The 56,190-nt window shown below is 69.6% G+C and carries 57 protein-coding genes (1 of these 57 only partly in view); 24 read left to right on the top strand and 33 right to left on the bottom strand.

Annotation, left to right across the window (positions count from 1 at the left end; all coding sequences use genetic code 11):
• On the bottom strand, positions 1-540 hold the 5' portion of the coding sequence (gene dph2, locus N5095_RS00330; RefSeq protein WP_267619834.1) for a diphthamide biosynthesis enzyme Dph2. Its footprint begins 534 nt before the window's first position; only the first 540 of its 1,074 coding nucleotides appear in the window; it begins with the start codon at positions 538-540; its stop codon lies beyond the left edge, outside the window.
• Positions 541-704: 164 nt separating this feature from the next.
• Here dph2 and N5095_RS00325 point away from each other — a divergent pair, with 164 nt between their 5' ends.
• A complete protein-coding gene (locus N5095_RS00325) occupies positions 705-893 on the top strand; it encodes a hypothetical protein (protein WP_267619831.1) in 189 nt (62 codons plus the stop codon).
• A 9-nt stretch (positions 894-902) separates the two neighbouring features.
• Here the strand turns inward: N5095_RS00325 and N5095_RS22320 are convergent, their stop codons facing one another.
• Positions 903-1,598 carry a helix-turn-helix domain-containing protein gene (locus N5095_RS22320; protein ID WP_267619829.1) on the bottom strand — a complete coding sequence of 232 codons (696 nt, stop codon included), beginning with the start codon at positions 1,596-1,598 and terminating at the stop codon, positions 903-905.
• Between the two features lie 104 nt (positions 1,599-1,702).
• Between N5095_RS22320 and N5095_RS00315 the strand changes: the two genes are divergently transcribed.
• From N5095_RS00315 to N5095_RS00305, 3 genes are all read left to right on the top strand, one after another.
• Positions 1,703-3,364: an NADH-quinone oxidoreductase subunit D gene (locus N5095_RS00315; protein WP_267619828.1), complete on the top strand. Its 1,662-nt coding sequence runs from the start codon at positions 1,703-1,705 to the stop codon at positions 3,362-3,364.
• A gap of 94 nt (positions 3,365-3,458) precedes the next feature.
• A complete protein-coding gene (locus N5095_RS00310) occupies positions 3,459-3,617 on the top strand; it encodes a hypothetical protein (RefSeq protein ID WP_267619827.1) in 159 nt (52 codons plus the stop codon).
• A gap of 223 nt (positions 3,618-3,840) precedes the next feature.
• Complete coding sequence (locus N5095_RS00305; RefSeq protein WP_267619826.1) at positions 3,841-4,497, top strand: alpha/beta hydrolase; 657 nt, start codon at positions 3,841-3,843, stop codon at positions 4,495-4,497.
• 81 nt (positions 4,498-4,578) lie between these two features.
• On the opposite strand, the gene N5095_RS00300 is transcribed toward N5095_RS00305, so the two are convergent.
• Both N5095_RS00300 and N5095_RS00295 read right to left on the bottom strand, forming a co-directional pair.
• Positions 4,579-6,162: a hypothetical protein gene (locus N5095_RS00300; protein ID WP_267619823.1), complete on the bottom strand. Its 1,584-nt coding sequence runs from the start codon at positions 6,160-6,162 to the stop codon at positions 4,579-4,581.
• 81 nt (positions 6,163-6,243) lie between these two features.
• Positions 6,244-7,680, bottom strand: coding sequence for a DUF7537 family lipoprotein (locus N5095_RS00295; protein WP_267619820.1), 1,437 nt, complete (start codon positions 7,678-7,680; stop codon positions 6,244-6,246).
• Positions 7,681-7,993: 313 nt separating this feature from the next.
• On the opposite strand from N5095_RS00295, the gene N5095_RS00290 reads away from it, so the two are divergent.
• Positions 7,994-8,395 (top strand): YlbF/YmcA family competence regulator, encoded by a 402-nt coding sequence (locus tag N5095_RS00290; RefSeq protein ID WP_267619819.1) that lies wholly within the window; start codon positions 7,994-7,996, stop codon positions 8,393-8,395.
• 404 nt (positions 8,396-8,799) lie between these two features.
• Positions 8,800-9,201, top strand: a complete 402-nt coding sequence (locus N5095_RS00285; protein WP_267619818.1) for a hypothetical protein — start codon at positions 8,800-8,802, stop codon at positions 9,199-9,201.
• Positions 9,202-9,316: 115 nt separating this feature from the next.
• Here N5095_RS00285 and N5095_RS00280 read toward each other — a convergent pair whose 3' ends face one another.
• On the bottom strand, positions 9,317-10,180 hold the full coding sequence (locus N5095_RS00280; protein ID WP_267619817.1) for an alpha/beta fold hydrolase: 864 nt from the start codon (positions 10,178-10,180) through the stop codon (positions 9,317-9,319).
• Between the two features lie 105 nt (positions 10,181-10,285).
• On the opposite strand from N5095_RS00280, the gene N5095_RS00275 reads away from it, so the two are divergent.
• From N5095_RS00275 to N5095_RS00265, 3 genes are all read left to right on the top strand, one after another.
• Positions 10,286-10,939, top strand: a complete 654-nt coding sequence (locus tag N5095_RS00275) for a MinD/ParA family ATP-binding protein (protein ID WP_267619816.1) — start codon at positions 10,286-10,288, stop codon at positions 10,937-10,939.
• Between the two features lie 6 nt (positions 10,940-10,945).
• Positions 10,946-11,572 carry an RAD55 family ATPase gene (locus tag N5095_RS00270; RefSeq protein WP_267619814.1) on the top strand — a complete coding sequence of 209 codons (627 nt, stop codon included), beginning with the start codon at positions 10,946-10,948 and terminating at the stop codon, positions 11,570-11,572.
• A gap of 481 nt (positions 11,573-12,053) precedes the next feature.
• Positions 12,054-13,190 (top strand): methyltransferase, encoded by a 1,137-nt coding sequence (locus N5095_RS00265; RefSeq protein WP_267619812.1) that lies wholly within the window; start codon positions 12,054-12,056, stop codon positions 13,188-13,190.
• A 21-nt stretch (positions 13,191-13,211) separates the two neighbouring features.
• On the opposite strand, the gene N5095_RS00260 is transcribed toward N5095_RS00265, so the two are convergent.
• Positions 13,212-13,865, bottom strand: a complete 654-nt coding sequence (locus N5095_RS00260; RefSeq protein WP_267619811.1) for a rubrerythrin family protein — start codon at positions 13,863-13,865, stop codon at positions 13,212-13,214.
• A 99-nt stretch (positions 13,866-13,964) separates the two neighbouring features.
• Here N5095_RS00260 and N5095_RS00255 point away from each other — a divergent pair, with 99 nt between their 5' ends.
• Together N5095_RS00255 and N5095_RS00250 are read left to right on the top strand one after the other, a co-directional pair.
• Positions 13,965-15,236, top strand: coding sequence for an MBL fold metallo-hydrolase (locus tag N5095_RS00255; protein ID WP_303651513.1), 1,272 nt, complete (start codon positions 13,965-13,967; stop codon positions 15,234-15,236).
• Between the two features lie 209 nt (positions 15,237-15,445).
• Positions 15,446-16,237, top strand: coding sequence for an AAC(3) family N-acetyltransferase (locus N5095_RS00250; protein WP_267620267.1), 792 nt, complete (start codon positions 15,446-15,448; stop codon positions 16,235-16,237).
• Between the two features lie 5 nt (positions 16,238-16,242).
• On the opposite strand, the gene N5095_RS00245 is transcribed toward N5095_RS00250, so the two are convergent.
• From N5095_RS00245 to N5095_RS00220, 6 genes are all read right to left on the bottom strand, one after another.
• Positions 16,243-16,575 (bottom strand): 2Fe-2S iron-sulfur cluster-binding protein, encoded by a 333-nt coding sequence (locus N5095_RS00245; protein ID WP_267619810.1) that lies wholly within the window; start codon positions 16,573-16,575, stop codon positions 16,243-16,245.
• A 107-nt stretch (positions 16,576-16,682) separates the two neighbouring features.
• Positions 16,683-17,117, bottom strand: coding sequence for a DUF5518 domain-containing protein (locus tag N5095_RS00240; RefSeq protein ID WP_267619808.1), 435 nt, complete (start codon positions 17,115-17,117; stop codon positions 16,683-16,685).
• Positions 17,118-17,240: 123 nt separating this feature from the next.
• Positions 17,241-18,056 carry an enoyl-CoA hydratase/isomerase family protein gene (locus tag N5095_RS00235; RefSeq protein WP_267620265.1) on the bottom strand — a complete coding sequence of 272 codons (816 nt, stop codon included), beginning with the start codon at positions 18,054-18,056 and terminating at the stop codon, positions 17,241-17,243.
• A gap of 83 nt (positions 18,057-18,139) precedes the next feature.
• Entirely contained in the window at positions 18,140-19,717 is a 1,578-nt protein-coding gene (locus N5095_RS00230; protein ID WP_267619806.1) for a long-chain-fatty-acid--CoA ligase, read from the bottom strand.
• A gap of 90 nt (positions 19,718-19,807) precedes the next feature.
• Positions 19,808-20,974 (bottom strand): mandelate racemase/muconate lactonizing enzyme family protein, encoded by a 1,167-nt coding sequence (locus tag N5095_RS00225; RefSeq protein WP_267619805.1) that lies wholly within the window; start codon positions 20,972-20,974, stop codon positions 19,808-19,810.
• Positions 20,975-21,055: 81 nt separating this feature from the next.
• A complete protein-coding gene (locus tag N5095_RS00220; protein WP_267619803.1) occupies positions 21,056-21,997 on the bottom strand; it encodes a 1,4-dihydroxy-2-naphthoate polyprenyltransferase in 942 nt (313 codons plus the stop codon).
• 110 nt (positions 21,998-22,107) lie between these two features.
• Here N5095_RS00220 and N5095_RS00215 point away from each other — a divergent pair, with 110 nt between their 5' ends.
• Positions 22,108-22,281: a hypothetical protein gene (locus N5095_RS00215; protein ID WP_267619802.1), complete on the top strand. Its 174-nt coding sequence runs from the start codon at positions 22,108-22,110 to the stop codon at positions 22,279-22,281.
• A gap of 67 nt (positions 22,282-22,348) precedes the next feature.
• The gene (locus N5095_RS00210) at positions 22,349-22,849 is read left to right on the top strand and encodes a Rieske (2Fe-2S) protein (RefSeq protein ID WP_267619801.1); all 501 of its coding nucleotides are present in this window, start codon (positions 22,349-22,351) and stop codon (positions 22,847-22,849) included.
• 73 nt (positions 22,850-22,922) lie between these two features.
• On the opposite strand, the gene N5095_RS00205 is transcribed toward N5095_RS00210, so the two are convergent.
• The 13 genes from N5095_RS00205 to N5095_RS00145 all read right to left on the bottom strand — a co-directional run bounded on the left by N5095_RS00205 (position 22,923) and on the right by N5095_RS00145 (position 36,737).
• Positions 22,923-23,609, bottom strand: a complete 687-nt coding sequence (locus N5095_RS00205) for a sulfite exporter TauE/SafE family protein (RefSeq protein WP_267619800.1) — start codon at positions 23,607-23,609, stop codon at positions 22,923-22,925.
• 1,432 nt (positions 23,610-25,041) lie between these two features.
• A complete protein-coding gene (locus N5095_RS00200; protein ID WP_267619799.1) occupies positions 25,042-25,950 on the bottom strand; it encodes a 1,4-dihydroxy-2-naphthoyl-CoA synthase in 909 nt (302 codons plus the stop codon).
• Positions 25,951-26,012: 62 nt separating this feature from the next.
• On the bottom strand, positions 26,013-26,507 hold the full coding sequence (locus tag N5095_RS00195; protein WP_267619798.1) for a DUF8215 family protein: 495 nt from the start codon (positions 26,505-26,507) through the stop codon (positions 26,013-26,015).
• Between the two features lie 68 nt (positions 26,508-26,575).
• Positions 26,576-26,917, bottom strand: coding sequence for a hypothetical protein (locus N5095_RS00190; protein ID WP_267619796.1), 342 nt, complete (start codon positions 26,915-26,917; stop codon positions 26,576-26,578).
• A 45-nt stretch (positions 26,918-26,962) separates the two neighbouring features.
• On the bottom strand, positions 26,963-28,732 hold the full coding sequence (gene menD / locus N5095_RS00185) for a 2-succinyl-5-enolpyruvyl-6-hydroxy-3-cyclohexene-1-carboxylic-acid synthase (protein ID WP_267619795.1): 1,770 nt from the start codon (positions 28,730-28,732) through the stop codon (positions 26,963-26,965).
• Between the two features lie 81 nt (positions 28,733-28,813).
• Entirely contained in the window at positions 28,814-29,074 is a 261-nt protein-coding gene (locus N5095_RS00180) for a hypothetical protein (RefSeq protein ID WP_267619793.1), read from the bottom strand.
• 210 nt (positions 29,075-29,284) lie between these two features.
• The gene (locus tag N5095_RS00175) at positions 29,285-30,691 is read right to left on the bottom strand and encodes an isochorismate synthase (RefSeq protein ID WP_267619792.1); all 1,407 of its coding nucleotides are present in this window, start codon (positions 30,689-30,691) and stop codon (positions 29,285-29,287) included.
• Positions 30,692-30,727: 36 nt separating this feature from the next.
• Positions 30,728-31,273: a GNAT family N-acetyltransferase gene (locus tag N5095_RS00170; protein ID WP_267619791.1), complete on the bottom strand. Its 546-nt coding sequence runs from the start codon at positions 31,271-31,273 to the stop codon at positions 30,728-30,730.
• A 111-nt stretch (positions 31,274-31,384) separates the two neighbouring features.
• Positions 31,385-34,561 carry an isoleucine--tRNA ligase gene (gene ileS / locus N5095_RS00165; protein ID WP_267619789.1) on the bottom strand — a complete coding sequence of 1,059 codons (3,177 nt, stop codon included), beginning with the start codon at positions 34,559-34,561 and terminating at the stop codon, positions 31,385-31,387.
• Positions 34,562-34,656: 95 nt separating this feature from the next.
• Positions 34,657-35,256 carry a hypothetical protein gene (locus tag N5095_RS00160; protein WP_267619788.1) on the bottom strand — a complete coding sequence of 200 codons (600 nt, stop codon included), beginning with the start codon at positions 35,254-35,256 and terminating at the stop codon, positions 34,657-34,659.
• Positions 35,256-35,864, bottom strand: coding sequence for a hypothetical protein (locus tag N5095_RS00155; protein ID WP_267619787.1), 609 nt, complete (start codon positions 35,862-35,864; stop codon positions 35,256-35,258). Before N5095_RS00155 ends, N5095_RS00160 begins: the two co-directional genes overlap by 1 nt.
• A complete protein-coding gene (locus N5095_RS00150; RefSeq protein ID WP_267619786.1) occupies positions 35,864-36,481 on the bottom strand; it encodes a hypothetical protein in 618 nt (205 codons plus the stop codon). The genes N5095_RS00155 and N5095_RS00150 overlap by 1 nt, the downstream gene beginning before the upstream one ends.
• A gap of 55 nt (positions 36,482-36,536) precedes the next feature.
• Entirely contained in the window at positions 36,537-36,737 is a 201-nt protein-coding gene (locus tag N5095_RS00145) for a DUF5800 family protein (protein WP_267619785.1), read from the bottom strand.
• A 243-nt stretch (positions 36,738-36,980) separates the two neighbouring features.
• On the opposite strand from N5095_RS00145, the gene N5095_RS00140 reads away from it, so the two are divergent.
• Both N5095_RS00140 and N5095_RS00135 read left to right on the top strand, forming a co-directional pair.
• A complete protein-coding gene (locus N5095_RS00140; protein WP_267619784.1) occupies positions 36,981-37,835 on the top strand; it encodes a polymer-forming cytoskeletal protein in 855 nt (284 codons plus the stop codon).
• Positions 37,836-37,902: 67 nt separating this feature from the next.
• Positions 37,903-38,733: a DUF4097 family beta strand repeat-containing protein gene (locus N5095_RS00135; RefSeq protein ID WP_267619783.1), complete on the top strand. Its 831-nt coding sequence runs from the start codon at positions 37,903-37,905 to the stop codon at positions 38,731-38,733.
• A 79-nt stretch (positions 38,734-38,812) separates the two neighbouring features.
• Here the strand turns inward: N5095_RS00135 and N5095_RS00130 are convergent, their stop codons facing one another.
• A complete protein-coding gene (locus N5095_RS00130; protein WP_267619782.1) occupies positions 38,813-39,460 on the bottom strand; it encodes a helix-turn-helix domain-containing protein in 648 nt (215 codons plus the stop codon).
• A 439-nt stretch (positions 39,461-39,899) separates the two neighbouring features.
• Here N5095_RS00130 and N5095_RS00125 point away from each other — a divergent pair, with 439 nt between their 5' ends.
• Both N5095_RS00125 and N5095_RS00120 read left to right on the top strand, forming a co-directional pair.
• Positions 39,900-41,084: a redox-regulated ATPase YchF gene (locus N5095_RS00125; RefSeq protein ID WP_267619781.1), complete on the top strand. Its 1,185-nt coding sequence runs from the start codon at positions 39,900-39,902 to the stop codon at positions 41,082-41,084.
• Positions 41,085-41,138: 54 nt separating this feature from the next.
• Positions 41,139-41,321, top strand: a complete 183-nt coding sequence (locus N5095_RS00120; RefSeq protein WP_267619780.1) for a hypothetical protein — start codon at positions 41,139-41,141, stop codon at positions 41,319-41,321.
• A 539-nt stretch (positions 41,322-41,860) separates the two neighbouring features.
• Here the strand turns inward: N5095_RS00120 and N5095_RS00115 are convergent.
• Positions 41,861-42,460: an NADPH-dependent FMN reductase gene (locus N5095_RS00115; protein WP_267619779.1), complete on the bottom strand. Its 600-nt coding sequence runs from the start codon at positions 42,458-42,460 to the stop codon at positions 41,861-41,863.
• Positions 42,461-42,548: 88 nt separating this feature from the next.
• On the bottom strand, positions 42,549-43,670 hold the full coding sequence (locus N5095_RS00110) for a pyridoxal phosphate-dependent aminotransferase (RefSeq protein ID WP_267619778.1): 1,122 nt from the start codon (positions 43,668-43,670) through the stop codon (positions 42,549-42,551).
• Positions 43,671-43,915: 245 nt separating this feature from the next.
• On the opposite strand from N5095_RS00110, the gene N5095_RS00105 reads away from it, so the two are divergent.
• From N5095_RS00105 to N5095_RS00090, 4 genes are all read left to right on the top strand, one after another.
• On the top strand, positions 43,916-44,980 hold the full coding sequence (locus N5095_RS00105; protein ID WP_267619777.1) for an ABC transporter substrate-binding protein: 1,065 nt from the start codon (positions 43,916-43,918) through the stop codon (positions 44,978-44,980).
• Positions 44,977-45,885, top strand: a complete 909-nt coding sequence (locus N5095_RS00100; RefSeq protein WP_267619775.1) for an ABC transporter permease — start codon at positions 44,977-44,979, stop codon at positions 45,883-45,885. Before N5095_RS00105 ends, N5095_RS00100 begins: the two co-directional genes overlap by 4 nt.
• Positions 45,873-46,691: an ABC transporter ATP-binding protein gene (locus N5095_RS00095; protein ID WP_267619774.1), complete on the top strand. Its 819-nt coding sequence runs from the start codon at positions 45,873-45,875 to the stop codon at positions 46,689-46,691. Before N5095_RS00100 ends, N5095_RS00095 begins: the two co-directional genes overlap by 13 nt.
• Before the next feature lie 219 nt (positions 46,692-46,910).
• A complete protein-coding gene (locus N5095_RS00090; RefSeq protein WP_267619773.1) occupies positions 46,911-47,540 on the top strand; it encodes a conditioned medium-induced protein 4 in 630 nt (209 codons plus the stop codon).
• A 26-nt stretch (positions 47,541-47,566) separates the two neighbouring features.
• Here the strand turns inward: N5095_RS00090 and N5095_RS00085 are convergent, their stop codons facing one another.
• Positions 47,567-47,734, bottom strand: coding sequence for a hypothetical protein (locus N5095_RS00085; protein WP_267619772.1), 168 nt, complete (start codon positions 47,732-47,734; stop codon positions 47,567-47,569).
• A 104-nt stretch (positions 47,735-47,838) separates the two neighbouring features.
• Here N5095_RS00085 and N5095_RS00080 point away from each other — a divergent pair, with 104 nt between their 5' ends.
• On the top strand, positions 47,839-49,191 hold the full coding sequence (locus N5095_RS00080; protein WP_267619771.1) for a DEAD/DEAH box helicase: 1,353 nt from the start codon (positions 47,839-47,841) through the stop codon (positions 49,189-49,191).
• A gap of 160 nt (positions 49,192-49,351) precedes the next feature.
• Entirely contained in the window at positions 49,352-50,866 is a 1,515-nt protein-coding gene (locus N5095_RS00075) for a right-handed parallel beta-helix repeat-containing protein (protein ID WP_267619770.1), read from the top strand.
• Positions 50,867-50,888: 22 nt separating this feature from the next.
• On the opposite strand, the gene N5095_RS00070 is transcribed toward N5095_RS00075, so the two are convergent.
• On the bottom strand, positions 50,889-51,284 hold the full coding sequence (locus tag N5095_RS00070) for a transcriptional initiation protein Tat (RefSeq protein ID WP_267619769.1): 396 nt from the start codon (positions 51,282-51,284) through the stop codon (positions 50,889-50,891).
• 177 nt (positions 51,285-51,461) lie between these two features.
• Here N5095_RS00070 and N5095_RS00065 point away from each other — a divergent pair, with 177 nt between their 5' ends.
• On the top strand, positions 51,462-53,093 hold the full coding sequence (locus tag N5095_RS00065) for a DUF790 family protein (RefSeq protein ID WP_267619768.1): 1,632 nt from the start codon (positions 51,462-51,464) through the stop codon (positions 53,091-53,093).
• Between the two features lie 102 nt (positions 53,094-53,195).
• Here the strand turns inward: N5095_RS00065 and N5095_RS00060 are convergent, their stop codons facing one another.
• The 3 genes from N5095_RS00060 to N5095_RS00050 form a co-directional block, all read right to left on the bottom strand.
• Positions 53,196-53,441, bottom strand: a complete 246-nt coding sequence (locus N5095_RS00060; RefSeq protein ID WP_267619767.1) for a hypothetical protein — start codon at positions 53,439-53,441, stop codon at positions 53,196-53,198.
• 720 nt (positions 53,442-54,161) lie between these two features.
• A complete protein-coding gene (locus N5095_RS00055; RefSeq protein ID WP_267619765.1) occupies positions 54,162-54,719 on the bottom strand; it encodes a DUF7122 family protein in 558 nt (185 codons plus the stop codon).
• Entirely contained in the window at positions 54,716-55,720 is a 1,005-nt protein-coding gene (locus N5095_RS00050) for an RsmB/NOP family class I SAM-dependent RNA methyltransferase (RefSeq protein WP_267619764.1), read from the bottom strand. Before N5095_RS00050 ends, N5095_RS00055 begins: the two co-directional genes overlap by 4 nt.
• Positions 55,721-56,190: the final 470 nt, after the last annotated feature.

Here is a 56,190-nt window from a genome sequence, read left to right as displayed (position 1 = left end):
GCGGCGGGTCCGCACGTCGAAGCCGCGCTCTTCCAGCCAGTCGACCATGTCGCCGAAGAGGTTCATGTGCTGAGCCGTCGTCACGAGGCCGACGGCGGGTTCCTCGTCCGCGTACTCCTCGGCCTCGGGGTCCGGTAGCTCCGCCATGGACTCCTCCATGATGGGGAAGGGGTCGACGTTCGAGAAGAGGGGGACGTAGATGATCTTGTCCGACTCCTTCATCGGGGAGTGGCCGAAGTGGACGAACACGTCGGTGCGGCGCATCAGGTAGGTGTCGAGGTCGCAGGCGCCGTAGCAGGGCTGTCCGGAGAGGAGGAAGGTGACGCCGTCGGTGAGTTCGCGGAGGTCGTCGGCGACGGCCGGACCGCGGCGCTTCAGCCCCTCGGGGAACTGGAGGCCGACCTTCTCGGCGCCCCGCTCCTCGATGGCCTCGACGATACGGTCGAGTTCGTAATCCCACTCCCGGTCGTGTTTCAGCGACATGCCCGTGTTCCGGAGGTCGCCCTCGCTTCGGACCTCCTCGCTCGCGTCCTGGCTCATTGCAACCCCGTTACCGGTGGGGACGTTTAACGTCGGCGTTTGGGGGCGGAGCGTCGGCGGTGCCCCGGGGACGGCCTCGAAGGCGTCCGGACGGACTCGGACCCCCGGACGGTCCGAGTCGTGCGCCGATTTATGCCCATTGCCGTCGTTGTAAGCGGGGAATCATGCCGTACGCTCGCGACCCGCTCGTCTCCTCGCCGTCCTCCAGAGGACTCCTCGCGCTCCTCGTCGGGGTCGCCGTCGGCGCGTTGGTCGCCAGAACCGACCCGGTCGCGGCGGTCGCGGTCGGGCTGTCGGTGGCGATGTCGCTCTACGTCCTCTTCGCGGTCGGCACGCGAGACGCGCCTCCCTGACCGCCGGCGTTAGTCGACGGCTTCACCGACCGCCCGCCTGACGAGCGTCGACTCGGCCTTTCGGAGGTGCTCTGCGACCGTGCTCGTCGCGCAGTCGAGTCGGTCGGCCACGTCGGCGACGGTCGCCGCCCGCGGCTCCTCGTAGTACCCCGCGTCGACCGCGCAGGCGACGACCTCCGCCTGCCGGTCGCTGAGGCCGCTCCCGGGTTCGAGTGCGCCACCCGGACCGCTCCGGACCCGCTCGACCGTCACGTCGATTCCGGCGGGCGTCGCCGCCACCGCACGTTGCAGCGCCTCGCTCGTCCCGACGAGCGTGAATCGCATCGACCCGTCGGTCGCGTAAACGACGGGGGGGACGACGACCACGTCCTCGCCGGCGTACGCCTCCACCAGCGCCTGTACGTCCCCTTCGAGCCGCTCCCGGACGTACAGGTAGAACCCGCCGACGCCCGAGGCGGGCGACGGTTCGACCACCTCGGCCGTCTCCACGCCGTCGAGCATCGGGAGGAACGGCTCCTGTGGTCCGTCGACGTGAAAGAGGAGGACGTTCCGCTCGCCGACGTCCGGGTTCCACTGGAGCAGGCTCGTCGGTCCGTACTCGGGGCGTTCCGCGACGAACGCGTGCATCGGGTGGGTCGTCGCCTCGTCGAGGTCGAGTCGGAGGGTGAGCGACTTCACGTCGTCGACGTTTTCGACCGGTGACACTTAAATGGCCCCAGATGTGCGGCAGAACGACCTCGGGGAGTCGGCGCCGACGATGAGACACGGTCGGTTCCCCACTCGACCGCTCGGCTCTCCACCCACGACACATGAGTTCACAGTCACCTGCGCCCTCCCTGTCCGCCGCGACCGACGACCACCGCGCCGACGAACTCGCCGACCTGCTCGGCCCGCTCGCCGTCGGCCGCGACGACCACCTGCACGCACCGGGGTTCGTCGTCAGACCCGACACCGTACAGGACGCGCTCTCTCGCCTCCGGGACGAGGCCGGCTTCGACCACTGCTCCTGTGTCACCGCCCAGGAGTACGAGGACCGCTACGAAACCGTCTACCACCTGAAGTCCTACGACGACCCGACCGACGAGGTGAGCGTCGTCGTCCCCGCTTCGAAGGCGAACCCGGTCTCCGAGAGCGCCGACGCCGTCTTCCGCACCGCCGACTGGCACGAGCGGGAGGCGTACGACCTCGTCGGTATCGAGTACGACGACCACCCGGACCTCCGTCGCATCCTCCTCCCGGAGACGTGGCAGGGCCACCCGCTCTCGATGGACTACGACCGGGACCGCCCGCAGATAGTTCGGTACGACGAGAACGCGAATCCCGTCGCTGCCGACGAGCGTGAGGCCGACACGATGCTCCTCAACATCGGGCCGCACCACCCGGCGACCCACGGCGTGCTCCACCTGGAAGCCGTCCTCGACGGGGAGCAGGTCGTCGACGTCGAACCGGACATCGGCTACATCCACCGCTGTGAGGAGCAGATGGCCCAGCAGGGCACCTACCGCTACCAGATCATGCCCTACCCGGACCGCTGGGACTGGGGCGGCGGCGGTATCCTGAACGAGTGGTCCTACGCCCGCGCTGCCGAGACCCTCGCCGACATCGACGTACCGGAGTACGCGCAGGTGATTCGTACGATGAGCGCCGAACTCTCGCGAATCCTCGCACACATGCTCGCCGTCGGCGCGTACGCGCTCGACGTCATCGGGGACTTCACCGCGACGTTCATGTACGCCATCAACGAGCGCGAGCGGGTCCAGAACCTGCTCGAGGACCTCACCGGTCAGCGCCTGATGTTCAACTACTTCCGGCTCGGCGGGGTGGTCTGGGACCTCCCCGAACCCCGCGAGGAGTGGTTCGAGAAGGTTCGTGACTATCTCGACGGGCTTCCCCACCGACTGGAGGAGTTCCACGACCTGCTCACCGGGAACGAGATCATCCAGATGCGCACCGTCGACACCGGCGAACTCGACCCCGACGTGGCGAAGTCGTACGGTTGCACCGGTCCGGTCGCCCGTGGGTCCGGCATCGACTACGATATCCGCCGGGACGACCCGTACGGCTACTACGACGAACTCGACTGGGACGTGGCCGTCGAGGAGGGCTGTGACAACTACGCCCGCCTGCTCGTCCGTCTGCGGGAGGTCGAGGAGTCCGCGAAAATCGTCGACCAGTGTGTCGACCGCCTCGAGGACTGGCCCGAGGACGACCGCACGATTCAGAGCAACGTGCCGCGAACCATCCGCCCCGACGACGGGACCGAGGTGTACACCGCCGTCGAGGCCGCGAAGGGCGAACTCGGCATCTACATCCGCGCCGACGGGACGGACACCCCGGCCCGGTTCAAGATTCGCGGCCCGTCGTTCTCGAACCTGCAGGCGCTCCCGGAGATGGCAGAGGGCGAGCATATCCCGGACCTCATCGCCTCGCTCGGCAGCCTCGACACCATCATGGGCGAAGTCGACAGGTGACCCGCTAGCACGCCGCTTTCGGGGGTTTGCACCGCCTGTGCACACCGAGCCGCGCCTTTTGTCGCCGGAGCCCCTCCGTTCAAACGAAGAACTCATGTCCGAGTCAATTACCACCAGCCGAAGGAATCGGACGAAGACGAACGACGAGACGACGGACGAGGAGGGGGAAGACGCCCCACGAATCGTCCTCGGTGCGGACCAGCGCGACGTGTGGCGCCGGCCGCACGGCGGGAAGGTGCTCGGCGTCAACTGAGCGCCGTCCGTCGATGCGCCGACTACGCAACGACGCGATTCCGAAGCCGACGCGTCCCGCCGAACAGCGTCGTTCGCCCATCGAACCAGCCCGCGGTCGCTGACGTTTCTTCTCACCGCTCGCTTCGCTCGCCGCGACCACGGTCGCTACCGCTCCCTGCACCCGGCTCGCTTCGCTCGCCGGGAGCGCCGGATACAACTCGCCGACCCACCTACAGGGAGCCATGAGCGACATCCCGCTCGAACACGTTCACGTCGAACCCGACGACCCGACGGACGGGCCCGCGCCGGCCGTCTTCGTCCTCCACGGTCGCGGCGCCGACGAGGAGGACTTGCTCCCGGTCGCCCAGCGCCTCCCCGACGACTTCCACGTCGTGAGCTTCCGGGCGCCCGACCGTCTGATGAGCGGGTACACGTGGTACGAGATACAGATGCCCGACGGTGACCTCCACCGGAGCCAACCCCACCCCGAGGAGTTCCGTCGGAGCCTCGACCTCGTCTCGGACTCGGTCGACGCCGCCGTCGACGCCTACGACCTCGACCCCGACCGTCTCGGCCTCCTCGGCTTCTCACAGGGCGCCATCACGAGCCTCTCGCTCCTGCTCGAAGCGCCCGAGCGCTTCGCGTGGGTCGTCGCGCTCCACGGCTACCTCGCCGAGTCACACGCCGACGCGGAGCCGGCGGGCATCGAGGGGAAGCCGGTGTTCGTCGGCGCCGGCTCGGCCGACCAAGTCATCCCGGCGAGTCGGGGCGAAGCCGCCGCCGACCGGCTCCGGGAACTCGGCGCCGACGTGACCTTCGAGACCTACGAGGTCGGCCACGGCGTCGGTCGCGACGAACTCGCGGCGCTCGTGGCGTTCGTCGAGTCGCAGTTCGCCTGAACTCCTGTTCTCGGTATCGGCGCGTTCTCACTCGCCGTCGGCTCCTCGCGGATCGGTCACCGCTCCGACCGGGGTCCGCGGTCAGTTCGTCGTCGTCGTCGCGTTCGCCGCCCCACTCGCCGTTCGCGTGACGTTCGCGGCCGTCGTTGCGTTCCCGGACGAGGCAGCGGTCGCCGACGAGGTCGACTCGCCGCTCGTCCCGCCGTTCTGTCGTCCCGCGGTCCGGCGGAGCGCCTCGTCGAGCCACGGTGGCTCGTCGACGGACGCCTCGCCCACGCGGTCGTACTCGAACCGGTACCGGACCCGCCCGGTCTCCTCCCCCTCGGAGAGGGTGTACGTGACCCGCAGCGCCACCACGAACCCCTCGCCGGTGACGTAGGCGGTCGCCTGGTACTCCGCGGCCCGCCGGAGCTCCTCGTCGCCCGGCGGTGGGTCCGCGACGGTCACCCGGTAGAAGCGGCCCTCGCGCGTCTCGAGCCGGCTCACGCTGGCGTTGCTCCCGCCGAGGTAGCGTTCGATGGCCCAAGTCGCCTGCGGGCGCCCGATGGGTTCGGCGGAGGTACGGTGGTACCGTACCGGCCCCGCTCCACCGTCGACCCGGCGGTAGCGGACCTCGCCGTCGGCGTAGCTGGCGTAGGAGCGCCGGACGACGTTCCCGTTCTCCTCGACCCGGACGCCGGTCGCGTTCGTCAGGTACCGGGTGTCGGTCTCGACGACCTCCGACCAGCGGATGTCGTCCCAGTCGTCGCGGTCTCCGAACGCCCCAGAGCGGTCGAGTTCGCCGACCCACCGGTAGGAGCGGCCGTCGAGGGCCTCGGCGTGCGCCGCCGAGAGCGCCTCTACGTCGACGTACCCTTGCTCCCGGTCGACCCCCGGCGGGTAGGTCGGCGACGCGTCGATGGCGCCGACCGGTCCGGAGTCGTTCGTCCCGTTCGATTCGTTCGGCTCGCCCGACGCGTTCGCTTCGCCCGCCCCGCCGACACCGGTCGCGCCGGAGCCACTGCCGCCCGTCCCACCGATGCCGGTCACGCCGCCCGCTCCGCCGCCGCTCGACCCGTCCAGCCCGAGAACACCTAGAAACGACCCCGGACCCAGCCCGAGCGCGACGGCCGCGAAGACGACGGTCCCGACGGCGACGACGGTCGCCGCGTCGCCCCCGTCGGGGCGCAGGCGTCCCAGCGCCGCGCGGACTCGGCTCCCCGGTCCGCCTCGGGAGGTCGCCTCCGCGGGCTCGCCACCCACCGGCGTCGTGTCGCCGTAGGCCGCGGCGGTCGCGTCGTCGACCTGGAGCGGGGCATCGAGGTGACGATGGAGCAGGTCCGCGGCGACCTCCCGGTCGACGCCGTACAGCAGCAGGTTGTAGAGGTCCGCGGGGCCGGCGTAGCGGGCGTCGAGGTCGGTCGCGACCGGCTCCGCGCCGCCGCCGCCGTCGACGACGAGGTCGACCGTCTCGTCCCCGGCCGGTCGCGTCGGCCCGCGCAGTCGGCGACCGACGCTCGGAAACAGCGCCAGCCGCTCCTCGCCCCGGGTCGCGACGACGCGGTCGCCGTCGGTCCGGGTATCGTACCCCCGTGCGGCCCACACGTCGGCGACGAGCGCGCGCAGGTCGGCCGCCGAGCGGTCCCGGAGCCGGTCGACGAACGCCCCGCGCGGGAGCACTGGCATCAGTAAGTGTTCACACCCAACGGAGTAGAAGGTTTCCGTGGTTCGGGGCCGCCTCCGGCGTTCCCTGCCGAGTCGGAGCGTTCACTCGGGGGCCGGCGTGGCCGTGGCGTTCTCGGTCCGGGCCGGTGTCGTTCCGTTCGACGCGTTCGCCAGCGCCTCGTCGACGAACGGTGGCTCGGAGACGCTGGTGTTCCCCACGTCGTCGTACTCGAGTACGAACCGGCCCTCGCCGACCGACCCGTTCCGCTCGAACGTCATCCGGACCGACAGCGAGGTGACGTACCCCGCGGGGTGGACCGTCGCCTCGGCCCGGTAGTCGGTGACGGTCACGCGGTCGTTCTCCCTCCAGTCGGTCGGGGGCGACGGGTCGACGACCCGGAACCGCCGGCCGTCGGCGGTCTCCTCCTCGGTTACGGTGGCGTTCTCCCCGGAGAGGTAGTGTTCGACCCGCCACGACGCCCCACGTGGGTCGTTCCTGTGTCCTCGGCGCACCCGGTACTCGACCGGCTCGTCGGACGCGTTCACCCGAGAGACGGAGAGCCCGTCCGCCGTGTACTGGTCGACGGTGAACCGGTCTCCGGTTCCGTTCTCGAACGTGCGCCAGCCGCGCGTCGACTCGAGGAACCGGCTCTCGCTCTCGACGCGCTGGACCGTCCGCCGATGGTGTTCCCAGTCCCGTCGCGTCGCCTCATGCGGTGCGTCGCTTCGCTCGACCAGCGTGTACGACCGGTTCGAGAGGTACTCGTGGTGGGCGTCGGACAGCGCCTCGCCGTCGACGCCGTCCCGCGACAATCCGGGCGGGTAGTCCGGCGTCGCGCCGATGGCGCCGACCGACCCGGACGCGTTCGTGTCGTTCACTCCGGTCTGTCCCCCCGTGACGTCGACCGGGTCGCCGGGCGTCGACCCCGTCCCGTCGCCGGGGACGAGTCCCGTGAGCGCCCCCGGTCCGAGGCCGACGACGAGTGCGGCGACGACGACTGCACCGACGACGAGCGCGGTGGTGAGGTCCCCGCCGTCGGGGGTCGCCCGGCGGAGCAGACCGAGTCCGGACCGGCCGTCGTCGTCACCGGCGGTCGGTTCCGGCCGGTCGGTCGACCCGGCCGGCGTCGTCGGCGACTCGTCGACGTGGAGCGGGGCGCCGAGGTGACGATGGAGCAGGCCAGCGGCGACCTCGCGGTCGACGCCGTACAGCAGGCGGTGATAGAGGTCCCCGGGACCGACGTAGCTCGCGTCGTGGTCGGCCGCGAGCGACCGACCGGCGTCGGTTCCGCTCCCGTCGACGACCACGTCCGGGTCGACGCCGCCGGGGACCGAACTGAGTCCGCGGAGTCGGCGGGTCGCGACGGGGACGACGGTTCGGTCCACGCCGTCCCGGGTGACGGTCAGTGAGTCGTCGCCGTCGCCGACGCGGGTGTCGAACCCGCGCGCGGCCCACACGTCGGCGGCGAAGTCGCGGAGGGCGGTCGGAGAGAGGGCGTCGAGGCGTCGGGCGAACGCCTCGCGGGGGAGGACTGGCATCCCGTGGACGTGTCCCCGGACCGAGTATAAACGTTACACCGGCCTCCGTCGGGGACGACGGAGTCGGCGGCGTCGACGGCCGGCTCACACACCGAGGACGAGCGCCGTCAGGTCCGCCGCCTCGGCGACCATCCGGCCGACGAAGGTGAGGTAGAGACCGGCGAGCGTGACGAGTACAGCACCGAAGACGTCGTGTTTCTCTCTCCAGAGACGGGACGAACCCGCACCGAACCGGGACGGCCGCTCGGTGGACCGCCTGACGCGACCACCCGCGAACGGCAGGCCTAAACGAGTCCGGTTCCAAACCGGCGACATGAGCATGGAGACGCAGTCCGCCGACGACGGCGCGTCGGAGACGCTCGAGGGGATGGGACGCGAACTCGGCGCCGCCATCGCGTCGTCGCCGGTCCACGAGCGGTTCGTCGAGGCCCAAGCCGCGGTCGAGGACGACGACGAGGCCCAGGCGCTCATCTCGGAGTTCGAGCAGGAACGACAGGCGTTCACGCTCGCCCGGCAGAACGGCAGCGCCACCCAGGAGGACCTCCGGGAGCTCCAGGCCACCCAGGAGGAGCTCCACTCCCTCCCCGTGATGGAGGAGTTCCTCGAGTCGAAGGCCGAACTGCAGGGTCGGCTGGAGGCCGTCAACGAGGCCATCTCCGAGCAGCTCGAAGTCGACTTCGGCGGCGAGGCCGGCGGCTGCTGTCAGGACGACTAAACAACGACCTTTTTCTTCGTCGGGTAGCCGCTTCGCGGCTACCTCTCCTCGAAAAAGCTCGACCAAAAAAGAGCCGATCGCTCGGCCTACGGCCTCGCTCGCGGTACTACGTCGGTCCGACACCGCCACCGCCCCGCTATCACCTCCGCACCGCTACCTCCCCGCTTCCGCACCGCTACTTCCCCGCTTCCGCACTGCCATCGCGCCGCTACCACCTCCGCACCGCCACTGCTCCGCCTCCGCACCGCTACTGCCCCGCCTCCGCACTGCCACCGCCCCACTTCCGCCCCTACCTCAGTACTGCCACCGCATCGCTACCGCCTCCGCACCACCGACAGCGACGGCCGCTCTCGAACTCCCGTCTCGAACGACGAACTTTTGTCACCGAGCGCGAACGTCTGAATGTGTCCGCCCTCCCCTCCCGCTTCGAACTTCGCGACCTGACGCCCCGAGGCGTCGAGCGCGCGCTCGGACTCGGCCTCGTCACGCTCCTCACCGTCGCCAGCCTCGGAAGGGTGGTCGCCGAGTCGATTCCGTCGTTCGGGCCGGTCGCGACCGTCTCGTTGGTCCTCGCACTCGTCGTCTGGGTGCTGTTCCTGACGGCCGTCCTCGCACACGCGGTCCTCGGCGTCGTCGGATACACCACGCCGCCCCGGGCAGTCGAAATCGTCGTGGCCGTCGTCGTCCTGCTCGCGCTTCTCGTCGGCGACGTGGTGCTCGGCCCCCCGGCGCTCGGCTTCCCGTTCTGGGTCGCGTTCGTCGGCACGATGGGGCTCACCGTGCTGGTGGCGACCGGAAGTCGGTGAAGTCGATGCGGGAACCGCCGCTCCTCGCTCGACTCTACCTCCACGTCCTGTTGCTCGCTACCCTCCTCGGCGGTACGCTCGCGCTGTTCTCGCTTCTGTAGTCGGGTGTCTTAGCTCACACCCTCGAATCGAAGAACTCGCGGTAGCGCGGGAACGTCTCCGGATACCACGCCGAGGAGTGCAGGAACACGTGGTCGCCGCCGTCGGCGAGGTGGAGGTCGGTGTCGACGCCGGCCACGGCGAGCGCCTCGTGGCACCGCTCGCTCTGACCCGCACCGACCACGTCGTCCGCCGTCCCGTGTGAGAACAACGTCGGCGGACAGTCACCGTCACCCCCGGCGTCGACGTGCGCGTGTACGGATGCCGCCGCGTACCGTTCCGGGACCTCCTCGTAGTGTCCGCCGAGGAACGCGACTGCCATCTCGGAGGACGACTCAGTCCCATCGGTGCTCGGCTCGCGCGTGAGGTCGTAGACGCCGCTGACGCCGACCACGGCGTCGAGTCGGGCAGTCTCCTCGTACGCCGCAGCGGGCTCGCTACCGAGCACGGACCGGTCGCCGGTCGCGCCAGCGAGGACGGCGAGGTGGGCACCCGCCGAGTGGCCGAACGCACCGACCCGACCGGGGTCGACGCCGAGTTCGGCGGCGTTCGACCGGACGTGCCGCACCGCGGCCTTTACGTCCTCGAGCGCCGCCGGAAACGTGGCCTCGTGACTCAATCGGTAGCTCGGCTCGACGGTGACGTACCCCGCGGCGGCGAGGTCGAGCGCGTACCGGGAGAGCTGTCCCTTGTTCCCCTCCCGCCAGCCGCCGCCGTGGAGCAGGACGACCGCGGGACGGCTCTCGCCGTCGGAGGCGCGATAGACGTCCATCGCGAGCGTCCGCTCGGGCGTCTCGCGGTAGATTCGGTCGCGGTCGACCCGCAGGGGTGAGTTCGCCTCCGGGTCCCGGGCCAGCCTCGATGTCGAGGAGTCGTTCACGGAACGAAGTCGTCGGCGGGAGGCTTAGTGTCTCCGCGAGCCGCCGACCCGCGACACCGCCTCTCGGGACGAACGTTCAAAGCCGAGGACGGGACCACCGACGGTATGCTCGCCATCGCCGGGGGGAAGGGCGGCTGCGGGAAGACCACGACGACGCTCGGTCTCGCGGCGGCGCTCGACTCCCCGACGCTCGTCGTCGACGCCGACGTCGACCTGCCCAACCTCCACCGTCTCGCCGGCGTCGACGCGACACCGACACTGGCTGACGCCCACGGCGGGTCGGTCGACGCCGTCGCACACGCACACCCGGACGAACCCGGCGTGTCCGTGCTTCCGGCGCCGGACGGCTCGCGCGCCGACGCACCCGGTCTCGACGCGCTCCTCTCGGGACTCACCCCCTCGGCGTCGACGCCGACGCTCGTCGACTGCCCGGCCGGCGCGGGTCCGGACGCCGCCGCGGCGCTCCGCGCCGCCGACGCCGCGTTGCTCGTCTCGGCGCTCTGCCGGCCGGCCCTCCGCGACACGGCGAAGACCGCGGCGATGGCTCGGACCCTCGGAACGGAGCCGGTCGGTGTCGTCCTGACGCGGACCCACCTCGCGCCCGACGCCGTCGCCGAACTGTTGGACTGTCCCGTCCTCGGCTCCGTCCCGCCGGTCGAGCCGCCGGTGCTCTCCCGGCCCGCCGTCCAGTCGGCGTACGCCCGACTCGCGGACGAGATCAGACAGGAGGAAGACCTATTGTCGTGCGTGAATAAGTAGCTCCGTATGACCGGCCGGCTCCCCACCGGAATCACGGTGCTCGACCGTCGCCTCGGCGGCGGCATCCCCAGCGGGAGCATCGTCCTCCTGTCGGCGACGCCGGCTTCCCAGTCGGAGCTGTTCCTCTACGAGCTGAGCGCGGCGCGCGGGACCCTGTATCTGACGAGCGTCCGCTCGGTCGAGGCGGTCCAGGACGCCATCGACCGCACGCCCGGACGCGCCGGGAAGCCCACCATCCGAGACGTCGGCAGCGACGCCCCGCTCGACCACGCGAACCGCCTCATTCGCGCCCTCCCGGAGGGAGCGAACCTCATCGTCGACATCGTCGACGTCCTGGAGCGTGCGGAGCCGGCGCGCTACCGGAACTTCCTCAACGAACTCCAGACGCACATGATAAACACCGGCGGGTTGACGGTGCTCCACGGGCTGAACGGTCGGTCGGTGCCCGAGAACCGGGACGTGACCGAACACATGGCCGACGTGGTGTTCGACCTCCAGACGGACGTGGCGGGCTCCGAAATCGAGAACCGGCTCGCCGTTCCGAAGTTCCGCGGCGGGGCGGCGATGGAGGAGACCATCAAGCTCCGGCTGGCCGAGGAGGTCGCCATCGACACCAGCCGCGACATCGCCTGACGGGACCCGACACCGACGCCGACGCCGGCTCGCACCAGCGACCCGACGTTTTTTCTCCGCCGCCGCCGAACCCCCGAGCGGATTGACCAAGGGCTTCGGGTCGGACTCGGTTCGGTTCGCGTAACGGGCGCGACCGACGGTTCGGCCGGCTCGCCGACTGTGGGCTCCGCGGAGCGGTCGGGGACGCGAGTGCTCGCGACTCCGCCGCGGGGTCACGCTGTTCGGCGCCCGGTTCGCGCGCTACGACCAGCCGTGCGTGAGCCGTTCTTTCGGTTCCTGCGACGGACGGCGTAGCGCGTGGGGTGTCTCGCCGTCCGACCGCCACGACGCACCGAACCCACTCGATGCAGCAGCCACCGAACCCGACCGCGACAGCCGAACAGCGACGCGAAACGCGCAACACCACACGCCGGCCCGCCGCACCTCCCGGGCGTCGTCCCCACGCCGGAGACGATCGACTCACGGGTCCGGGGGTGGTCGAGTGAACCGCACGCCCTACAGCCTCGCGCTCGAATCGCGCGTCTCGGCCGGGCCGGCGACCTACCGGTTCCACACCGCCGACGGGGTCGTCTCGAAGGAGTCGTTCCGGCGACCCGAACTCCTCCTGCTGGAACACCTCTGGGGGACGGACCTCGGCGACCTGCTCGTCGTGGAGGCGAACTACGGCGTCGTCGGCACCGTCCTCGCGACCGCCGCCGAGAGCGTTCACGCGACCGAGTCGAGCGCGCGAGCCGCGACGCTCTGTGACCGGAACGCGAACGAGAACGACGCCGACGCCTCGGTGTCGGTCGTCGCCGACCTCGAAACGCTCGACGGGCGATTCGACACCGTCGCGTACGCCCCGAAACCGTTCACGCCGGTCGCCGTCGGGAAGCAACGCGCCGTCGACGCCCTCTCGGCACTGCGGCCCGACGGCCGCCTCTACCTCGCCTCGGCCGAGGAGGAGGGGCTCGGTCGCTACGAGAGCGCCCTCCGGACGACCGGCGCGAGCGTCCGGGAGGTCGCCGAGGACGGGCGGTTCCGACTGTCGGAGGCGACCCACACCGAGTCCTCGTTGGGGACCGACACTCCGTCGTTCGTCACACAGCGCACCCTCACCCCGACGGTCGACGGCGTCGACCTCTCGTTCGTCGCGGCGCCGGGGACGTTCTCGGCGTCGGCGCTGGACGAGGGTACCCGCCTCCTCGCGTCGGCCGCTCGGGTCGACGACGGGGACCGCGTGCTCGACCTCTGCTGTGGGTACGGGGCGCTCGGTGCCTACGCCGGCCGCGTCGCCGACTGCGAACTCTGGCTCAGCGACGACAGTCGGGTGGCGACGCGGTGTGCCGAGCGCAGCCTCCGCGCCTCCGGCGTCGACGGCACCGTCGTCACCGCCGACTGCGTCGAAGGGGTCGCGGGCCGGACGTTCGACACGGTCCTCTGCAACCCGCCGACACACGCCGGCGCCGGGGTCCTCTCGGAACTGCTCGGCGACGTTCGGGGCCTACTCGCGCCGGAGGGGCGACTGTTCCTCGTGCACCACCGCGACCTGGACCTCGGAGTGCACCTCTCCCGGTTCCGGCGCGTCGAGAGGGTTCGCGAGGGCGAGGACCACGTCGTGCTCCGGGCGATTCCCTGAACTCGCACCGTTGGATACGCCTCAGCAGATGGGTCGCGGGTCGATGCCCAGCCCCGTCAGCGCGTCCTCGTAGTCGTCGTACGCGACCTGAATCGTGTACTCCGCGGCGCCGCGGGCGCGCTCCCAGTCGGCGTCGGTCTCACAGCGTGAGTCGAGCAGGTCGAGGCCGCGGTCGACTTCCTCGCCGGTCTCGGTCTTGAGGTCGCGAAAGAGGTCCGCGCGGCGCTCGTCCGGTTCGTTGACGAAGAAGCCGATTATCTGCGTGTGCGTCCTGATGCTCACCAGCCCCCGGCCGACGAGACCGCCGCCGACTCGACCGAGCGTGTCCTCCTGCCCGCGGAGGTACATGTGCATCGGGCCGCCGTCCGCCGGCTCGAACGCGTCGGCGTCGAACCCGTCGAGCGCCGAGAGCGAGTCCAGCACGCGCTCGTAGTGGTCGCGCTCCTGGTCGGCGACGGCGGCGAACGCCTCGCGGGCGTCGTCGTCGGCCTCGTCGTCGGCCCACGCCTCGAACGTGTTCGTCGCCGCGAACTCGCTGTTGGCGGCCGCCCGCAACACCGTCTCCGCGTCGAGTTCGGCGTCGGTGAGCGCGACGAGGAGTTTGTTCGAGCCGAGGCGGTCCAGTTGAGTCCGCTTCTCCGCCTCGACGGCCTCCCGGAACTCGGTGGCGTCCATACCCCCGACACGGCCGCGCGGCGTTTCAACGTTGCCGCCGGCGTGGAGGAGCCACTGCCCCGCCCAACGGCTATCGTACTGGACACCCTATCGATGCGCATGACAGCCGACCCCTCCGACGGCGACCGTGTCGACGGTGACGGTATCGACACCGACGCTGGCACTGACACCGATGCCGACACCGACCTCGACTCGGTCCCCTCCATCTCCCCCGCACAGTTGGACGAACGACTCCGGGGTCGCGACCCGCTCCGCGTGCTCGACGTGCGGGACCGCGACGAGTTCGAGGAGTGGCACGTCTCGGGACCCGCCGTCGAGGCGACACAGGTCCCGCACGTGAAGTTCGTCGCGGCGGGGGCAAAGGGAACCGTCGCCGACCTCGCGGGCGACGCCGGCCTCGACCCCGACGACGACCGACCGGTGCTCGCCGTCTGCGGTCGCGGGGAGGCGAGCGCCCACGTCGCCGGTCTTCTCCGGGAGGCGGGGTACGACGCCTACAATCTCGACGGCGGGATGGACGCGTGGGCCGAGCACTACGACGCGGTCGAACTCGACGTCGGCGCGGAGGCGACCGTCCTCCAGTACCGACGCCCCTCCAGTGGCTGTCTCGCCTACCTCGTCGTGAGTGAGGGGGCGGCGGCCGTCATCGACCCGCTTCGCGCGTTCGCCGACCGGTACGTCGCCGACGCGGCGGCGCGAGACGCCGACTTGGTCGTCGCGGTCGACACCCACGTCCACGCCGACCACCTGAGCGGGACGCGGGCGGTCGCAGCGCTCCGTGACGCCGAGGTCGTCGTCCCCGGAGGCGCGCTGGACCGGGGGCTGGACTACGCCGACGACGTTCCGGTTCGACCGGTCGCCGACGGCGACGAAGTCCGGGTCGGCGACGCGACGCTGACCGCGCTCGCGACACCCGGCCACACGACCGAGATGACCTCGTTCCGGCTCGCCGACCTGCTGTTCACCGGGGACACGCTGTTCGTCGAGAGCGTCGCGCGGCCGGATTTAGAGCGCGGCGACGACGGCGCCGCCGACCTCGCACACACGCTCTACCAGACGCTCCACGAGACCGTGCTCGCACAGTCGGACGACACCCGGGTCGCCCCGGGTCACTACGGCGAGACGACCCCTCCCGCCGACGACGGGAGTTACACCGCGCGACTCGGTGCCCTCCGCGAGCGCCTCCGCGCCCTCTCCCTCGACGAGGACGCCTTCGTCGAACACGTCGTCGACGACCTCCCACCCCGCCCCGCCAACTACGAGCGCATTGTCGAGACGAACCTCGGGTCGGCGACCGTCGACGACGCGGAGGCGTTCGAGCTGGAGCTCGGGCCGAACAACTGTGCGGTGTCGCCGGCGTCCTCGGACTGAGCGTCCATCACGGGTTCGGCGGGCCGCCCGTGACCGACCTTTCCCACCGACGGGACCGTGACCGACACTCACACCGGCGGGAGACTGAAACGGGGCGCTCGCGAGAGAAGTGTATGAGCGAGGATTCGACGGTCGACGCCGACGAGGGGTCGACGCCCGAGGCTGACGAGGGGTCGACGGACACCGGGCGGGACGGACAGCGACGCGCCATGGAGATGGTCGACGAACCGGTGACGACCGAGTCGATGACGGCAGACCTCCGCGACCTCGGCGTCGAACGCGGCGACCGCCTCCTCGTTCACTCCTCGCTGTCCTCGCTGGGCTGGGTCAGCGGCGGCGCGCCGGCCGTCGTGGACGCACTGCTCGCGGCGGTCGGCGACGCCGGAACGCTCGTGACGCCGACGCACTCCACCCAGTGTTCCGACCCGAGCGTCTGGGAGAACCCGCCGCTGCCGGACGGGTGGCTCGACACCGTGACGGAGACGATGTCGCCGTACCGCCCGGAAATCACACCGACGTACGGGATGGGAGCGATTCCCGAGTGTTTCCGCGACTATCCGGAGACGATGCGGTCCCGACATCCGGCCTTCTCGTTCGCGGCACGGGGACCGGACGCGTCGGCGGTCGTCGAGGACCACCCGCTGGAGGGCGGCCTCGCCGAGGACTCGCCGCTCGGTCGGCTGTACGACCGGGAGGCGACGGTGCTCATGCTCGGCACCGACCACGCGACGAACACGTCGCTCCACCTCGCCGAGTACCGTGCGGCGTTCGAGAAGGAGTTCCGGACGAAAGGCGCACCGATGCTCGTCGACGGTGAGCGCCAGTGGGTGGAGTGGGAGGACCTCCGAATCGACTCCGACGATTTCCCCGACATCGGCGAGGCGTTCGAGGCCGAGGTCGGCCTCGTCGAGGGAGCGGTCGGCGCGGCGACCGCGAAACTGGTCGACCAGCGCGCGCTCGTCGACTTCGGGGTCGAGTGGATGTCCGAGAACAGGGAGTAACGAACTCAGTCGTCGGCAGCCGCGGCGTCCGCGTCACCGACTGCTCCGTCGTTCTCGATGCTCGGCGGGTACTTCCCGCGGTCGAGTTTGAGGTCCGAGGCCGGGCGGGCCATGCAGGTGAGGGCGTAGTTCTCGCGCTCCTCCTCGGTGAACCCGCGGGCGGCCGGCTGGACGACCTCCCCCTCGACGATTTCGGCCGAGCACGCGAGACACATCCCGACGCGGCAGGAGAACTCCTGAGCGATTCCCTCCTCGATACAGCGCTTCAGGATGGTCTCCTTGTCGGAGACCGTGATGGACTCCTCGCGCCCGACGAACTCGACGGTGTACTCGGTCATGTCCCGTTCAACACGTGACCCCGGCAAAACTCTTTATCCCTGTCCCGTCCGGGGTCGGAGACGGAATTCGCGCGGGTGACAGTACCGCGCGACGACGCTACTCGATGTTACTCGACGAGCCGCTCGTCGGCCCACGGGTCGTCGCCGCCGCGAGCGCTGTCCCGCCGCCGCTCGGAGCGCTCCGCGAGCGCGACGCCGACGATGCCGCCGACGGCGCTCAGACCGACGACGTACGCCAAGACGACGCCGGCGACGAGCAGGGCGAGGAGGACGAAGCCGATCTGGGCTCCCAGGAGGTCGTCACCGGGGACGACCGCCAACCCGGCGAACAGCAGCAGACCCAGCACCGTGACGAACAGCGCGGGGACGGCGGCCATCGCGCCCGAGACCGCGCCGACGCGGGCGCCGTCGCGCTTCTGGAGGTAGCCGGCGACCGCGCCGCCGAGCACCGGCGAGAACGGGACGAACGAGAGGACCACCGTCACGACCGCGCCGATGAGGGCGTTCGTGAGTCGGCCGTCGCTGGAGGAGTGTGTACTCATGCCGGTAGATACGCCGGCCGGAACGATAAACACGAGCGATGAGCCGAGCGAGCACGCCGCTCGGCGGGGTGGAGCGGGACGGGGCGGTGCGTGCGGGCCCGGGTGCAGACGCCGACCTGGCGCCTACTGTCCGACGAACTCCGGGTCGCGCCGTTCGAAGAACGACTCCACGCCCTCGGCGTGGTCCTCGGTCTCGAAGACGGCCGCCTGCGCACCCGCCTCGTTCGCGATGGCGTCCGCGAGTGAGGTGTCGTGGCCCTGCTCCAGCAGACGCTTCGAGGCACGGAGCGCGACGGTCGGCCCCGCGGCGATACGGTCGACGAGGTCGTCGAGGCGCGTCTCGAACTCGTCGGCGGGGTACGCGTGATTGAGCACGCCGAGGTCGACCGCGCGCTCGGCGTCGAGCAGTTCGCCCGTGAACACGAGTTCCTTCGCGACGTTGTCGCCGACGAGTCGCGGCAGGAGGTAGGAGGTACCGGAGTCGACCGCGAGGCCGACGCGGCGGAAGCCGAAGCCGACCCGCGCCTCCTCGCTCGCGACCTGCAGGTCGCAGGCGATGGCCAGGGCGGCGCCGGCGCCGACGGCCGACCCCTCGACCGCCGCGACGGTCGGGAGCGGGCACTCGTGGACCCGACGGACGGCCCGGCCGAGTACCTCGATGACGTGCTCGACCGCCTCGTCGAGGGTCCAGCCGCCGGACTGGAGCTCCATCATCGCGTTCACGTCGCCGCCGGCGCTGAACCCTCCCTCGCCGCGGAGGACGACACAGCGCGCCTCGATGTCGTCGTCGCCGACGGGGCCGAGGGCGTCGAACGCCTCGACGAGCCCCGCGGCCACGTCGCCGGTGATGGCGTTTCGCATCCCCTCGTTGCGGAGCGTCACGGTCGCGACGCCGCGGTCGTCCACGACGAGCGAGACCGCGTCGGTGTCGAGTCCGATGGACCCGGAGCCGTCACCGTCGGCGCTGCCGGCGCCGTCACTGTCGGTGCTGCCACCGCCGTCGGTGTCGTCCTCGCGTCCGTTCACTGCCCGCTCTGGCCCTGGTCGCGCTCGACGAGCTCGAACTTCTGGACCTTCCCGGTCGTCGTCCGGGGGAGCTCCTCGACGAACTCCACCTCGCGGGGGTGTTTGTACTCCGCGAGGTTGTCCAGGCAGTACTGTTTGATTTCCTCGGCAGTCACGTCGGAGCCGGGAACGGGGACGACAAAGGCTTTCACCGTCTCGCCGCGTCGCTCGTCCGGAATCCCGACGACGGCGGCGTCGGCGACCGCGTCGTGTTCGAAGAGCAGCTCCTCGACTTCCCGCGGGTAGACGTTGTAGCCCGCGGTGAGAATCATGTGCTTCTCGCGGTCGACGACGTAAAAGAAGCCGTCCTCGTCGTGGTAGCCGAGGTCGCCGGTGTGGAACCACCGCTTCCCCTCGTGTTCGCTGAACGCCCCTTCGTCGGCCTCGGGAAGGTTGTAGTACCCCTTCATCACGTTCGGGCCGGTGACGACGAGCTCGCCCGTGATGTCGTCCAGGTCGACCGCGTCCTCGTCGACGGGACCGCGCTCGACCGGCGGCACCGTCTCGAAGTCGTCGTCGACGATTCGCGCGTCGATGCCGGGGAGCACCTTCCCGATGGAGCCGACGCGGCGACCCTCGGTGGGGCTGTTGAAGTGCGTCACCGGGCTGGTCTCGGTGAGGCCGTACCCCTCGAACACCTGCACGTCGTACAGCTCCTCGAAGCGCCGGAGCACCTCGACGGGAATGCCGGCGCCGCCGACGCCACACATCCGGAGCGAGGAGAGGTCGAACTCCTCGGCGCGCTCCTGGTTGATGACGTCGTTGTACATCGCCGGGACGCCGTGCATCAGCGTGAGTTCCTCCTCCTCGACCAGTCCCATCGCCTGTTCCGCGTCCCACGAGGGGAGCGGGTAGTACGCGCCGCCGCCGAAGAGCGTCGCGTTCATCACGACGGTCATGCCGTAGATGTGGAACAGTGGCAACACACCGAGCTGTTTGTCACCCGGCCTGATGCCGTCGGGGACGATGCTCGCGGACTGCTCGGCGTTCGAGCCGAGGTTCTCGTGGGTGAGCATCACGCCCTTCGGTTGGCCGGTCGTCCCCGACGTGTAGGGGAGACAGGCGAGGTCGTCGTCCGCGCGCTCGACCGTCTCGAACTCGGGGTCGCCGACGAACTCGGAGAACGGCGTCCCGGCGTCCGCCTCGCCGCCGACCGTAACGACGTGCTCCACGTCAGTCTCGTCGCGTACCTCCTCGACGAACGGCACGAGGTCGGCGAGCGCGACGACGACCTCTGCCCCGCTGTCGGAGAGCAGGTGTTCTATCTCCCGGGACTTGTACTGGGGGTTCATCGGGACGACGACCCCGCCGGCTCGCAGGGTGCCGTGGAAGGCGACGACGAACTGCGGGAGGTTCGGGAGGTAGACGGCGACCCGGTCGCCGGCGTCGAACCCGCGCTCTGCGAGTCCGGACGCGAAGGCGCCCGTCTGGCCCCAGAAGTCACGGTAGCTCCACTCGTCGCCCTGGAATCCGAGGGCGGTCTGGTCGGGATGTTCCGTGGCCGCGTCCGCGACGTTGGTGACGAGGTTTCCCATGGTCGTCCCTGACAATGGACGACGCCACCTAAAAGGTTCGCTCGAATCGCCACGCGGCGCCGACCTTCGGAGCGTCGTTCCGGGTCGGGGTCAGTCGTTGCCGACCGAACCACCACCGGCCGAGCCACCGCCGGCGGAGTCGTCGCCGACCAACCTGTCGAAGGCGTCGCCCGCCAGCCCCGGCCCCTCGGGCACCCGAACCCGACCGTCCTCGACGGGGACCGGGTCGGCCGCGAGGTCTTCGGCGAGCAGGTCGCCGGTCGCCAGCCCGCAGGCCGGCACGTTCGGAATCGCGGCCGCGGCGTGGACCGCGGCGGTCCGGGCGACGACGGCGTCGACCGTCGTGGTGACGACCGGTGTGACGCCCTGCGCCCGGAGGCGACGGGCGACGGAGACGGTGCGTGTCGGGCCACCCTGCGCCATCGGTTTGAGGACGACCACGTCGGCGAACTCCCGGACGGGGTCGGGCCACGTATTCGGCCCGTTCACCGACTCGTCGAGCGCGATTCCGACGCCGCGACCGCGGAGCGCAGCGAGCCCCTCGTGGTCGTCAGCCGGGAGCGGCTGTTCGACGTACTCGAAGTCCAGGGCCGCGAGGGCGTCGACCGCGCGCTCGGCCTCGTCGCGACTCCACGCGCCGTTGGCGTCGGCCCGGAGAGCCACGTCGTCGCCGACGGCCTCGCGCACGGCCCGACAGCGGTCGAGGTCCGCATCGAGGTCGCGGGCGCCGGCCTTCAGTTTGAGGCAGTCGAACCCGTCTACGACGGCGGATTCGGCCTCCTCGACCGTGGACTCGACCGACCCGTCGCCGACGGTGGCGTTGACGGGGACTTCGGCGGCGGCATCGGAGCCGCCGGAGTCCCCCGTGCGGTCGGCGAGCCACGCCGCGAGCGGACGTTTGGCGTACCGAGCCGAGGCGTCGGCGCCGACGAGGTTCATCGCGTGACGGGCGGCCGGCGGCACACCGTCGATATCGACCTCGTTCTCGTCCCCATCCGAAACGGTGCCGTTTGCGGCGTCCCGAAGTGTGACCCACGTCGCCAAGCACTCCTCGTACCCTTCCGTCCACGGTGGGAGCGGCGTCGCCTCGCCGACCCCTCGTACTTCGTCGCCCGTTTCGAGCTCGCCGCGTAGCTCGACTAACAGTCCGCGACGCTCGGTCATCTCCCCCTTCGCGGTGCCGAGCGGTGACCGGAGCGGGAGGGAGAACTCACGCAGTCGGACTTCGCGGTCGACCAAGTGTGCGCCGATGCGCATTTCATAGGGATTATCGTAGGCCTTCATAGAATTCTCGCCCGACGTCGGGCGAGAATCTTTGTCCGGCTACGATAACCGCTATCAAATCGCCAGCCCGACCGCGAAGAGCAGTGAGAACCCGGCGAGGAGCTTGCCGGTCTGTTCCAGCGCGGGGTTGAGTGCGGTGCCCTTGGTTTCGGTGAGCATCGTCTTGGTGACGAGTGCGGCGTAGGGAAGCGTCAGGAGCGGGAGAAGGACGGGGAGACCGAACTCGAAGCGGTCGAAGACGAGAAGAGCCACCGGGACGGCGTAGGCGAGAACGAGCAGGCCGACGAACTCCGCGCGGGCGACGCCGTAGCCGAAGCGCACGGCGAGGGTGCGCTTGCCGGTCGTCGCGTCCTCTTCCTTGTCCCGGACGTTGTTGACGACGAGGATGTTCGTCGAGATGGCGGCGACGGGGAGGCTCGCGAGGACGGCGAGGAGCGGGAGCGTCCCCGGCGGGATTCCGACGGGGAACGTGTCAGCGACGACCGAGGCGGCCTGGACGTAGTAGGTGCCGGTGACGGCGACGACGCCGAAGAAGACGAAGACGAACAGGTCGCCGAGGCCGTGGTAGCCCAGCGGGTACGGGCCGCCGGTGTAGGCGATGCCGGAGGCGACCGAGAGCAACCCGACGACGAGGATGGGGACGCCGCCGACGGAGACGAGGTAGGTGCCGACGAGAATCGCGGCCGCGAAGGTGAGGTACATCGCGCGCTTGACCTCGGCGGCGTCGATGAGGCCCGAGGCCGTGACGCGAGTGAACCCCTCGCGGTTCTCGGTGTCGGCGCCCTGTTTCGCGTCGTAGTAGTCGTTTGCGAAGTTCGTCCCCACCTGGATGAGGGCGGCGCCGACGAACGCCGCCAGCGCCGGGAGCGCGGCGAAGACGCCGTCGGCGAGGGCGAGACCGATTCCGACGGCGACCGGGGCGGCCGCCGCCGGCAGGGTCTGTGGCCGGGCGGCCATCAGCCACGCCTTCGTCCGCGAGACGTTCTGCGTGCTCATTACCCGGGGCTCGGGGCGGAGTCGGCGTAAAAGGTCGGTTCTCGCGCCGCCCGCACGCCGTCGCCGAACACGCTATCACCCACGGCGGCGACCGCCTCTCGTTCCGGGTCGTGCTGTTCGGCGCCGCCTCCGAGACGACCGAAATCGGTGAGGACCTCGGCGAACCGGACGAGGACATCGAGGAGGCGGACTGGTTCGCGTCGTTGCCCGCGGACATGTTCGAGCGCGACCTGCTCGTGCAGGTGATGGAGCGGGTCAGAAACGGAGCCGACGGTGAGGATTGACCGGTCGCAGCGCCACGGGTGGCTCTCGCCGACACAGCTATCGGCCTCCGGAGGCGACATCCCGGCAATGCTCGGCGGCTTCGAACTCACCGATGCGACGGACGTCCCCGAACTCGGTTCGTTCCTCTTCACGGTCCGCGATATGCACGGCGAACACGACGAGGCCATCCTCGTACGCTGTGCCGACCCCGAGGCGGCCCCGCCCGAAGGTGCGGTCCTCGACTCCGTCGAGGCCGACGACGCCGACGGGGACGACGATTCCAGCGAGCCGCTCGCCGTCGAGGCGTGGATCAACCGCTGTCCGCACGAGGACCAGCGCCTCGACCGCGGGCAGGGAGCGGCGATGCGCGACGGGCAGGTCATCTGCCCGAAGCACGGCTCGATGTTCGACTCCTGTTCGGGGTACTGCGACAACGGCGAGGCGAAGGGAACGAACCTGGTCCCGCTCGACCTGGAAATCGAGGACGGCGTCGTCTACCTTACCGACGACGACTACCGACTCGTCGGCGCAGGGGGCATCGACGACGATGACGACGGTCCGAGTTCGACCTCGCACATCGGATTCTGAGCGGGCGGTCGGCGCGTCGTCAGTCCGGCGGTCGTCGGTGCCGGCGCGTCGTCGCCGGTCTAGTGGTCGTGGGCTAGAACGGCACCGTGATTCCGGCCTGTTCGACCAACAGGAGTAGCCCGACGAGAACGCCGACGACGCCTGCGGCCGCCTCCAGCAGGGTCGCGACTCGCGTGCCGAGCGTCCGGCCCCAGAGCGCCGAGACGGCCGCCATCGTCGCCACCGACAACAGTGCGAACGCGGCGAGGAACGACGCCGCCGCGCCGACGGTCGGCGCCGAGGAGACCAGCAGGACGACCAGCGCGCCGCTCCCGGCGAACCCGTGGAGGGCGCCGACGAGCGCGGAGTCGCTATCGAGATGACCGTGGCGACTCCGCCGTCCCAGGGGCAGGGAGAGCGGGCCGAGATGCAGGTGGCTGTGGACGCCGTCGTCGCCGTGGTCGTGGGCCTCGACCCCGACCCGGGTGCCATCACCGCGGAGCGACCACAGCATCCGGGCGCCGAGGTAGACGAGGACGACGCCGACGACGGCCTCGAACAGCGTCGTCACCGACTCGGGAAGCCGGACCCCGAGTGCGACGAACAGCAGGCCGAGGGCGACGACGGGCACCGAGTGTCCGACGCCCCACGAGGCCCCGATGCGGGCCGGGTTTCGGTCGTCGTCACGTACGAGGGTGGCGACCGCCGCGAGGTGGTCGGGTTCGAGCGCGTGGCGCACCCCGACGACCGCGCCCGCGGCGAGCGCAGAGACGAGTGTCATAGTTCGGCGTCGGTGTCGTGTGAGAAGTAACCCGCGAATCGCGCAAAGGTCTCGGAGGACGGGCAGAAAAAGCGCTTTTCTTTCGACCGAACATGGAATGACTCAGCTCCTAGAGGCGTGCCGCGAGTCTTGCCTTTCACACCGAGACGATACCACGCTTGCTATTCGATTTGGAATCGGTCCGCTATCGCATTCTTACCCGACAGTCCCCAATACACGAAGCGATATTGACCAGGTTCCAACGGTTGGCAGACAGAGAACGGGCCGACCGAGAACCCACGTCTGCTTACTGTGAACTGCCACCTGAAACCGCTACCCGGTTGATGTCCGAATGCGATACTTGGGAACCCCCGGTTCGTTATCGTAAGGATGTGATTCCAATCGAATTCGGTTCGTTCCTGTACCGCGAACTTCCTATATCCGCCGGTCTCTTGGCCTGTATTGGACACGTTCTCAAGGACAGCAGTGAGTTCTTCTCCTCTTGCCACCGAGGATGGCGAAACCGAGAGCGTGAACCCTCCAACTCTCCCATCTATTGCCTCTCCAATTGAGTAGTCTTCCCACGAACTCCCGCCTTCACAAAGAATCTCCCCGTCAGGGGTAGTGAGGTCATATGGGCTCTGCGGAGTCGTTGGGGCGGCTGATGCATTCGAGACGGTCGTTTCGGTGTGAGTCGGTGTAGCAGTTCTGACGGTGGTTTGCTCTGATGAAGACGTGGCATTCAGTGTGCTACTTGAATCGGTAGAGCGGGAATTACAGCCGCTCAAGAGTGGCACCGAGGCAAGTGAAGCGAGGAGGCGACGACGGCGCATGATTCTCTCCTAATACTTTGCTCATAAGTACTTTCTGCAAGAATCGCGTTCTGAACAGAAACCAAGCCGAGACACACGCTCTGAGTCCAGGAGCTGAGTCACACCGAACGACGCTGGAAGAAACGACCTTTGTTCCGACCCGGTTCGACGTGAGTCGGCTCCTAGAGAGGTGCCGCAAGTCCCGATGTCAATAAAGGAGGAGTACCGATAGAGATAATTACCAATGTTCCTGTCTCAGGAATATGGGTCCTGAAGTTTGGTTCGTCCTCCTTCTCTTCGCTCTGGTGACTGTTCCGCTCTTTATCGGTGCTATGACTCTCCTCAATCGCACCTCAGGAGGAGACGACGAGACAGAATTAGAGGAGCTAAAGCAGCGAGTCGAACAGCTCGAATCGGAACAGGACTAAACGGGACACGCGCCCTGCTTCTAGAAGCTGAGTCAGTCCGGCCACCACTGGAAGAAAGCCAAACCGAATCCGTCCGGTGCTGATGCTGTCATGCGGTCGTGGAACTGTCCAGCGAATCACGCCGCGAGCGACGAGCGAGCGGCCTTTTTCGTCCAGGTTTTTGTGCCGAGCGGTGGCCGCGAAGCGGCCACCCGAGGCGTAAAAACGTGGAGGTTAGTAGTGCCAGGGGAACTCGTCGAAGTCCGGGTCGCGCTTCTCCAAGAAGGCGTCCCGGCCTTCCTGTGCCTCTTCGGTCATGTAGCCCAGCCGCGTCGCCTCCCCGGCGAACACCTGCTGGCCGACCATCCCGTCGTCGATGGCGTTGAAGGCGTACTTCAGCATCCGCATCGCCATCGGCGACTTCGAGGTCATCTCGTCGGCCCACTCCAGGGCCACCGCTTCGAGGTCGTCGTGCGGAATCGCTTCGTTCGCCATCCCCATGTCGACTGCCTCCTCGGCCGAGTAGGTCTTCCCGCGGAAGAACACCTCGCGGGCCTTCTTCTGGCCGACCTGCCGGGCGAGGTAAGCGGAGCCGAACCCGCCGTCGAAGGAGGCCACGTCGGGGTCGGTCTGGAGGAACTTCGCGTGCTCCTCGCTGGCGAGCGTGAGGTCGCAGACGACGTGGAGTGAGTGGCCGCCGCCGACGGCCCAGCCGGGGACGACGGCGACGACGGGTTTGGGCATCATCCGAATCAGCCGCTGAACTTCGAGGATGTGCAGGCGACCGGCCTTCGCCTCCCGGACGGCGGGGTCGTCGTCGTCGCCGGCGGCGTCGTCGCCGCGGTACTCGTAGCCGGACCCGCCGCGGACGGACTGGTCGCCGCCGGCACAGAACGCCCACCCGCCGTCCTTCGAGGAGGGGCCGTTCCCCGTCAGGAGCACACAGCCCACGTCGGCCTGCTTGCGGGCGTGGTCGAGCGCCTGGTACAACTCGTCTACGGTGCCGGGTCGGAAGGCGTTGCGCACGTCGGGGCGGTCGAAGGCGATGCGGACGACCGGGAGGTCCGTCCCCCGATGGTAGGTGACGTCGTCGAACTCGCGGACCGTCTCCCAGCGGTCAGAATCGAAGAGTTCCGAAACCATGCCGGAGGAGCGGCCGGACCGCGCAAAAAGCTTCCGCGCCGTCTGCCAACCCGCTCGCGCCGTCAGCGCGTCGTGACGGCCTGCCTGAGCGCCCGAGCGACCGTCGGGAACGCGAGGACGGCGGCGGCGACGACGGCGATCGCGACGAGCGACGCGCCGCCCACGTCGACCGGCGACCACTCGGCCCCGAGGCCGAGGTCCGGCGCGACGGCGATACTGAGCAGGACCGCCCCGAAGAAGACGGCGTTGTAGTAGACGAGCCGCAGGACCGCGAGCAACGGTGTGACCCGAGGCCACGGCGGGCCGACGCGGAGGCGGCCGTGGCGACCCGCGGCGACGCCGCCGACGAACGCCGAGAGGACGACCGCGGCGACGAACTTCGTCACCGCCTCGCCGGCCATGAGCGCGAACAGGAGCGCGGGGATGCAGACGAGCGCGACCTCGCCGAGCGCGTCGAACAGCGACTCCAGCCACTGCCCGAGGGCGTCCTTCTCCTCCGTCCGTGACCGGAGTTGACGCTCCTCGGTGGCGCGGTCGGTGCCGCGGGAGGGTGCCATAGTGAGTGCTTCCCACGCGGACCACAAAGGCTGTTCGGCGGGAGGGTCGGCTCGGGGGGCCGGTCGTCCTACCGACTGGCCAGCGGCCCCGTCGGGCTGGTCACCCACGCCACGAGCGCGATGAGGGCGACGGCGAGCAGTCCCAGGAGCACCTGGCCGGCGATCACGATGGCGTACAGAAACACGAGCGTCGAGAGCACGGCGACGAGCCACGTTCGGCGCGGGCCGAGCGACCGGGGGTAGCCGTTGTCCTTGACGTACGCCGCGAGCCACGAGACGAGGTACACCGCCGTGGCGAGAATGGCACCCAGGAGCAGTTGGCTCGCGACGACGACGGCGTACGCCAGTACCGCCAGCACCGCGACCGCGGTCGCTATCTTCCAGTTCTTCGACTGCGTCGTGGAGGGCATCGGTCCGGCGTTTCGACCTGTCCCCCAAAAACCATCCGCTCCCGGTCAACCCAGTTGCTCCACGACGCGCTCCTGCAGGCGGTCGCGCGTGTCGTGGCTGGTCTCGGCGTCGACGTTCACCTCCAACACGTCGGTCCCCCCGCTCGCGACACGCTCCTCGTAGGCGTCGGCGAAGCCGTCGAGGTCGACGCGCTCGAAGTCGAGCCCGAACAGGTCGCCGGTGGGTTCGAAATCGAGCCCGTGGGGCGTCTTGAACTGCGCGGTGAAGGGCGGGTCGTGGTCCTCGATGGGGAGCATGTGGAAGATGCCGCCGCCGTCGTTGTTGACGAGGACGACCGTGGCGTCTACGCCGGCACGCCCGACCGCCAGCAGGCCGGTCAGGTCGTGGTAGTACGCGATGTCACCCGTCACGAGCGTCAGCGGGTCGGTCGTCGCGCTGCCTGCGCCGAGCGCCGTCGAGGTGACCCCGTCGATGCCGGAGGCGCCGCGGTTGCCGAGCACCGTCAGGTTCGCCTCCGAGGGCCGACCGAACCGGTCGAGGTCGCGGACGGGCATCGAGTTCGAGACGAACACCGTCGCGGGGTCGGGGGCTCGGTCGACCACGTCGGCGAGCACTCGGCCCTCGAACGTTGCCCCCTCCTCGCGGGCGTCGTCGACTGCGTTCCAGTGGGCCGCCTCGGCGTCGGTCCAGCGCTCGCGCCAGTCGTCGCCGGCGCCGCTCGTCCCTCGGCCGCGACCCACGACCCGCGAGAGGTGGGCGGCGAGTCGCGACGGTTCGGCCGTCACGAGGTCGGTAGCGGTGAACTCCGCCTCTCGCCACGCTCCGGCGGGGTCGACGAGTAGCTGACGGGCGCCGGTTCGTGCGAGGTACTTCCGAAGCGGTTTCGAGGTCGGCGACGCCCCCAGTCGGAGGACGACCTCGGGGTCGGGCCAGTCGTCGGTCACTTCGGACGTGAGGTAGGCGTCGTAGCCACCGAGCACGGTCACGGCGCGGGTGTGGCCCCCGTAGCGGAGTCCCGAGAGCGGGTCGGCAACGACGGGGAACCCCGTCGCGTGCGCCAGTGCAGTGATGGCCTCCCGGTCGACCCCCGGCGGGTCGGCGGGGCCGGCGACGACGAGTCCGCGGTCGGCGTCGAGCGCCTCCGCCACCTCGCGGAGCGAACGGTCGTCGAGGTCGGGCGCGCCGGGGGTGGTCCGGACCCACGCCGTCCCGTCGCCGCGGCCCTCACGGGCGTCGAGCGGGAGGTCGGCGGGTACGTCTCCTTCGACCGGCGTCGGCTCCAACGGTTTCCGGAACGGGACGTTGAGGTGGACCGGACCGGACGGAGTGCCCTCCGCCTCCGCGACCGCACGAGCGGCGGTCGTCCGGAGCGAGCGGAGTTTCCGGTCGTCGGCCTCCGGTTCGGGTAAGTCCTTGTACCAGCGGACGGCGTCGCCGTACAGTTTCTCCTGGTCGACGGTCTGGTTCGCACCCGAGTCGCGCAGTTCGGGCGGCCGGTCGGCCGTGAGCATGAGCAAAGGGGTCCGGGACTGACTCGCCTCGACAACCGCCGGGTGGAAGTTGGCGGCGGCGGTCCCGGAGGTACAGACGAGCGGCGTCACCTCGCCGGTGCGCTTCGCCCGGCCGAGCGCGAAGAAGGCCGAGGCGCGCTCGTCGAGGTGCGAGAAGACGTGGATGTCGTCGTGTCGGGCGAACGCGACCGTCAGCGGCGTCGAGCGGCTCCCGGGGGTGATACAGACCGCGGAGACGCCCGCCGCGACGAGTTCGTCGACGAGCGCTCGCCCCCAGAGCGTGTTCCGGTTCGGCGCGGACATTGGTTCTCCCCTCCCCCTTCGGAGCGGGGGGCTAATACCCCGGCGAAACGCGCCCGCGACCGGGCTGTCGGCTTCCGCCGGTCACGACCCGCGACCGCGTCGGCCTCCGTCGTCGAGGCGGCCGCCGTCGCCGACGTGGCTCACGTCCTCGGCGCGGCTCACATCGTCGGCAGGGCTCGCGCCGTCGGCACGCTCTCCATCGTCGGTGTTCGGCAGGAGGAGGTCCGGGCGACGGTCGCTCCGGGAGAGTGTCGCGAACCGCCGGATGCGCTCTCGTTCGTCTTCGTCGAACCGGGAGTGACCTACGGTGCCCTCGTGGCCTGCGCTGGACTCGTCGGACATGCGTCCGACAGCTACTCGAGGACCACAATCAACCGATGGCTTCGAGACTGAAGTCCCTCTTCAGGGTCGTCGGCGAGTGCCCCTGCCCTCGGCCGTTCTCCCTGCCGGCCACCGCTCGCTCCGGTCGTCCTTCGCCTCCGCTGTCGCTCATCGGGTCGGCGCCCATCGGACCGCCGCCCGTCGGGTCGTCGCTCCGTCCCGGGTCGCCTCCTACTGCGGTCGTTCCAACTCGTCCAGGATGGGCCGGTACTTGAGTTGGACCTCGTCCCACTCGCGGTCGGGGTCGGAGTCGGCGACGACACCGACGCCGGCGAACAGGGTCGCCGTCCGCCGGGTCGCGAGCGCGGAGCGGAGCGCGACCGCGAAGGAGCCGTTGCCGGCGGCGTCGAACCAGCCGACCGGCGAGGCGTACCAGCCGCGGTCGAACGGCTCGGTGTCGCGGATGGTCGCGAGCGCCTTCTCCGGGGGAAGTCCCCCGACCGCCGGCGTGGGGTGGAGCGCCTCGACGAGCGACAGCACGTGTTCGTCGTCCGCGAGCTCCGCCGAGATGGGCGTCCAGAGGTGCTGGACGGTGGCGAGTCGCCTGACGGTGCGGTCGCCGGTCGACACCGAGGAGGCGAGCGGCGCGAGTTGGTCGCGGATGGCGTCGGCGACGATTTCGTGCTCGTGGATGTCCTTCTCGCTCGTCCGGAGCTCTTCGGCCAGCCACTCGTCCTCCGCCGGGGTGTCGCCGCGCCCGGTCGTTCCCGCCAGCGCGCCGGTGTGGACCGTCCGCCCGCGGCGACTCACGAGAATCTCCGGGGTCGCCCCGAAGAAGGCGGGCCGCTCGGGACTGTCGCAGTTGGTCGCACCCGCCGCCGTCGGCCCGGTCGGCTCGACGAGAAAGCGGTGGCAGTCGGGGTAGCGCTCGCCGAGCCGCGAGAGCGTGTCGGGCACGGAGAGGTCGGCCGCGAGGTCACAGCGCAGCGCCTGTGCGAGGACGACCTTCCGGAGCTCGCCGGCGCGGATGCGCCGAATCGCGGCTCGCACGCCCTCGCGCCACTCCTCCAGGCCGGTCGTGCGCTCGCGGGAGACCACGCCCGGCGGCGCAGCCACCGGGCTCGGCTCCGGCAACGACTCGAAGCGCTCGCGCTCGCGCTCGAGACGGGCTTCGACCGCCTCGGGGGTCGCCTCCGACCCGACCGCGTTGACCGTGAGCCACGCCGAGGTGTCGCCGTTTCGCGCCGCCGACGCCCCGGCGAACGTCAACTGCACCTGCGGGAGGACGAACCCCGCCGCGGGGAACCCCGTCCAGGTCCCCTCGGCGCGGTGGTCGCCGTGGAAGGCGAACCCGCCGAACAGCCGCGGTCGGGCGGCGTCGGCGCCCACGTCGGCGTCGTCGGCCGCGAACAGCTCCTCGGCGGCGGCCCGGACCTCGGTGAACCGGTCCGGACCGTCGCCGGTCAGCGTCGCGGCGGCGCCGCCGGCGACCACGCTCGGTTCGTCCGGCGCCGTCCACGCCGTCCGCGGCCCGTCGAGCGCCGCCAGGGCGGCCCGCATCGACGGGGCCTGTATCCGGACGGCGCGACTCACCAGGGCGCCACCGAGGGTCGCGCCCTCGCTCTGGGGCGGTTCCATTATTTAAACCAGAGGACCGCGCACGTTTCTATCTAACTATACGAATCGTTCGTGAGCCCCGCCACGTCGGCGACGACGAGCACCGAGTCGACCGGGTCGACCGACTCCCCGCCGAGGGACTCGGTCCGCTCCTCCTCGAACGGCGAACCCGTGGCGGTCGTAGAACGCCCGTCCGACCTCGTTGTCGGCGAAGACGACCGCCGAGAGCCGCTCGATGCCCGTGTCGGCGACGCTCCCGGCGACGCGTTCGAGCAGGCGACTCCCGACGCCCTCGCCCCAGTGGTCCGGCCGGACGTAAATCGCCTCGAGCGTCGCCTCGTCGTCGGGTCGCCCTTCGACCCCGGTGGAGGCGGCGGCGTAGCCGACGACTTCGGTCCCCGCTCCGCCCGAGTCCACCTCGGCGACGACGTAGTGGTCGGCGGCGTCGAGTCCCTCCCGCAACCGCTCCACGTCGTACCAGCCGTCCACGCGGTCGTCGACGAGGCCGGGGCCGAGCAGGTCGTCGTAGGCGGCGTGCCACGCTTCGCGGGCGACCTCGGCGATGCCGGGGGCGTCGTCGGGAGCAGCGGGGCGAATTCGCATGGCTCGTCGGAGAGGTGTGTCACGAGTTCACAGAAAGTTTGGGGTGGTCGTCGGGTCGGCGTGAGTCGAAGCGCCGGCACCGGACGCGGGTTCGGAAGGCGCTCCTCCCGACTACTCGCCGTCCGGCGTGTCGGGGTCCTCGACGCGCTTCACGCCGATGGTCACGTCGACGCCCTCGACGTCCCACTCCTCCACGAGGTCGAAGGCAGCCTCGTCGCCGTCGACCCACTCCGCGGTCCGGGTCTCGTCGGCGACGAACTCCCGGTGGTCGTCGACGAAGCCAGCGACGCGCTCGTCGCTCACGTCGAGGCGGGTGTGGATAGGTTCCTCCACGTCGAGGTCCAGCGTCTTTCGCATCTCCTGGATTCGCCGGACCACGTCGCGGGCGTACCCCTCGGACTCCAGGTCGTCGGTGAGGGTGGTGTCGACGTAGACGCTCCCGTCGCCGACGGGGCTGTCGAAGTCCGCGCCGCTGATTCCCTCGGGAGGCTCGGCGTGGTACTCGACCATTCCGTCGTCGAGGTCGTAGTGCTCGCCGTCGGCGTCGACGCCGGCTTCGACCTCCTCGCGGGTGGCGCCCTCCACTGCCTGCATCACCTTCTGAGAGTCGCCGCCGAAGGCGGGGCCGATTTCGCTCATCTTCGGCTCCGCGCGCTCGACGAGTTCGTCGAAGCGGGAAACGACGACGACCTCGCGGGTGTTGACGCGCTCGGCGAAGAGGTCAGAGAGCGACTCGACGGCCTCGCGGACGGCGGCCTCGTCGCTCTCGACGACGACGCGGGAGACGGGCCAGCGCAGTTTGCGCCCGCCCTGCTGGCGGGCGTTGGCGGCCGCCTCCTCGACCTTGCGGAGGACGGCCATGTGCGCCTCGAGGTCGGGGTCGTGCAGCTCCGCGTCGACCTCGGGGTAGTCGAGCATGTGGACCGTCGTCTCGCCCCCGTCGAGGTGCTGGTACATGCGCTCGGCGAGGTACGGGGTGAACGGCGCCATCATGCGGACCGTCTCGTCGAGGACGGTGGCGAGGGTGGCGTACGCGCCGCGCTTTCCGGCGGAGTCCTCCTCCTCCCACATGCGTTCGCGGATGGCCTTCACGTAGAAGCGCGACACGTCCTCGGTGAGGAAGTCGAGGACGGTGTTGAGCGCCTCGTGGACCTCGTACCCCTCCCACGCCTCACGGACCTCGGACTTCACCGACTGCAGGCGCGAGAGCACCCACTCGTCGACGACGGTCAGCTCGCCGTCCGAGAGGTCGGCCTCGGCCGGGTCGTACCCGTCGAGTCGCATGTACGGGAGCGGGAACCGGAACACGTTCCAGAAGATGTTGAGCGTCGACTCGACGTCCGCGAGTCCGTCCCACTGGAACGCGAGGTTCGCGCCCTGCTGGTCGTGACTGAGGAGGTACGCCCGGAGCGGGTCGCGCCCGGCGCGGTCGATGGCCTCCTCGGGGGTGACGATGTTCCCCACCGATTTGGACATCTTCCGACCGTCCTTGTCGTTGGCGAACCCGTGCATCAGCACCTGCTCGTACGGCACCTCGCCGACGGCGGCGGTGCCCATCCCCAGTTGGGACCAGAACCAGCCGCGGGTCTGGTCGTGAGCCTCGACGATGAGGTCGGCGGGCCACAGCTCCTCGAACGCCTCGGTCTCGGCGGGGTAGCCGAGCGTTCCCCACGAGGCGACCGAGGAGTCTATCCACACGTCGAACACGTCCGGCACGCGCTCGTAGGTCGTCCCGTCCTCGGTGATGGTCACGTCGTCGACAGCAGGACGATGAAGGTCCATCTCCTCCGGATTCAGCTCCTGGTCGGCGCGCTCCGCCAGCTCCTCGCGGGTGCCGACGACGAGACAGTCCTCGGCTTCGAGGTCCTCGCCGGCGTCGACCGGCACCCAGATGGGGAGGGGGATGCCCCAGTAGCGCTGTCGAGAGACGTTCCAGTCGGGGGCGTCCTCGACGAAGTTGCGGAAGCGGTTGTCGCGGGCCCACCCCGGGAACCACTCGCTCTCCTCGATGTTGGCGAGCAGTTCCTCTTTGATGTCGGTGACCGTGATGAACCACTGGTCGGTGGCGAGGTAGATGATGTCCGTATCACAGCGCCAACACTGGCCGTAGTCGTGGCGCGTCGTCTCGCCAGAGAGGAGCAGGTCCTTCGAATCGAGGTCCGCGACGATGTCGTCGTTGGCGTCGCGGACGAACTGGCCCTCGTACTTTCCCGCCTGCTCGGTATAGTCGCCGTTGCCGACGACGGGCGAGAAGATTTCGAGGCCCAGCTCCTGGCCCCGTTCGAAGTCCTCCTGCCCGTGGCCGGGCGCGGAGTGGACCAACCCGGTCCGGTCGACCTCGACGTAGTCGGCGGTGTACACCTGGAGCGCGCCGTCGAAGGCGGCGTGGTCGGGGACCTCCTCGGCGAGCGGGTGTTCGTACTCCAGTCCGACGAGGTCCTCGCCGGTGAGCTGCTCGACGACCTCGTAGTCGACGTACCGACCCTTCTTCAGGACCTCCTCGACGCACTCCTCGGCGAGGTAGAGGACTTCCGTGTCGCCGGACTCGGTCTCGGCGCGGACGCCCTGGTACGTTACGTCCTCGCCGACGGCGACGAACGTGTTCCCCGGCAGGGTCCACGGCGTCGTCGTCCAGACGACGAGGTTCCCCTCTCGTCCCTTCAAGGGGAACTTCACGTAGATGGAGGGCGACTCGATTTCGTGGTACTCCACCTCGTTGTTGGCGAGCGCCGTCTCACAGCGGGGACACTGGTTGACGGCGCGCTTCCCGCGTTCGACGAGGCCGTTCTCGTGGACCCGCTGGAACGCCCACCACGTCGCCTCCATGTAGGAGGGGTCGACCGTGCGGTAGGGGTCGTCCCAGTCCATCCAGACGCCCATGGACTGGAAGTCCTCGTCCATCTTCTCGCGGTTGCGCTCGGCGAACGTCTTGCACTCCTCGATGAACGCCTCGACGCCCAGTTCTTCGATGTCCTTCTTGGACTCGAAGCCGAGTTCCTCCTCGACTTTGACCTCGATGGGGAGGCCGTGCATGTCGTAGCCGGGCCGGTCGGTGACGCGGTGGCCGGTCATCCGCTTGTACCGGATGAGCGTGTCCTTCAGCGTCTTGTTCCACGCCGTCCCGAGGTGCATCTGGCCCGACGTGTACGGCGGGCCGTCGACGAAGAAGAAGGCCGGGTCGTCGGCGTGGGCCTCCTTCGTCGCCTCGTAGGCGTCCGTCTCCGCCCAGTGGTCCGCCGCTGACTCCTCCACGTCGGCGGGGACGTACTGGTCGCTGATGTCTTCCATACGCTCACTCACCTGCCGTGCGCTTATGAAAACGGTGGTGTTGCAGTCGCGGGTGTCGGGCCGCGGTCGAAGCGTGGTCAGGGATTCAGTCGCGGTTACTCCACCACGATGGACCGGCCGTTCGGGTGTGTTCCGTAGCCGTAGAGGTGAACCAGCGCCGACTCGGGCGTCACCCGCATCGGCTCGTCGCCCTCACCGACGGCGTACGTCACGACCGTGGTGCAGACCAGTTCCTCCTCGTCCCGCAGGTCGAAGGCGAGGTGCTCCGGGTCGACGGGGTCCTTCGAGAGCGGGAGCACCAGTTCGCGCCGGTCAGCCCACGTCGGGTCACGGTCCCGGGCGGTCGGGTCGACACGGAACGGGTCACTCCGGCGAATCAACACTTCGTGGAGGAGGACGAACTCGCGCTCGTAGTCGGCGCCGAGTACGTGACTGGTCGCGTCACGACGACCGTACCGTCCGCCGACGAACGGACGCTCCTCCGGCGTCTCGGTGAACAACTCGCCGCGGAAGTTCCCGATACCGCCGTCCCCAAAGCCGCCGCGGACCCACGGGTCGGAGACGGCGTGGAGCGTCGAGAGCGCGGATGTGAACCGAACGTCGTCGGCGACGGCGTCGGTGACCGACCCGACACAGCCGGCGGCGCCGACGACGGCACCGAGGGCGCCGGTCCGAAGCAGTCGGCGCCGACGCATCAGTCGTCCCCCGCAGTCACCGTCGTCGTCCCGCCGCGTCTCCCCCCTTCCTCGTCGTACAGTTCGACGGTCGCTCGAGTCGGCTTCACGCGAAGCGGTCGCTCCTCGGGGCGAGTCTCGTACTGTGCGAACAGCGTGCAGACCAACTCGTCGGCGTCGGCGAGGCCGGCTTCGAGCGAGTCGTCGGCGTAGTACTGGAGCGGGAGCGTGAGTTCGGACCAGCCGGTCCACCGCGGGTCCGCCGAGCTGGCCGCCCCCGCCAAGACCCGGTACGGGTCGTCGGGCGTCGACCGAACCTCGAAGGCGAGGGCGAACTCCCGCTCGAAGTCCACCCCTTCGAAGTCGGCGGTGAAACCCCCGTCCTCGCCGTCGTCGTCGACGAACACTGGGTCGGTGGGCGGTTCGGTGACCAGTCGACCCGCAGTCCACGCGTCGCTGTCCGCGTCCAGTCCGCCGCGGACGACCGGTTCGTCGGCGCGGTGGAGGGAATTGTGGCTGTAGCGGGGGAAGACGCTCCCCGAGATGGCTCGCTGGACCGAGCCGACACAGCCGGCGGTGGCGAGGGTGGCGCTCAGGGCGCCCGCGTGGAGGAGTCGACGGCGACGCATCAGGACGACTCCCCGGCCGTCACCGTCACTGTCCCGCCGCGCCGACTCCCCTCGTCGTCGTACAGTTCGACGGTCGCCGACTCGGGTTTCGTCCGGAGCGGCTCCTCCTCGGGGTGGGTCACGAAGTGGACGACCAGCGTACAGACCAACTGCTTGGCGTCCGCGAGGTCGGACCCGAGCGAGTCCTCCGGTTGGTATTCGAGCGGGAGGGTCAGTTCACGCCAACCGGTCCAGCGTGGTTCCGCCCCCAGGACCGGCCCCGGACCCACGCGGTACGGGTCGTCTGCCGTCATCCGGGCCTCGAAGAGGAGGACGAACCGGCGGTCGTAGTCGACGTCGCGAACGTCGTCGACGAAGCCACCCTCCTCGTCGGCGTCGACGCGGTCGGTGAACACCGGGTCCGTCGGTGGCTCGGTGAACAGTCGACCCGCGGTCCACGCGTCGCTCTCGTCGTCCAGCCCACCCCGAACGTACGGCTCGTCGGCACGATGGATGTCCGAGTGGCCGTAGTCGAAGTAGACGCGGCCGTTGACGGACTGCTGGACGGACGCGAGACAGCCGGCGGAGGCGAGGGCGGCGCTCAGGGCACCTGCCTGGAGGAGGGCGCGGCGGCGCATATCGGCTGCTCGCGGCGTCGGGTCAAATAGTTGACGCAGCCGCCGACCGTCCCGTCTACGCCAGGATGTCGCCGATACGTCGGGGTTCACCCGACAGCGACGGCTGCTTCTCGACCATCTTCAGCACGTCGTGGTCGGTCACGTCCGGATAGTTCTTCTGTGTCGCCTCCTCGATGAGTTCCTTCTCCAGTCGGAACTCCGTCCCCTCGTACACCACGTCACAGCCCTTGTCGTCGAACTTCAGTGTAGTTGACATTGGTTATCGGTCAAGACCGCAATGGTTGCGAGTCGTACAATCATAGTCGTCGAAGGAGAGTGCGGTCATGGCCGGTCGTAGCCCGTGGTCGGATAAAAGTCTCCCGTCGCGGGGTGACGATGCCGGGCGCCGGAGGTGGCACAGCCGGCCGTCGTGCGTTCGTCTGACGCTCGGGCGCCGACGACCCGGACAGACCGTCAATCACCCGTTCAGTTTATTAGGGAAGAGGGGTAGGCGTGAGGTGTGTCTCTCGGGCAGGACCCCCTCGACGCGTTACGCATCCCCGACGGGACGACGGTCGAGGAGCACGACCTCGTCACCGACGGGGACGTCATCGTCGGCGGCCAGTCCACCGTCGAGTTCGGGGTCCGCGGCAACAACGTCATCGCGGGCGAGCGGGTCGACTTCGGCGGCGACATCGAGGCCGAGGGCGACTGCCGCCTCGACACCTGGTGTTCGGTCGACGGCAACGTCCTCGTCGGCTGTGACGCCTACCTCGGCGAACGCGTCCACGTCGCCGGCCGCCTGATGGTCTCCGGCGACCTCGACATCGGCGACGACGTCGACATCGAGGAGGGGTTCGAGGCCAACGGCTGGATCGTCATCCGCAACCCCGTCCCCACGCTCGTGTTCTACTTCGTCGTCCTCTCCCAACTCCTCCGCCTCGGCGAACAGGACGCCGCCGACGAACTCGCCGGGGCGCTCGCCGACGGCGGGGAGCCGGACCACCCGCCGCTCGTCATCCCCCGTTCCGCGAGCGTCTCCGACGACGCCTGGCGCGTCTCCACCCCCGCTAGCGTCGGCGACGGCTGCCGGCTCCACGGCAACATCCGCGCTGCCGAAATCGAGATGGGCGAGGACAACAACCTGTTCGGCTCACTCCGCGCCCGCGGCGACGTGTTCGTCGGCAGCGGGACGCGCGTCCACGGGGACGTGACGACCCGCGGCGGCACCGTCACCGTGGCCGAGGGTGCCCGCGTCCTCGGCGACGTGTCGTGCGCCGACCTCGAAATCCACGAGGGCGCGACCGTCGACGGGACGATGCGCGCCAAGGGCGAGATGCGCCTCGTCCGCGAGGGCGGCCGCGACGCCGAGTAACCCTCAGAACTCGAACAGAAACTCCGTTCGGCGAGCGCTTATGCGCCGAGACGGCGACTCACGCTCCATGAGTCTGCTCGACCGGTTCACGACGACCGTCACCGCCCTCGCCGAGACCGCGATGGAGGAGAGCTACCGACACACCCGCGAGGAGCGCCTGTCGTTCGACGCCCTCGCCGCGCTGTCGCTCGCGACACGGAACGGCCGCATCCACGTCCGTGGCGAGGACCGCGACGACCTCCGCGTCGACGTGACGAAGCACGCCCGCGAGGAGGCGGACCTCGACCGAATCGAGGTCGTCGCCGAAGCGGGCTCCGGAGCCGCGGCCGGCGCTGGCGACGCCCCCGGCGACGACGGCGACTCCCTCGCCCTGCGCGTCGAGCATCCACCCGGCGTTCGCGACGTCGCGGTCGACCTCGACGTAGCCCTCCCGCGAGGGACCGCTCTCACCACGGTCGAGACAGAGAACGGTCGCGTCGACGTGGCGGACGTCACCGGGGACGTAGTGGTCCGGACGAAGAACGGCCGTGTCGACCTCCGAGACGTCGAGGGGTACCCAAGCGTCGAGACCGGCAACGGGGCCGTCAAGCTCGCCGGGACCACCGGCGTCGACCGCGTGACGACGAGCAACGGCTCCGTCGACGCCGAGATTCGGTCGATTCGCGGCGACGCGCTCGTCGAGACCACGAACGGGCGAGTGGTCGTCCGCCTGGGACCCACCCTCGACGCGGAGGTCGTCGCTACCTCGTCGGTCGGAAGCGTCGACGCCGGTCCCTTGGGCGGCTCCGCTCGGGGCGTCGGCGGCCAGCGCGTCGCCGGCACGGTCGGCGACGGCGGCCACGAACTCGGGGTCCGCACCGACGTGGGCTCCGTCACGGTTGAGGACGCGTCGGAGTAGCGAGGTCGGGGCCGATAGAGACGAGGCCGGCCGCGGACGGTGAGGCGGCGGCCTCCGGCCGGTCGACGCCGGCCGTCCCTCAGCTCTCGCCGTCGATGACGGTATTCTGCACGAGCGTCTCGACCCCCCGCCGGAACCGCTCGGAGGCGGCGTTCTGTGAGATGTCGAGCGCGTCCCCGAGCTCAGCGAGGCTCGCCTCGCGCGGGATGCTGAGGTAGCCGGTGTCGACGGCGGCCCGCAACGCCTCGCGTTGTGGGGCGGTGAGGCCGAACGCCGCGTCGCGCTCGGCCGGGGTCTCCGCGAGGATGCGCCCCAACGAGATGTCGAGGTCGTACTCCCGACAGACCTCTCTGAAGCGGTCGAACGCCACCCGGGTGGGGAACTCGACGCGGAAGTGCCAGCCGGAGGCGTCCGCGGTCAGCGAGCGGATGACGCCGCTCTCCTCGACCATGACGGGGTAGACGCTCTTCTGGTGCCCCTCGTCCGCGAGGTCGAACCGATACAGCCGGCGTCCGCCCACCTCGGTGAGGACGGTCGGGTCGGCGACGGTCGGGTCGGCTTCGAGCGCCGCGTCGAGCCCGTCGAAGTCGTCGCCTTCGACCCAACAGAGGACGACGCGGCGTTCGCCGCTGGTGTCGGAGCGCTCCCAGACGACCCGGAGACCGGGGCGGGAGCGAAGCGTCTCGCGCAGAATCGGGTGGTCGAGCGTGAATTCGGCCAGTAACACGCGATGAGCCTCCAGTTCGCCGGACGGTACGTAGCGGCCAACTATCCATCCTTCGGCCGGCGCACTTGAACGGCGTGAGTACTCCCGCCACACGTTGAGCATCGGCGACGACGTAGGAGAGTCGCCCGTAGTGACGGGCGATTGGCGCCCCCGGAATGCCAAAACTCGGCGCACCGCTCCCGCGGTGCCGCCCGACACGTGGTGTGTCAGCCCCCTGACACCGGCCGGCGTCGGGACTCGCCGCGGCGTCGGTCGACCTCCCCCACTCCCGCGACCGACGCTCCGGCCCTTCCGAAGCGTTCTCCGGGTCGGGTCCGCTCGACTCGAACCGGACCGATTCGACTCGACTACGTCCGACCTGGCCACCCCCGACCGACGGGGCCCGGTCGTCTCTCGTCCGACCGAAAGGGTGTTTTCCCACACGCCGAAACGGTGTGCTATGCTCTCGATCGCTCTCGCGGGCAAACCCAACGCGGGCAAGTCCACCTTCTACAAGGCGGCGACCCTCGCCGACGTCGACATCGCGAACTACCCGTTCACGACCATCGACGCCAACCGCGGCGTCACACACGCTCGCACGCGCTGTCCCTGCCTCGACCGCGAGGAGCGCTGTGGCGACGAACACTGCCACGACGGGAAGCGTTACGTCCCGGTCGAACTGTACGACGTGGCCGGCCTCGTCCCCGGCGCGCACGAGGGCCGCGGTCTCGGCAACCAGTTCCTCGACGAACTGTCGAACGCCGACGCCATCCTCCACGTCGTCGACGCCTCCGGCGCGACCAACGAGGAGGGCGAACCCGTCGAACCCGGGAGCTACGACCCCGTCGACGAGGTCACCTTCATCGAGGAGGAGATGAACCAGTGGCTCGCCGGCATCGTCGCCCGGAACTGGGAGTCCGTCCAGCGGAAGTCACGCTCGCCCGACTTCGACCTCGACGACGCGCTCACCGACCTCCTGACGGGGTTCGGGGCGAGCGAGTACGACGTGGCCGCCGTCCTCCGCGAGGTAGAGTACCCGGAAGACCCCATCCAGTGGACCGACGAGGACCGCGAACGCCTCGCCCGCGAACTCCGCGCCCGGACGAAACCCATCGTCCTCGTCGCCAACAAGGTCGACGCCGCGCCCGACGGCACGGTCGAGCGACTGCGCGAGGAGACGGGCAAGACGGTCGTCCCCGCCACCGCCGACGGCGAACTCGCGCTCCGGAAAGGGGTCGAGGCGGGCGTCGTCGACTACGACCCCGGCGACGAGGACTTCGAGATTCTCGGCGACCTGAGTGGGAGTCAGGAGCAGGGCCTCGAAAAGATTCGCGAGGTGATGACCGAGTACGGCGGCACCGGCGTGCAGGACGCCCTCGACGAGGCCGTCTACGGCCTGCTCGACCACCTCACCGCGTTCCCGGTCCAGAACGAGTCGAAGTGGACGGACGGACAGGGGAACGTCCTCCCCGACGCGTTCCTCCTCCCGCGCGGGTCGACGCCGCGAGACCTCGCCTACGCGGTCCACTCGGACATCGGCGACGGCTACCTCCACGCGGTCGACGCCCGCGAGAACCGGCGCATCTCCGACGAGCAGGAGCTCGAAGAGGGTGACGTCATCAAAATCGTCAGCACCGCGAAGTAGGGACTCCCTCGAGGAGCCGCGAGGTTGAACTTCATCGAGACGGTACCGTCTCACATGCTCCGAGCCATCATCCGCGACGGCATCATCGAGTGCGACGACTTCAATCACGGCGAGCACGGCGTCGACCTCTACAGCGAGAACGACGACCTCATCGCGTTCGTCCCGTACAACAGCCTCGTCGCCCTCATCAACGAGGACGTGGAGATGGGGGACGAGCCGGCAATCGCGGACGACTGAGCGCCACGGCGAGCACGGGTGTATCCGTGCTCGCCCCGCTGACGCGGTGGTGTAGCGAACTACAGCCCTTCGAGAGCCAGTGAGTCACGCTCCGGACGACTAACTCGATACGGCCGCGGCCGTGGCGTCCCTGTGGCGCCACGACGGCCGCGCGTTCGTGCACGTCCGCCTCGCTACGCGGAGACGTAACGGGCTACCGACTCCGAACCGACGCGGACCCGGACCTACTCCGAGTACCGCCGGAGCGCCTCGTCGATCGGTACGACCTCGGTATCCGCAAGCCCGACCGAGCAGAACGAGGTGAGGTCCTCGTCCCCGCGACGGCCTCGCTCCCGGTCCGTCACGAGTTCGTCGAGTTCGTCGAGTTCGACCGTCGAGTCGCGGTCGGCCGCGACGGCCGTCGGTCAGTCGAGGGCGGCCCGCGCGTCGTCGTCGGACAGGACGGTGTGCATGGCGGCCGACACGTCGCCGGGAGTGTTGACGGCTCGCTGAGGGCGAACTCGGTGACCTGTTCGACCGTGTCACGGCGTCGGGTCGCGTCAGTCCCCGACCGTCGGTTCGAGGGCGCCCTCGTCGGCACCGGCAACGAGTTCGGGATACCGGTCGACGCCGGCGTAGCGGACGGCTGTCTCGCCCAACTCCGCCACCCGAGCGGCGACCCGGTCGTCGACGATTTCGCCGTCGCGAACGGTCGAAGCGGAGTTCGGCATCCCGACCTCGTGTGGGAGAGTCCACGCGTTCAGCGTCCGGCAGACGGTGCGGAGGTGTTCGAGCGGTCGCGTCGGGAAGCTCCCGCCGGCGACTTCGAGCAGGCCGACCGTCGTCCCCCCGAACTCGTCGCGACCGCAGTAGTCGAGGGCGTTCTTCAGCGGCGCCGAGAACGACCCGTGGTAGTTCGGCGTGCCGAGGAGGACGGCGTCGGCCTCGGCGACCGCCTGGCGAAGCGCCGGCGCGTCCCCGGCGTCGCCGTCGTCGGCGTCGATGGGTGGGAGGTCGTACTCACGGAGGTCGACGAGCGTCGTCTCGGCGCCGGCGGCTTCGGCCGCGTCCAGGGCGACGCGGAGGGCGGTTCTGGTCCTGCTGTCGTCGCGGAGGCTGCCACAGATGGCGGCGACGTGGACTTCGTGTGGAGGGTCCATCTCGTCCTCACGTTCGGTGAGTCCCCACTAAACGTCTCTCTGAAGCCGATTATTGTTGGTATTCCGAGAAGAGTGCCGAGAATACTCCTTACTGCACCGCGTCGTACGCCTCGGCCATGATTTCGAGTGCCTCCTCTATCTCCTCGGTCGCCGTCGCGTAGGAGATGCGAGCGTAGCCGGCGCCGTGCTCGCCGAACGCCTCGCCGGGGACGACGACGACGCCGCGCTCGATACACTCGTCGACGAACCCCTCGGGCACCTTCGGCATCGCGTAGAAGGCGCCGTGGGGGGTCGGCACCTCGATGCCGATGTCGTCGAGGCCGGAGAGGAGCAGGTCGCGGCGCTCGCGGAACGTCTGGACCATCTCGTCGACGACGGTCTGGTCGCCCGAGATGGCCGCCTCGGCGGCGTACTGCGCCGGAGCCGACGCGCACGCCTGCACGTACTGGTGGACCCGAAGCATGCGCTCGATTCGCCTCGTCGCGCCCGTAATCCAGCCGAGTCGCCACCCGGTCATGGAGTAGCTCTTCGAGCAGGCGCCGACGACGACGACGTTGTCAGAGTCGGCGAACTCCATCGGCGAGCGGTGTTCGCCCTCGAAGACGATGTGTTCGTACACCTCGTCGGAGATACAGAGCACGTCGTGCTCGTCGGCGATGCGGGCGAACTCTCGGACGTCCTCCTCGGACGAGACGGCGCCGGTCGGGTTGCCGGGCGAGTTGACGACGAACGCGGCGGTGTCGTCGGTGATGGCCTCCTCGACGGCCGCGGGGTCGAGGGTGAGGTCTTCGCGGAGTGGGACCGGCTTCGGGTCGCCGCCCGCCAGTCGGGTGAGGGCGTCGTAGGCGACGAACCCGGGGTCGGGGAAGACGACCTCCTGACCGTGGTCGACGTGGGCCTCCATCGCGATGTGGAGCGCCTCGCTCCCGCCCGCCGTGGCGATGAACTGCTCGGGGTCGAGGTCGAGGTCGTAGTCGCGGCCGTACTTCGCCGATAGCGCCTCGCGCAGTTCGTAAGTCCCCTTGTTGGAGGTGTAGCCGTCGGCGGCGCCCGACTCGATGGCCTCGACTGCGGCCTCGCGGGCGTGTCGCGGGGTCGGGAAGTCGGGCTGACCGAGCCCGAGGTTGATGGCGTCTTCGCCGGCCGCCTCGAACACCTCGCGGATGCCGCTGATGGACACCTGCTCCACTCGCTCCGAGAACTCCGTCATGACTACTCGCGGGAGGCCCGCCGGAATAGTTCTTGCCTAGTCGTTCCTGCAAGTCGCGGCCACCATCCGGCACTACTCGCCGCTTCCTGCGACGTCCTCGTCGGGCTTCTCCGCCGATATTCGCTCGAATACACGCGGTACGTACTCCAACGCGCGCAGTTTGTCCCTCCGGACGCCCCCGACAGCTACCAATGACCGTTACCGGTGACGAAGGCCGACTAAGGGACGAACGCGTACGGAGGGCGATGACCGACTACGATTCGAAGGGTTCGAGCCGCCCGTCGCGGCGGTCGTTCCTCGCGGGCGCAGGTGCCGTCGGTGTCGCCGGGCTCTCGGGCTGTCTCAGCAGTCTCGGCGGGGGAGGTGGAGGCGGCGGCCTCGACGAGATTCGCGTCGCGTACATGCCCATCTACCCCGACATGCAGTACTTCGTCATGCAGGAGGAGGGGTACTTCGACGAACTCGGACCCGACGTGTCCGGGAAGGTCTTCTCGGACGGTCCGAGCATCGTCCAGGCCTCCGCGAAGGGTGATTTCGACGTGATGATGTTCGGCATCGTCCCGGCGATGATCGTGATGGACAAGGGCATCCCCTCGTCCATCACCGCCGCGAACATCAGGGACGCGATGCAGATTCTCGCGACCGACGAGTTCGCGGCGATGTGGGAGGAACACGGCAACGAGGCGTTCGCGAAGTTCGAAGAGCAGACGGGTCGGAAGTTCAAGTTCGGCACGTTCCCACCCGGCTCGGTCCCCGACATCCTGCTTCGCTACTGGCTCGAACAGGAGGTCGGCGTCGACCCCGAGAACGACGTGGAGATCACCGCGCTGGCGGGCGCCGGACCGGTTCGGCAGGCGCTCCTCTCGGGGAAGATAGACGGCACGAGCATCATGGAGCCGGTGCCGACCATCGTCGAGGCGCGGGGGGCGCCGTTCCAGTCCATCGCCTGGGCCGGCGACTTCATGCCTGGCCAGCCGGCGGCGGTGACGCTGATGCACGACCGGTTGCGGGAGGAGAACCGCGAGGTCGCCACCGAGTTCGTCCGCCAGCACCGCCGAGCCACGCGGTTCGTGAACGAGAACCCCGAGACGGCGGCACAGCACGCCTCGACGGTCATCGGCGAGGAGGCCCTCCCCGTCGAGACGGCACGGAGGGCGATGGACTCCCGGGCCTCGGCGTTCATCTCGAACCCGCACGAGATCGAGTCGGGCGCGAAAATCTTCGCCGACTACGCCCAGCAGGCGAGGAAGACCGAACAGGAACTCACCGTCGAGGAGCTGTTCGACTACGGGGTCTGGGACTCCCTATGAGCGAGAAGGACGGCACCGTCGGCGTCGGCGGGCTGACCGCCGGGACCGACGGCGAGTCGGGGCTCCTCGGCCGACTCCTCGGCGGGGGTGACACCGAGGCGGAGACGGGCGGCGAAGGGGCGCTACGACGACTCGGACTGGGGGTGCTCGGCACCGCAGGATTCCTCGTCGTCTGGCACCTCGCGGCCGCCGCCGTCGGAGGCATCCTCCTCCCCTCGCCGGTCGCTGTCGCGGGCGCGTTCGTCACCGAACTCACCGCGCCGGCGACGTTCACCCTCCCCGTTCTGGGGGTCGAACTCGGTGCCACCCGGATGCTCGTCAAACTGGTCGAGAGCCTGTATCACTACGTCCCCGGCCTGCTGGTCGGGAGCGTCCTCGGCGTCGCAGTCGGCGTCGCGATGGGGTGGAGCCGGGCGCTCGACGCGGCGCTGACGCCGGTCACGCGCGTCCTGCGGCCGATTCCGCCGCTCGCGTGGATAGCCTTCGCCATCATCTGGCTCGGCGTCAACCACTCCGGCGCGGCGTTCATCGTCGGCATCGGGGCGTTCTGGATCAACTTCTACAACGCCTACAGCGGCGTCGAGGGGGTCCCGACGGACCTCAAGGAGGTCGCCGCGAGCCTCGGCGTCGACGACGACCTCACGATGGTGCGAAAGGTCGTCCTGCCGGCGGCGTCGCCCTCCATCCTGACGGGCATCCGCACGAGCATCGGCCAGTGCTGGATGATCGTCGTCGCCGCCGAGCTGTTCGGTGCGCCGGGCATCGGCTTCCAGATAATCAACGCGGCCCAGAACCTCGCGATGGACGTCTCGGTGGCGTACATGCTCGTCATCAGCGCCGTGTTCCTCGTGAGCGACGGGCTGTTCCGGCGGGTCGAACGGAGGGCGCTCGAATGGCGGGCGTGAACGACGTACGGGAGGAGGGGTCGACCGCCGACACCGCCTCCGACACCTCCGGTACCTCCGACACCGCCGCGGTCCGCGTCGCCGACCTCGGGAAACGCTACGATTCCGACCGCCAGACGGTCCAGGCGCTCTCCGGCGTCGACTTCGCCGTCGACGAGGGGGAGTTCGTCTGCATCGTCGGCCCCTCCGGCTGTGGGAAGACCACGCTGTTTCGCACCATCGCGGGGCTCGAATCCCCCACGAGCGGGGAGGTCCGACTGAGCGGCGAGCGCGTCGACGGCCCCGGCACCGACCGCGGGATGGTGTTTCAGGAGTACGGGTTGTTCCCGTGGCGCACCGTCGCAGAGAACGTCGCCTTCGGACTGGAACAGCAGGGGCTCGGCGGGGAGGAGCGCCGGGCGCGCGTCCGCGAGATGCTCGACCTCGTCGGGCTAACCGAGTTCGCCGACGCCTACCCCAAAGAGCTCTCCGGCGGGATGAAACAGCGCGTCGGCATCGCCCGGGCGCTCGCGGTCGACCCCGACATCCTCCTGATGGACGAGCCGTTCGGGAGCGTCGACGCCCAGACCCGAGACATGCTCCACGGGGAGCTACTCGACATCTGGGGCGCGACGGGGAAGACGGTCCTCTTCGTCACCCACGACGTGGAGGAGGCGGTGACCCTCGCCGACCGCGTCGTCGTCATGGCGGCGAACCCCGGGCAGGTCCGCGAGGTCGTGTCGGTCGACCTCGACCGGCCTCGCGAGCGCACCGACGCGGCGTTCGCCGAGCACGTCGAACGGATTCGCGCGCTCATCGGGGAGTAGAACCCGGCGTCGACACCGGTTCAACGTCATCCCTCTCCCGTCCGTCCACCGCGCAGGCTATATCCTCAGCGTGCTTAGAGTAACCGACGAAACTCTCCTGACGTGGGACGTTCTCGAATCGACGGGCAGTCGGCCCTACCGGGTCGGCAGCCGGCGACGAGCCCGCTGTTTGCGTCCCAGCCCGGAGTCACGACCTTCAGGGTCGATTCACGAACCACCATGGCCACCCGAACCTCCTCCGAAAAGACCGACGAACGGACCGCCGAGCGCACCGAGCGCCTCCGCCGCATCTTCACGGCCGTCACCGGCGACGCGACGCCCACCTTCGTCGAGCGCCAGCAGGCCCGCCGCGGCCGCATCCCCTCCGAGAGCGAAGTCGACGACGACCTCGCGGCCGTCGTCACCCGGATGCGCGAGCGGTACGCGTTCACCACCGACCTCGACGACGCGACCCTCGTTCGCGTCGTCCGCGGCTTCTACGCCGACCGCTCGGACGCGGCGCTCGCCGAGACGCTCGACACCGACCCCGACACGGTCGTCGCCGCCCGCATCGACCTCCACCTCCTCCGCGACGAGGACGCGACCCCGCCCGCCGGCGCCGACGCGGACGCCCTCCGCGAGCGCTTCGAGGCCGGTGCGGACGACGCGACGGTCGCTCAGGACCTCGGCGCCGACGTGTCGGCGGTCCGGCGCTACCGCCGGGTGCTCGACACCGCCCGCGAGGCCGTCAGCGTCAACCACCGCTTCCAGACGGACTTCGAGTCGGTGCTCGCCACGTCGGACCTCGACGACGCGCTCCGTGCGAACCTCGCGGGCGACCGCCGGGTGTTCGACGCGGTGAAGTACTGACCGAACACCGGCTCCGTCCCCTCGAGCTACCCGTCGTAGGCGTCCTCCAACTCCTCCATGTGGTCGACGAGCATCGAGAGCGCCGCGTCGGCGTCCATGTACCCCTGGTTGTACTCGCCCAGCACCTCCTCCGCGTCGCTGAGGAACGCTCCGACCGCCGCTTCGAGGTCGTCGGCGTCGCTGGTGTCGCTCATAATCGACGCTCCGACTCGGGCTCACTAAACGCTTGTCGCCGTGTACGGGTTCCACGGCTCCCGAAACCCGCCCCGTTTTTACCGGCCGTCACGTAGCGAGCGGCGTGTCCGCGGTCACGCTCAGCTACGAGAACGGCACGCTCCGGGTCGACGGCGACGCGTCCGGGATTCCCCTCGTCGAAGAGGACCCACGGAGCGGCGTCGCTCGGGCGCCGGCGTACCGCTACGCCGCCCTCCGGGACCTGCTCTCCCAGCGCGCCGGCGGCTTCGAGGACCGCGTTCTCGACCTCCCCGACCTCGACCTCACGACCGACTACGACCTCCGGGCGTACCAGCGAGACGCCCTCGACGCCTGGCGTGATGCCGGCAAGCGAGGGGTCCTCGAACTCCCGACCGGTAGCGGCAAGACCGTCGTCGCCATCGCCGCGATGGTCGAACTGGGGGTCCCGACGCTCGTCGTCGTCCCGACGGTCGACCTGCTCGACCAGTGGGCACGGGAGTTGGAGGCCGAGTTCGGCGTGCCGGTCGGCCGGTTCGGCGGCGGCGAACAGCGCGCGGAGGCGGTCACCGTCTCGACGTACGACTCGGCCTACCTGAAGGCCGAGGACGTCGGCGACGACTTCGGCTTCGTCGTCTTCGACGAGGTCCACCACCTCGGCGGGGAGGGGTACCGGGACGTGGCGCGACTGCTCGCCGCGCCGTTCCGGCTCGGACTCACGGCGACGTTCGAGCGCCCGGACGGCGCCCACGAGGTCGTGGAGGAGCTCGTCGGCTCCGTCGCCTACCGAGCGAGCGTCGACGACCTCGCCGGCGAACACCTCGCCGCCTACGACATCAAGCGCGTCGAGGTCGAACTCACCGACGAGGAGCGCGAGCGCTACGAGGAGGCACAGGGGACGTTCGTCGACTACCTCCGGTCGTCGGGGCTCTCGCTCACCTCCGGCTCGGACTACCAGAAGCTCGTGATGCGCTCGGGGAGCGACCCGCGCGCACGGGAGGCGCTGCTCGCCAAACAGCGCGCCCGCGACGTCATGATGAACGCGGACCGGAAAGTCGAGGAGTTGGCGCGCATCCTCGACCGCCACCGCGGCGACCGCGTCATCGTGTTCACGGCCCACACCGACCTCGTCTACCGCCTCTCCGAACGGTTCCTCCTCCCAGCCATCACGAGCGAGACCGGCGCCAAAGAGCGTCGTGAGATTCTCTCGCGCTTCCGCGAGGGCCGATACTCCCGCGTGGTCGCCGCCAACGTCCTCGACGAGGGAGTCGACGTGCCGGACGCCAACGTCGCGGTCGTCCTCTCGGGCAGCGGGAGCGAACGGGAGTTCACCCAGCGTCTCGGGCGCGTGCTCCGCCCGAAGGAGGGGAACTCGGAGTCGCCGACGGGTCGCGCGCTGCTGTACGAACTCGTCAGCGCCGAGACGGCGGAGGAGCGGGTGGCGGACCGCCGGCGGTGAGTCACCGTCTCGACACCGGAGCCCCGACGGCGAGCCCGAACGTCGAATCCGACGGCTCGGGCGTTGTATACGGCGTGGAAACCTCGGATTGAAGCTAATCACCCGCTGACTGTCGTTTCGGCTGGCAAACACAGTTAGGTACCGGGGTGAAGTGCCACCGATGGGCACACACCCGGTGCCCGGAACAATGTACCCCAGCAAGCATTTCACGCTCTCGGTAGCGCTGCTGCTCGTCTTAGCCCCCCTCTCGGGCGTCGTCGTGCCACTCGTCGGCACGGTGACGGCCGCGAACGACGGCGACGGGGCGGCCGGCGCGACCGAGCTCAGCTCGTGTACCGTCATCGACCAACCCGGCACGTACGTCCTCACCGAGGACATCACCGACAGTTCCGAGGGAATCTGTATCGACATTCGGTCGAGTGACGTGACGTTCGACGGAAACGGCCACGTCGTCGCCGGCAACCTCTCCCGCGAGGAGATCAACGAATCGACCGCCGGGCCGCCGCCGCGTGACCGCGTCGGTGTCGGCGTCAACGTCCGGGCGGACGAGCGCGTCTCGAACGTCTCGGTCTCGAACGTCACCGTCTCGAACTGGTACCACGGCGTGCTCTCGGAGAACGTCTCCGGCGGGTCGACCTCCGGAATCACCGCCTACGACAACGGCGGCGGGATCATCTACGACAACTCGAGTGACGTGTCCGTAACCGATTCCACGTCGATGGAGAACCTCATCCTCGGCGTCATCGTGGACTCCCGGGCCGGCGTCCCGAACGCGAACAACACCATCGCCGACAACACGCTGCGAAACAACAGCGTGTTCGGCGCGGCGCTGTTCCTCTCGAACGGTTCGACCGTCGCGAACAATACCGCGACCGAGAACCTGTTCGGCGTGATGGCGTTCGGGACGACGAACACGACCGTCACGAACAACATCGCGTCGAACAACCGTTACATCGGGGTGTTGGTCGAGGGGTTCCCCCTGAACAACAGCACCGTCGGGGAGCCCATCGACGACGTCGAGCCCGCGGTCCCCCGGACGAACTCCCGTGAGAACCTCGTCGTCGACAACGACGCCACGAACAACACGTTCGGCGGCATCGCTCTCGGAAACACCGACGACACCCTCGTCGTCGACAACGACGTCTCCGAGACCGGCCCGGCGCCCGCGAAAGTGTACCCGTTCACGACGCGCGCGTCCGCCGGCATCCTGGCCGAGAACGCGACGAACAACACCGTGGTGAACACCACAGCGTCCGACGTGGAGTACGTGTACGCGGGCTTCAACAGCTCCGAGACGACCGTCCGAAACGCCGAGACCGACTCCGGACGCGTCTCGTTCGTCGCGGGCGACGTGGGCGTCGCCCCGGTAGCCGACCTCCCCGAACCGCCGGCGGGACAGGCCGCCTTCGGCGAGGGTCTGAACACGACCGCGTTCGGCGAGAACGAGTCTCTGACCGTCACGTTCCACTACGACGAGGCGGCGCTGGAGGAGGCGAACCGCAACGAGAAGTCGCTCAACGTCTACCGCTACGACGAGGCGACCGGCGAGTGGACCGTCGTCTGTGACGATTACGTCCTCGACACCGAGGCGAACACGGTGACCGCCACCGTCGACGACCCCAACGGCGTCGTCGCCCCGCTCGCGAACGACGACCCGAACAGTACCTCGACGTAGAACCGCTCCGCCGCCTTTTTGCTCACTCCAGCCGCGGCTGGAACGACCCGTTTCGGTCGAACTCCTCGTAGGGCACGTCGTACGTCAAATCGACCGCGACCTGGCCTCCGGCCGGCACTTCGACGCCCTCCGCGGTCTCGACCGACCGGTCGCCGTCGACCTCGACGGTCCCGACTACCGTCGCCGAGCGCGTCTGGTCGCTCCGGTTTCGCACCACGACGGTCGCGAGGAGATTCCCGTCGCCGGCATCGGCGAACCGAAAGCTCTCGACGACCAGCGGACGCCGGTCGGGTTCCTCCCGCGGGTCGTTCGCGGGCTCGTTCGGCGGGTTTCGCGGTCCCGTCGGTCCGGGCAGACCGGCCATACAGCCCGCAGAGGCGGCGCCGACGGCGACCGACAGGAACGCACGTCGCTTCACGCACGACCCGTTCCGGGCGAGGCGCATGAAGGTTCCCCTCCAGGCCGGCGTGGGTTCGTAGTGGGTCGGCGTGAACCGACGTAGTCCACGGAGACCGGGGTAACCCGCGCAGACCGCCCTCGGCCCCTGCCCGGCCACGTCGGCGGGCTTTTACCCGACCCCCGGCAACCTCCGGCCGTGCTGACGAAGGACCTCCTGCGCGTCTCGCGCCGTGGCGGCGGCTACCGGCCGCAGTTCGTCGACGAGGCCGACCGCCCGCTCGCCGCCCGCGTCGTCGGGACGTTCCAGGGCCACATGGGTGAGGTCCGTGCGGACCTGGAGGCCGCGCTGGAGGAGTTGGAGGCCGAACCGGACACGGAGTTCAAACTCGTTCGCGGGTTCGCCTCGCTGCTCGACCGGGAGACGACGTGGGAGACGCGTTCCCCCCTGCCACCCGAGCGTGCTCGCCGCGTCGCCTTCGAGTGTGCCGAGGAGGTGGGCGTCGCGAGCGAGGCGGAGCGAACGGAGGCGCTCGCGGCCGCGGCGAACCGCCTCGCGGTCGAGCCCGACGCCGTCGAGCGCTCGCTGTACGCCGACCGGGAGTCCCGACAGGTGCTCTCCGCGTTCGACCCTCGATGGGAGCCGGACGCGCTGCTGACGCAGTACAACCTCTCGCTCGCCCAGACCGCGCTGTTCGACGCCGTCGAGGTCAGGGTTCGAAGCTCGGACCCGAAGGCGGTCGTCTCGGCGGTCAAACGGTTACGATTGATGTACGAGGTTCGGCGGGTCGACGCGGAAGCCGTCTCCGAAAACGGCGCCTCACCCGACGACCCCCCCGGCACCCGCGAGGTCGTCGTCACCGGCCCCGACGCGCTGTTCCGCCGGACGCGACGCTACGGCACCGGCTTCGCCCGGCTCCTCCGGACGGTGGCGAAGAGCGACTCGTGGGAGCTTCGGGCGACGGTCGACGACCGCGGCACCGAGCGCGAGTTGGTACTCTCCGACGGCGAGGTGTCGGTGCCGGGAGTCGAGCCGGTCGCCGAGCCCACCTACGACAGCGGGGTCGAGCGCGACTTCGCCGCCCGGTTCTCGGGACTGGACCTCGACTGGAATCTCGTCCGGGAGCCGGACCCGCTCGCGGTCGACGGCGGCGCTCGCGTGATGATTCCGGACTTCGCGTTCGACTACCGCCATTCGGACTTCCGCGTCTACTTCGAGATTATGGGGTTCTGGACGCCGGAGTACGTCGAGAAGAAGCTCTCCCAACTCGCGGGCGTCGAGGACGTCGAGTTGCTCGTCGCGGTCGACGACAGCCTCGGCGTCGGCGAGGAGGTGGAGGCCCGGGACCACCGCGCCATCCCCTACACCGGTTCCGTTCGAGTGAAGGACGTAGTCGACGCCCTCCGACGGTACGAGGAGGACCTCGTCGCCGACGCCGCCGGCGACCTCCCCGACGCGCTCGTCCCCGAGGCCGACGTGGTGGCGCTGGACGACCTCGCGGCCGACTACGGCGTGAGCGCCGAGGTGGTCGCGGACAAGTCGTTCCCCGAGCACGAGCGCGTCGGCCGGACGCTCGTCAGGCCGGCGGTGCTCGACCGACTGCGCGGCGAGATAGCGCCGGGGCAGTCCCTGAGCGAGGCCGAGGCGGTGCTCGAAGGGTACGGAGTCGACGACACGAGCGCGGCGCTCTCGTGGCTCGACTACCGGGTCGAGTGGGAGGGGTTGGCCGGCGGGACCGTTCGGCGGAAGGGGGCCGACGCCGGGGACTGCGGGGGCGGAGAAGACGCCGACGGCGTCGAGGACGCCGGCCACGGGGCGACCGAGTCGTAGCTGTCGCCTCCGGCCCCCTGGTCACACAGCCGAAAAATCGTCCGCAGTCGGTCGGTCGTTCTGCCCCATTCGCAGCCCGTCAGTCGTTCTCGCCCGTCCCCGTCAGAAGGGGGACTTGCTCTTCCCTTTGCCGCCCTTACCGAAGGCGCGCAGGGCGGCCTGCATCGCGAAGCCGACCGTGCTGTTCTTGTAGGAGACCGCGGCGCCGGCGACGTAGAGAACGGCCAGCTTGACGTTCCCCTTGCGGAACTCGTTGCCGGCCTGTGCGAGCATCGACAGCGCGCTCAGCTGTTTGGTTCGTTTCGAGCTGAGAATCTTCTTCAATCCGAGCTTCTTGAACAGTCCCATACCCACCCGAACGCCGGCTGCGGAGGAAAACGTGGCGGCCGCCGTGCAGAACGCTGACGCGGCTCGTCCCCTGACCACCCGGTTCGACTCGCCGAGTGTGATTCCGGACTCTACTCGCCGGTCCCGTCGCACCCCCGGTCCACTCGGCGCTGACCGGCCGGGGGAGGTCGCTACGGCCCACGAGGGGCTCCGGAGTTCCGAGGCGGTTGCTCGACCCGGTACGTCGCTTTCGCCCTCCAGTTACCCGACTACGGCGGCCCCCGTCGGTCACGACGCGCTCCCGCTGGTCGGCGTGAGTCGTGTCGTCGGGAGGACGAGCCGCGTCGGTCGTCGGAGCGCGTCGGACGGACCCGAACGGGGTCCGCTGGGACACCGGCCGGCGCAGACCGGTCCCCCGTCTGTCCACCGCACCGACCCCGGTTCTCCCACGCGCCGCTGACACACCACCAGACGGGTCACACCACGCCCGGTGTCGTGCGATGGACGTGGGTTCCGTGGCGGTGCGCGATTATCAATCGCGTCGGTCGTTTCGGAATGAATAGGATATTTCCGAGTACCGCCGTTCAAACCTATCAGTCAGGAGGACTGAACGTTCGCGGGCGACGGGTCCGTGCCCGCTTGCACAATCGGTGTCTGGAGTGCTGTAGGGCGGAGCATAACCGGTCAGTCGCTCGGACGGTCGGTCGCTGGACGGCCGGTCGACTGAACCCCTGTGCGCCGCTACAGCGGCGACATCCGCTCGCGACGACCCTTCGGCACCGTCGAACGGAGTTCGCCGTGGAGGTAGAGCCCGACGCCGATGGGCTCGCGCTCGCCGGCTATCTCGTGGGCGGCGACGAGGTAGCCCCAGTCGCCGTCCCACGATTCGAGCTTCTGGTCCTCGCCGGCGGCGAAGCGAGCGGCGGCCTCGTCGTCGAGGTCGACGACGTTCCTCGTGGCCTCCGTACAGAACCGCTGGACGGCGTTCGTCGTCGGCTTCCAGTGTTCCTGTCTGGTCCGAAGGAGGGTCATCCCGAGCCCCTCCACGTCGAGGGGGTCGACCGCATCGCCGCCGAAGGCCCAAATCTTCCCGGCGCCCTTCTCCCACAGCGTGACGCCGTCGAACGCCTCCGGCGGGACGCCGAAGCGCGTCTCCCACCAGTCGACGACCTCCTCGCGGGAGGCGCGCCCGGGGACGACGCGGTCTTCGGCCGTCTCGGGGAGCCGGTCGAAGCGCTGGCCGACGTTCTCGGGCGGGTCGTCGCTCGGCCCGTCCCCGTTCGCCGTGGGGTCGCTCACGCCGCCACCTCCGTCTCCGCGGCCGACTCGTCGGCTTCCGAATCGCCGTCGCCGACGACCAGTTTCGCACAGAAGAACCCGCCCGTGTCGTTGAGATGCGGGTAGACGCGGTGGGCTTTCGTCACCTGCGGGTCGTACTCGTCGTCCTCCCACTCGGTGACGCCGGGGACGGTGTCGAGGTCGGTGTCGAACTCGGCGAGGTGGCAGTCCTCGGCGTCGAGCACGTGGTCGAGAACGGCCTCGTTCTCCTCGGGGGCGAACGTACAGGTGGAGTAGACGACGACGCCGCCGGGGCGGGTGGCCTGCACGGCGCGTCGGAGGATGCCCTTCTGGATGCCGGCGATGCTCTCGACGTGACCGAGCGACCAGTCGTCGAAGGCGTCCGGGTTCTTTCGAATCGTGCCCTCACAGGAGCAGGGGGCGTCGACGAGCGCGCGGTCGAAGGCGGCGAAGGCGGGGGAGTCGGCGGACTCGACCTCGCCGCGCTCGACCGCCTCCGACCCGAACGGCTTGAGCGAGAAGTTCCGCGCGTCCTGGTTGGTGACGGCGAGGTTCGTCACGCCGAGACGCTCCGCGTTCGAGCGCAGCGCGGAGAGCCGGCCGAGGTTGTTGTCGTTGCCGACGAGCACGCCGCGGTCCTCCATCAGCGCGGCCATCTGGGTGGTCTTGCTCCCCGGAGCGGCACAGGCGTCCCAGACGCGCTCGCCGGGTTGGGGGTCGAGCACCGCCGCGGGGAACGCCGACACCTCCTCCTGGCCGTGGAGCCAGCCGTGGAAGTACGGCCACGTGGCTCCGATGCTCCCCTCGGCGAGTCGGAGGAGACCGGGGTGCCAGTCGGCCCGTTCGTACGCGATGCCCTCGTCGTCGAGCGCCCTCGTCGCGCGCTCGACGCTCGACTTGATAGTGTTGACGCGGACGACGTACGGAAGCGGGCGCTCACAGGCGTCGCGGAACGCCGTCTCGTCGTCGACGAGCGGCGCGTACCGCTCAAGTGGGTCCATTGCCAACCAGTTCCCGGCCCCGTCGCTTGTCGGTTTCGAAGCGCTCCGGAGAACGAATCGGGAAAACGGCGTAGGGGGTATCGCCCGGGACGTGGCGCCGCATGGCAGGGCGCCGATAGGGGAATTGGGGGGGTCGCCGGGCGACCGTGCGACGAAGGGGGCCGTCGCACACTCGGGTGAAGACCCCGGAGGTAATGAACTCCGCGACTGTTGTGTCGGGTTTATCGACTGCAACGAGAGATTTCCCGGCCGAGGCCGTCGGTCGCCGCGACAACCCGCTCCCCGCTACGGTCCCGGCCTCGGCGAGGAGCGAGCCGTGACGCGTCCGGCGTGATTCTACCGAGGCTCGGCATCCGTCGCCGTTGTAACGGCGCCGACTGTCGGTGTGGCCTCTCCGCGCTGGGTCGTGTTTAGTTAAGCGTGAAAAGTGAGGCGACGTGATTTCTTGGTGCTCTATGCCAGAAATCAGC

It is taken from the genome of Halobium salinum (assembly GCF_026586625.1).
GTDB lineage: Archaea > Halobacteriota > Halobacteria > Halobacteriales > Haloferacaceae > Halobium > Halobium salinum.
The sequence above is the reverse complement of the archived record's forward strand: the minus strand, read 5'-3'. Positions and strand labels throughout refer to the sequence as shown.

Coding starts and splice junctions, on each gene's coding strand:
- N5095_RS00325 (WP_267619831.1), top strand. CDS start 705: ATGCCGTACGCTCGCGACCCGCTCGTCTCCTCGCCGTCCTCCAGAGGA.
- N5095_RS00315 (WP_267619828.1), top strand. CDS start 1,703: ATGAGTTCACAGTCACCTGCGCCCTCCCTGTCCGCCGCGACCGACGAC.
- N5095_RS00310 (WP_267619827.1), top strand. CDS start 3,459: ATGTCCGAGTCAATTACCACCAGCCGAAGGAATCGGACGAAGACGAAC.
- N5095_RS00305 (WP_267619826.1), top strand. CDS start 3,841: ATGAGCGACATCCCGCTCGAACACGTTCACGTCGAACCCGACGACCCG.
- N5095_RS00300 (WP_267619823.1), bottom strand. CDS start 6,162: ATGCCAGTGCTCCCGCGCGGGGCGTTCGTCGACCGGCTCCGGGACCGC.
- N5095_RS00295 (WP_267619820.1), bottom strand. CDS start 7,680: ATGCCAGTCCTCCCCCGCGAGGCGTTCGCCCGACGCCTCGACGCCCTC.
- N5095_RS00290 (WP_267619819.1), top strand. CDS start 7,994: ATGAGCATGGAGACGCAGTCCGCCGACGACGGCGCGTCGGAGACGCTC.
- N5095_RS00275 (WP_267619816.1), top strand. CDS start 10,286: ATGCTCGCCATCGCCGGGGGGAAGGGCGGCTGCGGGAAGACCACGACG.
- N5095_RS00270 (WP_267619814.1), top strand. CDS start 10,946: ATGACCGGCCGGCTCCCCACCGGAATCACGGTGCTCGACCGTCGCCTC.
- N5095_RS00260 (WP_267619811.1), bottom strand. CDS start 13,865: ATGGACGCCACCGAGTTCCGGGAGGCCGTCGAGGCGGAGAAGCGGACT.
- N5095_RS00255 (WP_303651513.1), top strand. CDS start 13,965: ATGACAGCCGACCCCTCCGACGGCGACCGTGTCGACGGTGACGGTATC.
- N5095_RS00250 (WP_267620267.1), top strand. CDS start 15,446: ATGGAGATGGTCGACGAACCGGTGACGACCGAGTCGATGACGGCAGAC.
- N5095_RS00245 (WP_267619810.1), bottom strand. CDS start 16,575: ATGACCGAGTACACCGTCGAGTTCGTCGGGCGCGAGGAGTCCATCACG.
- N5095_RS00240 (WP_267619808.1), bottom strand. CDS start 17,117: ATGAGTACACACTCCTCCAGCGACGGCCGACTCACGAACGCCCTCATC.
- N5095_RS00230 (WP_267619806.1), bottom strand. CDS start 19,717: ATGGGAAACCTCGTCACCAACGTCGCGGACGCGGCCACGGAACATCCC.
- N5095_RS00225 (WP_267619805.1), bottom strand. CDS start 20,974: ATGCGCATCGGCGCACACTTGGTCGACCGCGAAGTCCGACTGCGTGAG.
- N5095_RS00220 (WP_267619803.1), bottom strand. CDS start 21,997: ATGAGCACGCAGAACGTCTCGCGGACGAAGGCGTGGCTGATGGCCGCC.
- N5095_RS00210 (WP_267619801.1), top strand. CDS start 22,349: ATGCTCGGCGGCTTCGAACTCACCGATGCGACGGACGTCCCCGAACTC.
- N5095_RS00205 (WP_267619800.1), bottom strand. CDS start 23,609: ATGACACTCGTCTCTGCGCTCGCCGCGGGCGCGGTCGTCGGGGTGCGC.
- N5095_RS00200 (WP_267619799.1), bottom strand. CDS start 25,950: ATGGTTTCGGAACTCTTCGATTCTGACCGCTGGGAGACGGTCCGCGAG.
- N5095_RS00195 (WP_267619798.1), bottom strand. CDS start 26,507: ATGGCACCCTCCCGCGGCACCGACCGCGCCACCGAGGAGCGTCAACTC.
- N5095_RS00190 (WP_267619796.1), bottom strand. CDS start 26,917: ATGCCCTCCACGACGCAGTCGAAGAACTGGAAGATAGCGACCGCGGTC.
- menD (WP_267619795.1), bottom strand. CDS start 28,732: ATGTCCGCGCCGAACCGGAACACGCTCTGGGGGCGAGCGCTCGTCGAC.
- N5095_RS00180 (WP_267619793.1), bottom strand. CDS start 29,074: ATGTCCGACGAGTCCAGCGCAGGCCACGAGGGCACCGTAGGTCACTCC.
- N5095_RS00175 (WP_267619792.1), bottom strand. CDS start 30,691: ATGGAACCGCCCCAGAGCGAGGGCGCGACCCTCGGTGGCGCCCTGGTG.
- N5095_RS00170 (WP_267619791.1), bottom strand. CDS start 31,273: ATGCGAATTCGCCCCGCTGCTCCCGACGACGCCCCCGGCATCGCCGAG.
- ileS (WP_267619789.1), bottom strand. CDS start 34,561: ATGGAAGACATCAGCGACCAGTACGTCCCCGCCGACGTGGAGGAGTCA.
- N5095_RS00160 (WP_267619788.1), bottom strand. CDS start 35,256: ATGCGTCGGCGCCGACTGCTTCGGACCGGCGCCCTCGGTGCCGTCGTC.
- N5095_RS00155 (WP_267619787.1), bottom strand. CDS start 35,864: ATGCGTCGCCGTCGACTCCTCCACGCGGGCGCCCTGAGCGCCACCCTC.
- N5095_RS00150 (WP_267619786.1), bottom strand. CDS start 36,481: ATGCGCCGCCGCGCCCTCCTCCAGGCAGGTGCCCTGAGCGCCGCCCTC.
- N5095_RS00145 (WP_267619785.1), bottom strand. CDS start 36,737: ATGTCAACTACACTGAAGTTCGACGACAAGGGCTGTGACGTGGTGTAC.
- N5095_RS00135 (WP_267619783.1), top strand. CDS start 37,903: ATGAGTCTGCTCGACCGGTTCACGACGACCGTCACCGCCCTCGCCGAG.
- N5095_RS00125 (WP_267619781.1), top strand. CDS start 39,900: ATGCTCTCGATCGCTCTCGCGGGCAAACCCAACGCGGGCAAGTCCACC.
- N5095_RS00120 (WP_267619780.1), top strand. CDS start 41,139: ATGCTCCGAGCCATCATCCGCGACGGCATCATCGAGTGCGACGACTTC.
- N5095_RS00115 (WP_267619779.1), bottom strand. CDS start 42,460: ATGGACCCTCCACACGAAGTCCACGTCGCCGCCATCTGTGGCAGCCTC.
- N5095_RS00110 (WP_267619778.1), bottom strand. CDS start 43,670: ATGACGGAGTTCTCGGAGCGAGTGGAGCAGGTGTCCATCAGCGGCATC.
- N5095_RS00105 (WP_267619777.1), top strand. CDS start 43,916: ATGACCGACTACGATTCGAAGGGTTCGAGCCGCCCGTCGCGGCGGTCG.
- N5095_RS00100 (WP_267619775.1), top strand. CDS start 44,977: ATGAGCGAGAAGGACGGCACCGTCGGCGTCGGCGGGCTGACCGCCGGG.
- N5095_RS00095 (WP_267619774.1), top strand. CDS start 45,873: ATGGCGGGCGTGAACGACGTACGGGAGGAGGGGTCGACCGCCGACACC.
- N5095_RS00090 (WP_267619773.1), top strand. CDS start 46,911: ATGGCCACCCGAACCTCCTCCGAAAAGACCGACGAACGGACCGCCGAG.
- N5095_RS00085 (WP_267619772.1), bottom strand. CDS start 47,734: ATGAGCGACACCAGCGACGCCGACGACCTCGAAGCGGCGGTCGGAGCG.
- N5095_RS00075 (WP_267619770.1), top strand. CDS start 49,352: ATGGGCACACACCCGGTGCCCGGAACAATGTACCCCAGCAAGCATTTC.
- N5095_RS00060 (WP_267619767.1), bottom strand. CDS start 53,441: ATGGGACTGTTCAAGAAGCTCGGATTGAAGAAGATTCTCAGCTCGAAA.
- N5095_RS00050 (WP_267619764.1), bottom strand. CDS start 55,720: ATGGACCCACTTGAGCGGTACGCGCCGCTCGTCGACGACGAGACGGCG.